The following is a 57,671-nucleotide window of genomic DNA, read 5'->3' on the forward strand; positions in this document are numbered from 1 at the left end:
CGCACGCTGCCGATGGTCTGGTACATCCCGCCGCTGTCCCCCATCGTTGACAAGGTGACCGCTACCGGCAACGACGGTGAGGACCACAAGATCCTTTTCTCGGCGCTATCGAATATGCGCATTCCGCTGGAATACTTGGCGGGCCTATTTACCGCCGGCGATACCGTCCCGGTGGAAAAGTCCCTGCGCAGGCTCGTCGCCATGCGCTCGTATATGCGCGATATCAACCTGGGCAATGAGCCGCAGGAGGAGATCGCGCAGGCAGTCGGCATGACGGGCAGGGACATGGAAGGCATGTACCGCCTGTTGTCCATCGCTAAATACGATGACCGCTACGTCATCCCCACCGCCTCGCCGGAATCCCCGCGCGGCATTACCGACTTGGACCCGTTTGGCGATGTGGACCCGGCCAAGGCCTCCGAGGACGTCTTCCACGACCTAGGCATGGGTGCGCCCGAGGCCTGTACCCACGGCGCGGAACCACAGGGCAAGGTCTCGCTGCTCTCCTGGAGCGGCGACCGGCCCGATGCCATGTTCCCGCCGCGGAAGTAGGTTAAGCCGTGAATATCTTCGATAAACTCCGCAAACGCCAGGAATCCCTGCAGCGGCAATCGGCCCAGCAGGGTGGCGATGCCCCCGTGGCAGGATTCGGAACACCCGCCGGCATCGGTTCCATGGGCGGTGCCAAGGACGTCGAAAAAACGCTGCGCACCCACACCGGTCAGGTCCCTAACGAATTCGTCACGCCGGTCGAGGTCACCGAAGACCAGCGGCGAATCGTCGCCATGGCCGTGTCCGTGCTGCTTAATTACCCCGGCGAAGACATCTTTGACCGCCTCTCAGTGGTCGAAGACCAGGTAGATGACCTGCCGCTGGCCATTGCCACCGACTTCATCAACTTCGCCGAATGGGCCCGCAGCATCGGCCCCCGCGGCTTGGAAGAGCACTACGTCGAGACCTTTGACCAGCGCCGCCGCTGCGCGCTGTACCTGTCCTACTTTGCTGTTGGCGATACCCGCCAGCGCGGGATGGCTATTTTGTCCTTCCGCCAGCAATTGGAGTCGCTCGGCTTCGAAATTTCGGATGAAGAACTACCGGATCACCTCTGCGTCGTCCTCGAAGCCCTCGCCATGAGCGAGGGGGACACGCACGAGCGTGCCGTTGAATTGGTGGCCAGCTACCGCGAAGGAATCGAGGTGCTGCGCGCTGCCCTCGCTCACGAGCGCTCGCCGTATGTCAGCTTGATCGTCGCGCTGTGCAAGGCCCTTCCAGAAGTCGATTCTGATACCGCGCAAAAGTACGTCGATCTCATCCGCACCGGCCCACCCGCCGAGATGGTCGGCATTGCAGACCTTCCCTTCCCCACTACCCAACCAGACCTCGTCTAGGAGCCACATCATGTTTGATAACTTCCTCTGGGGTGCCTTCCCGTGGTTAGCCATCGCGGCATTCTTCGTGGGCATCTTCTGGCGTTGGCGTTCCGACCAATTCGGCTGGACCACCCACTCCTCCCAAATCTATGAATCCAAGCTGCTGCGTTTATCCTCGCCGCTTTTCCACTGGGGCATGGTCTTCGTCGTCATCGGCCACCTGATGGGCTTGGCATTCCCCAAGTCTTGGACCCAGGCCGTTGGCATCAGCGACCACGCCTACCACCTCCTGGCCACCATCCCAGGATCCATTGCTGCGCTGGCGGTCCTGCTGGGCTTTGCCGGGTTGCTGTACCGCAGGCTAAAGAACCGCTCCGTATTCTTGTCCACGTCCACCTCGGATAAGGTCATGTACGCGCTGCTCGGTCTCGCGCTGGTATCGGGTTCCTTTGCCACCTTTACCCTGCAGCTTTTTGACCTCGCCGGCACCGGCGGATACGACTACCGCGAAACCATTTCCCCGTGGCTGCGCCAGCTGTTGATCTTCAACATCCAGCCCGATCTCATGGCCAGTGCCCCGTGGCAATTTAAGGTCCACGTCCTCTGTGGCTTCACCATCATCGCCGTGTGGCCCTTTACCCGCCTGGTCCATGCCTTCTCGGCGCCGGTCGGCTACGTTACCCGCCCGTACGTGGTCTACCGTTCCCGCGATGAGCGCACCACCCCGATGCGCTCCAATACCGCGTGGGAGCCTATCCGCTCCAACCGGAAGCAATTGGAAGGAGAAACCCCGGGCCACGGTGCCTAGGTAGTTTCCTCCCCCTCTTCACCGCCGCGCGCTGTCCAATATTTGGATGGCCCGCGGCGGTTTCCTTATGTCTACATCTACTCCGGCGCTCCCCATGCACCCACCACTCGCCCTTCACGCTCACCGGCACAGCGGTACGACCGCAATCACAGCCGCCCTGTGAGCGCCAAGGGAGGTGGGCAATAAAGAACCCCCGCCCTTCGCGCTCACGGTAAGAGGTGGAACTACCTCTCGGCAGTGCCCTGGTGAGCGCGAAGTGCGGGGCTAGGGGCGGGAAACTAAGGCCGCTTTATTCGGTGACGACGAACTTGCCGTGCTGTCCCTTCTCGGCGTTGGTCATGATGTGGTTGACAAAGGAATAGGTTCCGGGCTCGTTGAAGGTCATTTCCACAAACCCGCCTTGCGCGGGAAGCAGGTCGAAGGCCTGCGAGCCGGTCTTTTCCTCGTCCTTGATGAGATAGGCGCCTTCCTTGTAGGCGGTATCGAATTGCTCGCCCACCACGTGGAAGCTAAGCGGCTGATCGGGGCCCACGTTCAGGATCCACAGGCGCACGGTATCGCCCACCTTGGCCTTGATGGGGTCGACATCGTACTGGCTGGGGTAGTAATTAAAGGCCATGAGGTCGAACTCGCCATCGGCCACGCGCTGGGCGTCGGCGCCGGTCTTTTCCTCACCGAGGAAGACATCGTTGGCGATGAAGTTGTACTCGGCATCCACGTCCTTAAGATCTGGTGGATCGATAATGACGTTGCCGGCCATGCCGTTGGCGATGTGCAGGGACATCGGGGCAGTTGAGCAGTGGTACATCCAGATTCCGGCGCGATTTGCGGTGAACTCGTAGGTCAGTTCTTCCCCGGGCTGGATGGACTTCATGTTTTCATCGGGGCTGACCTCACCGGCGTGGAAGTCGATGGAATGGGCCATGCTGCCCTCGTTCTTGATGGTGATCTTGAACTTATCGCCCACCTTGCCGCGCAGCGTCGGCCCGGGCGCTTGGCCGTTAAAGAGCCATTGCATCTGCTTGACGCCGGGGGCTACCTCAACGATTTCCTCGGTCATAGACCAGGTTTCTTCATGCGTGGTGGTATTGGCCGCTGGCGCGAGGGAGGCGTCATGGGCTTTAAAACCTTCGCGGGAGGCACCGAGTTCGGCGGCGCTGGGAACATCAACGTGCGGGTTGGACGCCCCGGCCACGGCGTGATGGTGATGATCGTGCCCGCCGGTACTTGGCGTGGAATCGCCCACGTTGACGTCAAAGGTCATGCCCTGCAGGCGGTGGCCGGCGATGGTGCAGTAGCCTTCGATGCTCGAGTCGATGACGCCGGCATCGAGCTGCACGGTATCGCCGGGATCGACGCGGCCGGTTTCGGCATCGCCAATCTTTAGATCGTGGACTTGGTCGCCGGTATTGGTGAAGTTAACCACCAAGTGGGTGCCGGGATCCACGTCAACGTGGTTGGGGACGAAGGCCATGCCATCGACTTCCACGTCAATGGTGTGGGTTTCGCCTTCGGCCACAGAGCTCGACGGCTGGGAGTCCTTAGAGGTGGTATTGACGAGGGCCAGTGCGATAACCGCGGCCAGCGCGATACCGATGAGCAGCCACGAGGCCCACTGGGAGTTGCCGGACTCCGGCGGCTTATCCTGTGGCTGTGGGGAAGAAACACTAAGCATTTAATTCTCCAGATTCTGTTGTTGGTAAACGGCGCGGCCCACGGCAAGCACGTTTAATGCTAAGCCTATCCCCATGAGGATAAGCCCAGCAGCCAGGGCATTGACAAGGCTCAGCAAAGCGCCGAGGTTGATGAGGACGAGTCGGGCGAAGCCAGCGCGGTCCGCGGTAGCCCGGCCGTGGTGCACCTTGGCAGGACCGCCACCCACCAGCGTGGGCAAGAGATGGTGCAAGACGCCGGTGACCAGCTGCAAAATGCCGCCACCGATGAAGGCTGGGACCACAAACAGCGTGATGACGCGCGGGTAGGCACCGAGCGCTGCGGCCACGGCATCCCCGGCGCACAGGGCCAGCATCCATAGCAGCCCCGCGATGACGGAAACCGATGCAGTGGTCAGCCGGGGGTTGCGCCCCAGCACGGTGGCCAGGACGGGTTGGATGATCATGATGGCGGCGAGCACGACGAGCAGCTGGGCGATGCCCGCCGCGCGCGTCCACCCCACCGCACCGCAGACCATGGTCAGCGCTAGCCCGGCGCAGTGGACGATGAGCCCGCGCGTGCACCTGGTACGCGCGGTGGGCGAAATCGCGGTGCTGGACAAGGTGGGAAGCAGCGTCACGATGGTGCCCACGATGGTCAGCCATGCAAATCCCCACACCATGCCGCGCGAATGCGCTGCCACCAAGAAGGAATAGTTGCCCACGCCATTGCCGCTTAAAATCACGAGGATCACAGAAACGATCATGAAGATGGAGGCGGCCGCGTAAAACGGCACCGTGACCGCGAAGGACCCGGAAAGCGAGCCGCGCAAACGCGTGTAGGTGAATGCGAGCTGCCAGGCAAGGGCGGCGATGATGAGGAGGGAGGCGGCATCGGCAAGCAGGCCCCAGTCATAGCCCGCGCGATCGATCATGAGCAGAATGAGGCCCACCTGGATGAGTACCACGCGCGCGCCCACGCCCCGGTATCCGTTATTGGCGGTGCGGGTAAGCGCCTCGGTGAAGTGGGTGGAAAATACGACGATGGCGGTGGTCAGCGCGCCGATGGTCAGCGGGTGGATGAGATCCCACCACACCACGGGCGCGCCCAAGTGACCCGCCACGTTGATGCCGATGCCGATGAGCACCCACGCGCCGATGAGCGCAGCGGTCACGATGTGCCAGCGGCTGCGGGCGGCCAGAGAGATGTCATTAATGTGCACGGTGGGCCTCCTTCACCGACAAAGTAATGCCGCAGGCGAGGAAAACCAAGACGGCAGCGATGGTAGTCAGACCGCCCACTTGGTAGGCGACGGTGTGGCGGGCGACATCGGCAAGAATGCGCAGCGCCAGCCCGCCGTGCAGGACCGCTACGGGGAGGAAGAGCACCGGATGGTAGGGCAAGTGGCGGCGGATGACGGAGGTAATGATGATGGGGGCATGGGCAAAAATCATGGACATGACAAAGCCCAAGAAGATGGCGTGCACGGAGGCATCGTAGGCAAAGCCGGAGCTTTCCCCGTAGAGCAACCAGAAATATCCGCCGAGGGCCAGCCAGAAATACCCGGCGAGCATGCACGCGGCGGAATAGCGCGGCAGCCCGCGCGAGCGCACCAGGTTCTTCGCCACATCCACGCGCACGGTAGAAACCGCAACGCCGATAAGCGCCGCGCCCATGGCGCGATAGCCCACTGCCGGGGAGAGCATATAGACCACGCTGAGCGCCGCCAGCCCCAAAACCCACAGGGTAATGCGCTTTTCTGCCTGGGTGCCGGCCATGGTGATGCGGGCTAGCTCCATGCGCTCGCCGATGATCGTCGCTACCACGTAGAGCACGCACAGCGGCATCGCAGTAGAAAAGGCCGGCTCCATGGCCCACAGCAGGGCCGCCGCTACCCCGCCGATGACGCCGGTGGCCTGCACGATGATGGACAAGGCGGGCTGGCGCCGGTGGATGGTGGCATAGATAAACCCCAGCACTATGAAGCCTGCGGCAAAACACAAAGCCGGAACCTGCCGCGGCAGGCCCGCCACGATGCCCACGAAGCCGGCGACGTGGAAGATGGGGCCTATCCATGCCCACCGCGTGCGCACGGCGACGGCGCGCTCCAACCCGATGGCGCCGCCGACAAAGCCGAAGACCATCAAGGGGCCATGATCCGCAGCCAGAGAAGCTGCCGGTGAGAATCCCACGCCGAGCAGGGATGCCCCGGCGGCGAGCCCAACCAACAAGGACAGCCCGGCGCAAGCAAGGAAGAAGAAGCGGTGCGCGAGCCTATTATTTATCACGACTTTAATCGTACTAATATTGGTGGCAAGGTAAAACCCTCACCCCACCTCCGAAAGGATGACTCTCCCCCATGGAACTTCCCATCACCGATGCCTCTCAGCAACACTCCATTCCCACCCTCAACGCCACGGAAATCCCCCACGCCGTGCGCCACGGCGCCATCCACGGCGCTTTGGGCACGCTGAACGTGGGCCAAGCCATGATTCTCATTGCCCCGCACAACCCCCTCCCTCTGCTCAAGGAAGTAGAAGAGCGCGCGGAGGAATTTGAGCTGTCTTACCTCAAGGAAGAAGAAAACGACTATCACATCAAGTTCACGCGAATTTCGTAGTATATTTCCGTAACAATCGATAGGCTAAGTGGTGATAACTCTATCTCTCGTACATAGTTGTCTACATAACACGGAGCATTCACTATGAATAAGAAATTTGCCGCAGCCGCCGTGGCTGCGACCGGCCTGGCGCTCTCCGCCTGCTCTCCCGATACCTCCACCACCTCCGATGCAGAGCAGACCAGCTTGAACTTGCTGGCTGCATCGTCCACCCGCGTCATCAACGATGAGCTGGAAAAGCGCGCCTCCGAGCTCGACACCCCGGTTGACCTTGAGTTCCAGAATGGCGGTTCTTCCGACTTGGTCAATAAGCTGAGCGAGGGCGCTCCTGCAGACCTGCTGCTCACCGCGTCCAAGAAGACCATGGACAAGGCAATCAATGACGGAACCGTCAAGGACCCGAAGGTGCTTGCCACCAACGTCATGGTGATGGTTGTACCGAAGGGCAACCCGGGCAATATCCACTCCATCGAGGATCTGCAGAACGAAGACCGCTTCGTCATCTGTGACCCACAGGTTCCATGTGGCGATATCTCTTCCCAGATCATCGAAGAAAACAACCTGGACGTAAAGCCTGCCTCCCAGGAGCAGCAGGTCGCTGACGTTTTGGGCAAGGTTGTCTCCGGTGAGGCCAATGCCGGCTGGGTCTACTCCACCGACGCTGCAGCCGCTGGCGATGACGTAGAGGTCATCGAGATTCCGGATGCTGATAAGTTCGCCAACCAGATCCTGGGTGCCGTTTCCGCCGAGGCTGAGCACCCAGAAGAGGCGCAAAAAGTCCTCGACCTGTTGGCCGATGACTTTGATAAGACCTGGGAAGAGTACGGCTTTAACCCAGCAGATTAATAAATGACCCCTCCCCAGCCCATACGCCTTAAATCTCCCCTCGTTATCGGCCTTATCGGCCTCATCGCGGTCGTTGTCATCCTCGTTCCCATAGCCTCCCTGGGGCTGCGCGTACCGTGGAACCGCATCGGCGAATACCTCACCAAACCGGAGATTTGGGACATGCTCAAGCTGTCCCTTACCGCGGCATTCCAATCAATGCTGCTGGCGATGGTGCTGGGGACCGGTCTTGCCTTATGGGTCCAACAGCTCGGCCGAGGCAGCGGCGTTATCCGCCTGTTCATTTATTTGCCCCTGGCCATGCCGCCCGTGGTGGGCGGCCTCGCGCTTACCGCAGCCATTGGCCGCAGGGGCTACTTGGCCCCGTTTCTTGACGCCATAGACTTCCATTTTGCTTTTGCTTTTCCCGGCGTCATCGCCGCGCAGTGCTTCGTCGCCTTGCCCTTCGTCGTGGTGGCGGTCGATTCCGCCCTGCGCCAATTGGATCAAGAGATCTTGGCCTCTGCCGCCAGCGTGGGACTTTCCCGCTGGGAGGTACTGCGAAAAATCACCATCCCCTCCATCGCCCCCGCCCTGGCCACCGGCGCCGGCCTTGCGTTTGCGCGCTCCCTTGGCGAGTTCGGTACCACGCTGACCTTTGCGGGCTCCCAGCCGGGCGTGACCCGCACGATGCCGCTCGGCATTTACTTGGAGCGCGAGGTCGATACCGATGGTGCCTATGTGCTCTCCGCCATCCTCATTGCGATGGCTATCCTCTGCCTCGCCCTCGCCGGGCTTCCCTCTCTCCTCCAGCGTTCCTACCGAGCGCAGGCCCGCGAGCTACACAGCATGGACTATGAGAAGCTCAGCGCCCTGACGGCCCCAGAAAAGGCCCCCACCCTAAACGTCACGGCGGATGGGGAGACCACGGAATTTACCCCGCGCGCGATCACGGCCATCGTCGGTTCCAATGGCTCGGGCAAGACCACACTCATGGGGCGCATCGCCGGGCGGCTGACCGGCGCGGAGATTACCGCCGACCCAGATGAGATCGTCCTGCTTACCCAGCGCCCCGGCCTGCCGCCGCGGGCCACCGCCAACCAGGCCATTGCGATGGTCACCCGCGATAAGCAGCGCGCCACGGAGTTGCTGGAGGCGGCGGGCTTGTGTGAGCTTAACGATGTCCCCGTGCCCGCCCTTTCCGGCGGCCAGGCCGCCCAAGTGGCCCTCGTCCGCGCGCTCGCCGCGCGGCCCACCATCCTGATTTTGGATGAGCCCTTGGCGGCCATCGACGTGGAATCCGCCAGCAAGTGGCGCCGCTTCCTGCGCGCTACCCGCCATGACCGCACCACCTTGCTGGTGACCCATAATGCGTTGGATATTGCCGGGCTTGCCGATGACATGGTGGTCATGAATTCCGGCCGCGTCACCGCCCACGGACCTGCCGCAGACCTCCTCGATGTCCCACCCACCGGCTTTGTGGCTAATATTGCAGGGCTCAACCGCGTGGAAGGCACCGTTTCAGAGGCCACCGCTGCCGAAACCGTCGTTACCTGTGGAAACACTACCGTCACCGGCGGGCCCGCCGAACTCCGCGCCGGCGATAAGGCAGCGGTCACGTTTAAGCCAAGCGACGTGCACCTGACGTCCGACGAGGCTACCGGGGTTAATCACTGGTCCACCAAGGTCATCGCGGTGGAAGCAGCCAGCATGGCGGATGCCCGGTTGAGCCTGAATATGGACGGCCACACCATTACCGTGCCGGTAAGCAGGCAGGTGGCTTTAGGTATTGATACGGGCGATACCGTATCCTATAGCGTGGCTAAAGATAAGATTTCTGTTAATCAAGCCCCTCATCAGCACTCAGAGATACGAAGTTAATCGCATGCCCAATTCGCTCCCCCGCCCCAGCTCCGATCTTTTCCCGGAAGCGCTCAAGCTATCGCCTAAGCAACGCGAGGTACTCACGCAGCTGCAGCATTATCCACGGGGAGCGCGCGCTGCAGAGGTAGCAAAAGATTTAGGCATGCACGTCAATACCGCGCGCGGGCACATCGATGAGCTCATTCAGGTCGGCGCCATTACCGCCGTTCCAGAACACAGCTCTGGGCGCGGGCGCCCTTCCCTTGTGTACCAGGCCCGCGTGCCGGATAACCGTGCCATCGCAGAGGAATACGTCAGCCTCATTAGCGTGCTGACCTCCATGCTCGCGGGCAAGGAAGAGCTCGATGATTTCTCTTCCCCACAGGCACGGGAATTGGGGCGGCAGTGGGCGCGCGCCACGGGCGCGGATATCCAGAGCGGCGCGCTCGATACCCTTTTTGCCACCCTGCGCGATATGGGTTTTGATCCCTCGCAGGGCGCGGATCCTTCCGAAATCGAGTTGAATGCCTGCCCGTTCGTCTCCTCCGGAACCACCCCGAGCCCCTTTGTCTGTGCCATACACGCTGGCTTTTTGCAAGAAGCCAGCGGTACGGACACGGACATCGCCTTAACGCCGATGCAGCGCCCCGAAGTGTGCCAAATCGAGATTAAGCCTGTGTAACTTCCACGCGGACCGGGCCCGCGACCTTGAGATCGAAGACGCGCAGGCCCTGCTCGCGGGCATCATCAAGAATGCTCTCGTCGATGTCCTCCGTGTGCAGCACCATCACCGTCGGCCCCGCCCCGGAAAGATAGGCGGCGTACCCGCGGTTGCGCAGGCGGTTCACCCACTCCGCGGTCACGGGAAGCACGTCGGCGCGATACGGCTGGTGCAAGCGGTCGCGGGTGCCTTCCCACAAAAGCTCTGGGTAGTTCTGCAATGCGGCTACCTGGACTGCGGTGCGGGAGACGTTAAAGGCGGCATCGGAATGCGTCACGTGCGAGGGCAGGACGCGGCGCACCTCCTGGGTGGAGGCATGGGAATCCGGCACCAGCGCGGTGGCCCGGATATCGGGATGCACGTTGATGGTAGCGGCCTTGTATTCCGGCAAGGAGCGGCCATCGACGGGCACCGTCGTCCACGAGACCACGGCGCTGCCCAGTACCGAGGCCGCGGCATTATCCGGGTGGCCCTCAAACGCCGAGGACAATTGCACGAGCTGATCTTGGGTCAGCGGGCTGCCCGCCAAGGCATTGCCCGCGGCAACGCCGGCGACCGCTGTAGACGCCGAAGAACCCAGACCGCGCGATTGGGGAATCGTATTATGCGAGACCACGCGCAGCCCTGGCACCGTAGCTTCGGCAGCAGATAGTGCGGACCGGATGGCCTTGACCATCAGGTGCGATCCATCGCGCGGAAGGTCATCTGCCCCCTCGCCAAAAATCTCCACCTCGAGGCCGGAGGGAATGACCTCCACCTCGGCGGTGTCGTACATGCTCAGTGACATGCCCAGGGTGTCATATCCCGGCCCCAAATTCGCCGTGGAGGCGGGGACGGTGACTATCGCTTTGGTGCCGACTTCAACTTCGATGCTCATGGTGACTAATATATCGAACCGTTTTAGCTGCCCAGGCGGATGACCGAGTGAACGGTTTTGACCTCATCGAGCTCGCCCAAGGCGGAGACGATGTTTTCCAGAGTTGCTTCCTTGGCTGCGTGGGTAACCACGATAAGGCGCGCGGTGTCCTCGCCGTCTTCTTGGCGCACGGTGCGCAGGGATACCCCATGCTGTGCGAAAAGCGCGGAAATGGCTTCCAAAACGCCGGCGCGGTCTTGGACCTCCATATCAATGTGGAAGCGGGTATCGACCTCGCCGAAGTCCGCAATCGGCAGGTTGGCGTAGGTATTCTCGCCAGGCGCGCGGCCGCCGTGGACGATATTGCGGGCGGCACCGACGACATCGCCAAGCACGGCCGAAGCGGTAGGGTTGCCGCCGGCACCATTGCCGTAAAACATGAGCGAGCCGGCTGCCTCTGCCTCGACGAAAATGGCGTTATAGGACTCGCTGACGGTAGCCAGCGGGTGCTCCTTGGCCACCAAGGTCGGGTGCACACGCGCGTTGACCACTTCGGATCCGTCCTCGCGGCGCAGGCGCTCACAAATGGCCAGCAGCTTGATGGAATAGCCGGCATCGTTTGCCGCGGCGATATCGTCTGCGGTGATATCGGTAATGCCCTCGCAGTGCACGTCCTCGAACTTCACGCGGGTGTGGAAGCCGATGGAGGCCATGATGGCGGCCTTCGATGCGGCATCGTGGCCCTCTACGTCCGCGGTGGGATCCGCCTCGGCGTAGCCCAAGCGGGTGGCTTCCGCTAAGGCCTCATCATAGGAAGCACCGGTGGATTCCATGGCGTCCAGGATGTAGTTGGTCGTGCCATTGACGATGCCGGAGATGCGCTCGATCTGGTCGCCAGCCAAAGAGCGGCGCAGCATGCCCACAACCGGAATGGCGGCAGCCACGGCCGCTTCAAAGTAGAGGTCAACCCCGGAGCGTTCCGCAGCCTCGGCCAATTCATCAGCGTGCGCGGCAACGAGCGCCTTATTCGCCGTCACCACGGACTTGCCGGAATTAAGCGCGGTCAACACCAACTCGCGCGGGAAATCGATCCCGCCGATGACCTCCACCACCAAGTCAATATCATCGCGGGAGATCAGGGCCTTAGCATCATCGGTCAACAATTCGCTGGGCACGCCCGGGCGCAGCTTATTCTTATTCTGGATGGCGATGCCACGGATCTCTGCTGGCCCACCGATGCGATGAGCAAAGGCATCCGCATTTTCATCTAAGAGGCGGAAAACTTCCGCGCCCACGGTGCCGAATCCAAGCAGCGCAATGCCAACGGTTTCGCCTTCGCCCTTGCCGGTACGCGAATGTAGCTGTAGCTGACTGTTTGAAGCATCCATAGTCCGTCTCCATGTCGATTAAGTGGTGGAAAATGTCTCCCGCTGTATGCGGCTACAGGTCACTATACAGAACGAGCTGTCTATATTGCGACATGCGGGGGATAATATTCGTTCAGCTACAGAAAACCCCCGCCGCACGGGCCGAATGCGGTCCCTGCGTTACGGGGGTAGTACTGAGCTTAATCCACTTCCAAGGACAAGAGATCCTCGATGGTTTCGCGCCGCAACATGGGCTTGGTATTTCCCACGCGCGTGGCAACCACAGCCGGGCGCACCGCGCCGTTATACCGGGATGACATCATGTACTGATACCCACCGGTGGCCGCGAAGGCGAGCAAATCTCCCGGCTGGATATCATTGGGCAATTCGCCTTCCTTCGACAGAATATCGCCTGATTCGCAGTGGAAGCCCACGATGCGCGAGGGCACCATCTCGCCATCGCTAAAGCGGTTCACCAGTCGCACATCGTATTCGGAACCATAGAGCGCGGGACGAATATTATCGGACATTCCCCCATCAATGGAGATATACCGGCGCACCGGCAAATCGGCCTTGCCGGTTTCCACGTCCTTGACCGTGCCCACGCGGTAGACGGTCACGGCAGAACCCGCTACCAAGGAACGCCCCGGCTCCACGAGGAGGAACGGCGCCTTAATATCGAGATCTTCCGCGGTCTGGTCCACGGCGCGCAGCATGTCCTTTGCCACGCGGTCAATATCCAGCGCTTCCTCATAGGGCATATACGGAATACCAAAACCGCCGCCCAAGTCCAGCTCGGCTAGGTCAACGCCCAGCTCGGTGTGGATTTGGCGGTAGAGCTCCAGCACGCGCTCGGCGGCGAGTTTAAAACCCTCGGCATTGAAAACCTGAGAACCCACGTGGCAGTGCAAGCCACTCAAGTGGAGGTTTTCCACCTCAAGGCAGCGCTTCGCGGCGGCAAAAGCCGCACCGGTAGCCAAGGAAATACCGAATTTCTGGTCCTCGTGCGAGGTAGCAACGAACTCGTGCGTATGCGCATCCACACCCGGCTTAACGCGAATCATTACCGGCTGCACCACGCCAGCCTCGCCGGCGATGCGGTTGAGCTCTTCGAGCTCCTGCTCATTATCGATGACCACGTGGCCCACGCCCGCATCCACGCACAGGCGCAGGTATTCCTCGTCCTTATTATTGCCGTGGGCAGTAATGCGCGCGGCTGGGAACTCTGCGGCGAGGGCAATCTTTAGCTCATTGAGCGCGGCAGCATCGAGGCACAGGCCCTCTTCGTTGACCCACTGCACGACCTTTTTGGAAATAAACGCCTTGGAGGCATAGTGCACGTGATCCGGCCCGCCGAAGGCACGCGCCATATCTTGGCAGCGCGAGCGGAAGTCATCTTCATCGAAGACGTAGAGCGGGGTCTGGAATTCCTCTACCAAATCCGGCAAAGGCACCTCAGCCACGGTGACGACGCCGTCTTCCTGGCGGCTCGCATTCCGCGGCCACACGTGGGCGGGAAGCTCATTGAAATCAGTCATTTACATCTTCTCCGGTGAGCTCACGCCAACCATGGTCAATGCATTGGACAGGACGACGCGGGAGGCTTCCGCCAATGCGAGGCGTGCGCTGTGAATGGGCTGCTCTTCCTCCCCTGCCTTGGGCAGAACCTGGCAGGTGTCGTAGAAACGGTGGAATACGCCAGCCAACTCTTCGGCATAGCGCGCCACTCGGTGCGGCTCGCGCAGTTCCGCGGCATCTGCCACTACGGCAGGGAACTCACCCAGGGTGCGGATGAGGTCGCCTTCGCGCTCATGCTCCAGCAGGGAGAGGTCCGCACCCTCGGAGCTCACTCCTAGCTCGGCGGCCTTGCGCCCGATCGAGCACAGCCGCGCATGGCCGTATTGCACGTAGTAGACCGGATTATCCGAGGACTGCGACTCCCACAGGCCCAAGTCGATATCGATGGACTGATCCACGGACGAGCGCACCAGCGAATACCGCGATGCATCGACACCGATGGCGGCGACCAAATCCTCAATGGTGATCACGGTGCCCGCACGCTTGGACATGCGCACCGGCTTGCCATCGCGCAGCAGGTTGACCATCTGGCCAATGAGCACCTCGACGCCATCGGCGTCATAGCCCAGGGCGGCTGCTGCCGCCTTCAAGCGCGGTACATAACCGTGGTGGTCAGCGCCCAACATGTAGATATTGAGATCGTGACCGCGGTCGAATTTATCGGCCACATAGGCTATATCGCCGGCGATATAGGCCGCATTGCCGTCTGATTTCACCACGACGCGATCCTTAGAATCGCCATAATCGGTGGACTTTAGCCACCACGCGTTGTCCGCCTCATAAAGGTGGCCTTCAGACTTCAGGGTCTCAAGCGCCTTATCTACTGCGCCAGATTCAAAGAGCGAGTTTTCGTGGAAGTAGACATCAAAGTCCACTCCAAATTCGTGCAGGGATTGCTTAATCTGCGCAAACATCATCTCCACGCCATCGGCGCGGAAGGCTTCTTGCACCTGCGCGGCATCGCCCTCGAGCGCGCTTGGATTCTTTTCCACCACCGCGCTTGCGATGTCGTGGATATAATCTCCGCCGTAGCCGTCCTCCGGCGTGGGCTCGCCTTTAGCTGCGGCAACCAGGGAGCGCGAGAAGCGGTCGATCTGGCCGCCGTGATCGTTGAAGTAGTACTCGCGGGTGACCTCTGCGCCGGAAGCAGTGAGCACCCTGCCCAGCGAATCGCCGACGGCGGCCCACCGCGTACCACCCAGGTGAATCGGGCCGGTGGGGTTGGCGGATACGAATTCCAGGTTAATTTTCTTGCCCGCAAAGGAATCATTGGAACCGTAGTCCGCGCCGGCCTGCAGAATCTGAGCGACGATCTCGCCCTGGGCAGCGGCGGCCAGTCGGATATTAATAAAGCCAGGGCCGGCAATATCGGCCTCTGCAATCGCATCGTGCTCGGCCAATTTTTCCGCTAGCCAGCCGCCAAATTCGCGCGGGTTAGCGCCGGCTTTCTTGGCCACCTGCAAAGCAAGGTTGGTGGCATAGTCACCGTGTTCTGGGTTGCGGGGGCGCTCAACCGTCGCAGTGTCCGGCAATACGGACGCGTCTAGGTCATGTTCTGCCATGACCTCGGTGGCGGATTCTTTAACTAAGGTGGCCAAATCAGCTGGAGTCATGTGGCAAGAGTCTAGTTCACTGCCCCGACACGTGCGAAAAGAAGCACTGGCTAACTTTTCCGAGGGCAGAATTTACTCATTTTCTAGACCTCTTAGGCAAACCTATATTGCGATATATATTACAAAATATATGCTGATAACAAGGTGATACACCCTACGATTCACCTGGTGAATGTGTAGGGTTAATTACACCTCCATGACTTAAAAAACTAATAAGGAGCACCGTATGCGCATTGCGCTTTTTTCTACTTGCATTGGTGACACCCTGTTCCCGGACGTCCAAAAGGCGACGGCATTGGTCCTTTCCCGGTTAGGTCACGAAGTGGTCCTTCCGGAAGAGCAAACCTGCTGCGGCCAGATGCACATCAACACCGGCTACCAGAAGGAAACTCTGGGGATGATCCGCTCTTATGCGGATGCCTTCGCGGATCCTTCCATTGACTACGTCGTGGCCGCCTCCGGTTCCTGCGTGGCAGCAGTTCGCGACCGCCACGAGAGCATCGCCGACCGCTACGGTACTTCGGCCGATGTGGATGGCGCGCAGAAGACCGCGGGAAAGACCTACGACCTCACGGAATTTTTGGTCGATATTGAGGGCGTGACCAACGTCGGCGCTTTCTTCCCGCACCGCGTGACCTACCACTCCGCTTGCCACGGCCTGCGCTTCCTTAAGCTAGAAGACCGCCCCTACAAGCTTTTGCAAGAAGTCGAGGGCATCGACTTGGCACCGCTGGCCAATAGCGAGGAATGCTGCGGCTTCGGCGGCACCTTCGCACTGAAGAATCCGGAGGTCTCCCAGGCCATGGTCTCCGATAAGACTCGCCACATTAAAGACACCAAGGCCGAGTACGTGACCGCCGGTGACTCCTCCTGCCTGATGAATATCGGCGGCGCCCTGCACCGCCAGCGCTCCGGCATTCGCGCCCTGCACATGGCAGAGATTTTGGCCTCCACGAAGGAACACCCGTGGCAGCCTGACTCCGCCGCTTACTCCAAGGAGACGATGCTCTAATGACCTCTTTCCTCGATACCACCCCACCACGCGCCCCTGAAGGCTACGGCAACCTGCGCGGTAGCAAGGCCTTCGTCCCGCTCGCGCACGTGGGGCTGAATAATGCTACCCAGCGCCACAACCTGCAGCACGCGACCACCACCATCCGCCAAAAGCGCGCCAACACCGTGCAGGAAGTAGATGACTGGCAGCAGCTCCGCAACGCCGGTTCTGCCCTCAAAGAGGACGTCGCTGCCCGCATGCCGGAACTGCTCGAGCAGTTTGAAAAGGCCGTGTCTGACCGCGGCGGCATCGTCCACTGGGCACGCGACGCCAAGGAAGCCAACAAGATCATTGAAGGGCTCATCCGTGAAACGGGCGAGACCGATGTGGTCAAGGTGAAATCCATGGCTACCCAGGAAATCGGCTTAAACGAGCACCTCGATGAAGCCGGAATTCACGCCCAGGAAACCGACTTGGCAGAGCTCATCGTCCAGCTTGGTGACGATAAACCATCGCACATTTTGGTGCCCGCAATCCACCGCAACCGCGCGGAGATACGCGATATCTTTGTCAATAAGATGCCCAATACGGATGACTCGCTAAAGGCTGAGCCCGCCGAATTGGCCGAGGCATCCCGTAAGTTCCTGCGCCAGCAGTTCATGAAGGCCAAGGTCGCCATTTCCGGCGCCAACTTCGGCGTGGCCGAGACCGGTACCGTAAACGTCGTGGAATCTGAGGGCAATGGCCGCATGTGCCTGACGCTGCCGGAAACGCTGATTACCGTCATGGGCATCGAAAAGCTCGTGCCTACCTTCCAGGACCTGGAAGTCTTCCTGCAGCTGCTTCCCCGTTCCTCCACCGCGGAGCGCATGAACCCCTATACCTCCATGTGGTCCGGTGTGACGGAGGGCGATGGCCCGCAGAACTTCCACATCGTTCTGCTGGATAATGGACGCACCGCTGCGCTGTCCTCGCCTATTGGCCACCAGGCGCTGAAGTGCATCCGTTGCTCGGCCTGCCTGAACGTCTGCCCCGTGTACGAGCGCGCCGGCGGACACGCCTACGGCTCCGTGTACCCGGGCCCCATCGGTATCTCGCTGACGCCGCAGCTTACCGGCATGAAAGACCACAACGATCCATCGGCAAGCCTGCCGTATGCCTGCTCGCTGTGCGGGCGCTGCGATGACGTGTGCCCGGTGAAGATTCCGCTTTCTGATGTCATCGTGGAAAACCGCCATCAAAAGGTCACCCACGCTGCCTCTCCGATCGAGCCGAAGCTCTTCAAGACGGTGCAGCTGCTCTGGGATAACCCCAAAATGTGGGATAAGGTCACCCACCTCGTCGCACTTGGCCGCGTGATGGGTGGATTCAACGGCACCATCGAATCGCTGCCGCTGTTTATGTCCGGTTGGTCCGATGGCCGCGATACCGCGATTCCACCGAAGAAATCCTTCCGCCAATGGTTCGACTCCGAAGAAGGCAAAGAGCTGCTGGCTAATGCCCGTAAGGAGGCCACCAAGTGAGCGCAAAGCAAGACATCCTAAACCGCATTCGCTCGGCACAGAAGCAGGCTGGGCTTGCAGATCACGTCGATGTGCCGCGCGAATATCAGCGCAAAGGCACGCTAAACGATGACGAGCTGCGCGAGATGCTGGTCGATCGCCTTGAGGATTACAAGGCGGAAGTACACGTCACGGAGGAAAGCGATCTTAAAAAGACGCTGGATACCATCGTCGCCGACCGCAAATGCACCGACATCCGCTACGCCCCAGGTATGAATGCCGATCTTTTTGACGGCCTTCAGGCGCGTCCGGACGACGAGGACGCGGACCCGCGCGAGCTTGACGATGCCGACGCCGTCGTCACCGAGTCCCTCGTGTCTTCCGCACAGACCGGCACCATCGTATTGCAGTCCGATTCCCGCTGCGGCCGCCGCGCACTGACGCTAGTACCGGACCGCCACATCTGCATCGTCCGCCGCGACGAAATCGTCTACGGCATCCCCGAGGTCATCTCCCGGATGGACCCCGACAAGCCCGCAACGTGGATTTCTGGTCCTTCCGCGACCTCCGATATCGAGCTTTCGCGCGTCGAGGGCGTGCACGGCCCGCGCGATCTCATTGTGATTATTGTGAAGTAGCGTGGTTAGGGTGCCGAGTTAGGGCACCCGCCGCGTGGAAATCACTGCCACGAACCTGAAAAAAGCATAAGCTGACTCTGACGAACGCTATAGAAGTCGGAGCTTTAGCTTATGCTTTCTTTTTCTAGAAAAATTTCAACCGTAGTGTGCGCCAGCGCCCTCGCACTGGGCGTGGCAGCCCCCACCGCCGCGGCGGCGGAGCCGGACATCACTTGGGAGGATTGCCCCGAACAGGTCAACCTCAATGGCGCCGAGTGCGGCCGGATAGAGGTGCCTACCTACTACGATAATCCCACGGCCGGCACCATTAGCGTCGGTTTCGTTCGCGTGCCCGCGGCACAACCAGATGCGCGGCGCGGCGCGCTGTTTACCAACCCAGGCGGCCCAGGCGGTGACGCTTATTCTTGGGCTGGAAACGATGCCGTCGAATGGCCCGAGGAAATTCGCAACGAGTGGGATCTGATCGGCGTCCAGCCGCGCGGCCTGCCTGGTTCCACCCCGGTGGACTGCGCTACCACCCCGAACTTCAATCCCATCGAGGCCACTACGCAGATCGGCAAGGCCACCCGCGATGCCTGCGAGCAGAATACCCCTGGCTATACCAACTCTTTGACCACCGCCAATACCGCCCAAGACTGGGAAATGGTGCGCCAAGCGCTGGGTGAGGACGTCATTGACATCGCCGGCGTTTCCTACGGCACTTACCTTGGCTCGGCTTATGCCACCAAGTATCCGCAGCACACCGGCAAGGTGCTGCTTGATTCCGGCATGAGCCCGCAGCTGGCATGGAACGGCATCTTCGCCTCACAGCAACAGGGATATGAGAATGCGCTGCACGATCTGTTCCAGTTCATCGCGGATAATGACGCCACCTATCATTTGGGCACTACCCCACTCCAGGTCTATGAAAAGTGGTCGCAGAAAGTCGCCATGGAAGCCGGTGCCCGCCCCACCGTATTGCCACCGGATGCGAAAATCGGTGACCTTCCCCCAGGGCTCGAGTTCGCCGGCCAACCGGGCGCGGACATCATGACCGCCACGGGTGAGCTGCGCGTACAGGCGGAATTCCTCGCCAACAAGGCTCTTAACCCACAAGCAGATCAGAGGGCCTCAATCACCTTAGGCAAGACCCGCGAGGTAGTTCCCATGCCCGCGCACTGGGATGAGTTTGCCAAGTACTTAAACGGCAGCAAGCCCCTCGAAGTCGTCGATGATCCGGAGCTTGCCCGCGCGGTGCAACAGCAAACAATCCAGATGATGAATATGCAAAACCTCATCGTCTGCAACGAGAACACCGTCGCCGGTAACCCGTGGCTCTTCCCCACCTACCTGTGGTCCAACTTCGTCACCGGCGATATTTTCTCCTTGGTTAATTCCATGTATGGATCTGGCGCCGGGTGTGGCGGCCGCGGACCCGTTACCGGCGGGGCACCACTCGATGGCTCGCACCTTGCCACCAAGCCCCTGCAAATCCAAGGCACGGGCGATCCGCAGACCCCGTACCAGTACCATGAGGCCCTCTCCCAGCCCATGCAATCGCGGGTCGTCACCGTCCACGGTCCCGGCCACGGACACTTTGCGCTGGGTAATAAGGCCGTCGATGAGATTGGCGTGCACTATCTACGCACCGGTGAGGTAACCACCGCTGACGCACCGGGCCTGATTTAGTTCCGCGGCGGCCGATGCGCTAGAATCACATCGTTGGGAATTTTCCCAGCGATGTCTCCGTAGCTCAGCGGATTAGAGCATCGGTTTCCGGTACCGAAGGTCGCAGGTTCGATCCCTGTCGGGGACACAAATGTCATGAGTCGCGACATGCTTGACAGGTGAGTCGCGACATCGTTGACAAACCGGCATCTCAGTTTCTTTTTGTTCTGGGATGCCGGTTTCTTCTTATTCTGGGCCTAGGGGTGGGTCTCCTTGTTTCCAGTAGGGCTTTTGGTAGTTGCGGCTGGTGTCGATGTAGTGCTCGGTGATGACTTCTCCGGTTTCGGCTAGTGATGTGATGACGTGGTTGTCGGCGATGACCATGAGGATTTTCTGTCTTTTCCATTTGCGGCCTATGCCTAGGTGGAAGATTTTGCCGGCGTAGCGCACGGTGGTTTTGCCGTTGTCCCAGACGACGTCGTTTCTTGTGCGCCATTCTTGTGTCGGGTTGTGGGCTGGGTTGGCTTTGGTGCCGGTGGTGTAGGCCTGGTGTGGGGTGCGTCGGCCTAGTGCTTTGTGGGGGCGTGTGGTGTTGTAGTAGTCGCGGAATTCATTGAGGAGTGTCTGCAGGTCAGCTACGGTTTTAGCGGGTGGTCGGGCGTTGATCCATTTTTTGAGGGTTTGGTGGAATCGCTCGATTTTTCCTTGGGTTTGGGGATGGCCTGGTCGGCCGTTTTTCTGTTGGATTTTGTTGGCGTTGAGGACTTTTTCAAAGGCGTTTCGTCCGCCTTTGCGTCCTGCTAGGCGGGCGGTGAAGACGAGGCCGTTGTCGGTGAGTGTGGATGCTGGTGGTCCGTATTCTGCTATCAGGCGTGATAGTTCCTCGGCGACTTGTGTGCCGCTAAAGGCTGCGGCTGCGGTGATTGATAGCAGGTAGCGGGAGTGATCGTCGAGGAAGTCAAGGACTTCGATGCGGGTGGTGTCCGCTAGGTACAGGTGGGTGATGTCAGCCTGCCAGCATTCGTTGGGCATGGCTGCTTCGAAGCGGATGAAGGAGCTTTTGGGCTTCTTTTTTGGTGCTGGGGTGATGAGTCCTTCTTTTCTTAGGATGCGGCGGATTGTCGAGGTTGAAGGGACGCGTTTGCCGTCTTGTTGTAGGTGGTAGGCAATGGTTTCTGGACCTGCGTCGAGTCCGTGACGGGTGAGCTGTTTACGGATTGTGATGATGTCTTTGCACACGGTGTCTGGCACGGCTTGGGGGTGAGTGCGTGGGGCGCGGGATTTCGGCGCGATGGCGTCTGTGCCACCGGCATCGAAGGCATGAAGGATTTGGTAAACGCGTTGGCGAGAGATACCGAATTGCTTGGCTACTTGTGATGGGCTGCGCTTTTGCCCGCGGACTGCTTTGACGATGGCGAGGTTACGGTTGGGACTGTTCATAGTGTCAAACATGTCCCGACTCACCTGTAAAACATCACCTGACACGGTAAGGGTGGGCTAAGTGTCAAGTTTGTCCCGACTCACCTGTCAAGCATCAGGACTGCCTTCGCAGGAACAGGGTGTCAAATATGTCGTGAACTCAGACACTGTCGGGGACACAAAATTTTTAGCCCTCTCGCTTTTTCCAGCGAGAGGGTTTCAATATACGCCCCGTTTGCGGATTAAGTAGCCACCGGAGGTTCAGGAAGCCCTTACCATCCTGAACCTCCGGGCTACCCCTCCAATTCTAAACGGAAGGATAAACCCATGACCACACGAACTCTCTACTTCATCGCCCTGGCCCTACTAGCCATATCTTTGATCATCAACGTCATCAACGGGTTCACTACCTCCAGCACCATTCTCACCGGTATGGCGGTGGTTGTACTTGGCTGTGCCACCTACAAGAAAGTATGGAAAAAATAAGCCTGCGAATCACGGACACAAACGCCGAGCGAAAATTGTGAGACGGGGCTAGGGCCAGCGCGTGGCAGGTGTCGCGGGCCCCGCTTTAATGTGAGTAAAGATCCCCATACTTAGTCTCTATCCATAGAACGTAGAAAATTCCACCGTCTTTCCAGCCAACGAATGGAAGGTTCTCTTGGTGCCGGAACATGCGGAATTTGGTTAGCTCTTGGAACTGCCTAGGGATTTGAGCTTTGATTTCGTTTTTTGGGATAAATTCCGAGCCGAGCCCGTGCCTGTGGTGATTAACGAGATCTCTCCAAGAAATTAGTGAGCATTTGTGCCATTTGTCGAGGAACTCGCGGCGCATCCTATCGGTCATTTGCCCGAATCCCCATCCGCTCTGCAGAAACCTAGTGGACAGGAGCGGGTATTCGTTCGATGCCGCTCGTATGGCGCTCAAGACGCCTGTATCTGCACCACTGTGATTCTTCGAAACCGGGCGCGTGCCACGTCTCTTACTCTTCTTTGCCATACCTAGTTGAAGTATTCTTTGAGGTCGGCATCAGAAATCTCAAGCCCCCGTTTTTCTTCAACGAAGTTTTTCTTCCAAGGTGACTCCGTGTGGGTTTTATTACGTAAAGCCCACGCCGAATAGGGGCCATACTTATTCCATACGTCAATCAGGGTATCTTCTACAGGCCGATAATCATCCCAATTGAAGTCATCAGAAATAAAAGTATCGGGGTCGATCGGGCTCTTACCGTACTTTTTAAGTTCGCGGTAGATGTCTACAACGACAGGTCCGTGGGCCCATGCTTCCATCCGTTCATTGAAGAGCGGCACCCCTCCGGAGGCTCGCATGTAAAGGCCCTTTGCGTAGTAAAGAAGCTTTTGAATTTTCAGCGGTGTGAGCTCGGCTTCTTCGGTTTCTTCAGCCCAAGCTACGAGCCATTCTGCGATTTGATGAGCAGTGTATTGCTTCATTGTGCACCTCCTTCCTGCTTGTTTTAAACGCTACAGCACGTGGAGAGCACTTTCTATTCCTACCTACTCGGTGGGGGCTTGACCCATGCAACCTGGCTTTCAATGGATTCCATAGCCAAACTGTTAGGTTTATGAAATACTAAGGTATCTAGAACCACGAAAGTTATGCAGTATAGGCGCGCCATGGAGGATACCCCTTGCCCACCTTAGAAATCGACCATCTCAATAAATCTTTCGGCAGCGTCCGCGCGCTGCGGGATATGACCTTTAGCGTGCAGGAGGGCGAAATCTTCGGCTTCGTCGGTTCCAATGGGGCGGGCAAGTCCACCACCATGCGCATCGCACTGGGCGTGCTCGCGAAAGACTCCGGCGAAGTTTATTTCGATGGCTCCCCCATTAATGACGATAACCGCCGCCGCATTGGCTATATGCCAGAAGAGCGCGGGCTCTACGGCAAGGAACCGCTGCTTAGCCAGCTGACGTTCCTGGGCACCCTGCACGGCATGAACAAGCAGGCCGCCCAGAAATCCGGCTCGGAGCTGCTGGAACAGCTAGGGCTGGGAGAGCGCCAGGACGACAAGCTCGATGACTTGTCCTTGGGCAACCAGCAGCGAGTGCAGCTAGCCGCCTCCCTCATCCATGACCCCGATATGTTGATTCTGGATGAGCCCTTTTCCGGCTTGGACCCCGTTGCGGTCAATGTCATGTCTGACATGCTGCGCGAGCGCGCCGCCCGCGGGGTGCCGGTCATCTTTTCTTCCCACCAACTGGACTTGGTGCAGCGCTTGTGCGACCACGTGGGCATCGTCACGCAAGGCCGCATGGTAGCAGAGGGCACGGTAGATGAGCTGCGTACCCAGGGAGCTTCGCGCTATGCGGTGGAAACCCCTGCACGCGGGTGGTACCCGGAGGGCACTCACTTGGTTGAGGCAACTGACCAGGGCGTGGTGCTCGAGGCCGATGATGGCACCGATGACCAAGCCATCTTGCGCGCTGCCATGGCCGCTGGCCCCGTCCACTCCTTCGGCCTCAAGGTCCCTGACCTTACCGAGCTTTTCCAAGACGTCGTCACCAGCACCACCACCGAGGAGGCCTAGCCCATGCAGTATTCGGCAATGAAGACCATAGGGACCGTCGCCAAGCGCGAAATGGCGGTTGCCCTTAAGACCAAATCCGTTGTCATCATGATGCTGCTGCTTATCATTGGTGCCATCGCCACCCCCATTATCATTGACTTGCTGTCCGGTGGTGACGATGAACCAGATTCCGTCGCCGTGGTGGGCATGGAGGCAGACGCATTCGCTGATTCCGGACTGGAGACGCAGGCCGCAGATGACCGGGATAGCGCGGTGCAGCTTATCGATGCCGGCGACGTCGACGCCGCGCTCGTGCCCGCCAACGACGAGGGGTGGGAGCTTTTGGCCAACGGCACTGCCTCCGCCACGATCTCCTCTACGGTCAATCAAGTGGTTGCGGCGCAGGCACAGGCAGAAGCCTTGAATACGCTGAATATTGATCCCCAAGAGCTTGCCGCCGCCACCCCATCAGCCGAAGTGACCGCGGTAGATCTGGAAACAGATGAGGCCTCCGAAGAACAGATGGGCAATGTTGCCATCGTCCTTATCGCCGCCATCGTGGTGGTCTTTTCCATCATGACCTTCGCAGGGCTCATCGGTGGCCGCGTTACAGAAGAGAAGTCTTCGCGCGTGGTCGAAATCATCCTTTCCACGGTGCGCCCGGTGGATTTCTTGGCAGGCAAGGTCATTGGCAATACCATTATCGGGCTGCTCGGCACCTTCCTCATCTTGGCCGGCGGCGTGGCTTCCCTGGCATTTACTGGCGCAGCAAGCGAAATCCAGCTCGACTATGGTCTAATCGCTGCCCTGCTCGTCGGGGAAATCCTCGGTCTCTTATTCTTCGGCAGCCTCTATGCCGCAGCCGGCTCCATGGTGCAGCGCACCGAGGATCTGCAATCGACGCAGATGCCCATCCTGCTCATCGTCTTTGCCACCATGTATGTCCCCATGTTTGGCTGGACCAACTTGGATGCCACCTGGATGCAGGTCATGGGCTGGGTGCCGCCGGTCTCCATGTTGGTCGCTCCCCTCCAAGTTGCTGGCGGCAATATGAACTGGCTGGGCTTGGCGGGAAGCTATGCGGTCCTCGCTGTAGTTACCGCGCTCATTCTCATCGTTGTCGCGCGCATCTACCGCCGCGCCATCTTGAATAACGGCAAGAAGATGACTTGGCGCCAGGTGCTCAAGAAATAAAAATAAATCCGGCCTCCCACTTTCCAAGGGAGGCCGGATTTTTCTATTGCGCAGAATTACTCAACGATGAATTCGTTGGTGATCGGCTGGGTGATATCCAAGGTGCCGTGCTCGATGTAGTACATGCCAAAGAACATGGCGCCGAGCAGCACTACGGACAGCAGCATGCAGGGAATCCACTGGACAAAAACGGAAACCCAGCCCTCGGATTGCTGGCGGGCCGCCGCCTCGCGTTGTTCTTGAGCCTCACGCTCGTTCATAATGATAAAACCTCTCGCTTCACCGAAGATTAACTAAAAGTATCTTAACAGTTTATGGTCTCCACGGTGGCATTAGATCCCCGGATCTTCATCATTTAATAAAGCCTCGAGGAATGCCTCGCGGTCTGTGAACATTTTCTCGATGTCCTCTTCCGCGCCCACGATCCAGGCATCGGCATCCTCATCAAAGGTCAACGCGGAATCGGGGTATGCTTCCAGGGCTTCTTCCATCGCGGCAACCTGATCGGCATCGGCGCGCTCCTCGGCGAAGGCCTCTGGATCACCAATGCGCTGGCCCAGCTCGTCCAAAGCCGTTAAGCCATACGTTTTATGCTGCTTTTTCGGGTGCTCGAAAAGTTCTTGGCCCATCATGGCGGTGTTATTTTCCTCCATTCAATAAAGAATCCGGGACGAATCCCGAATAGCCGGGGATATTATTGACCTGCAATACCCCATGGAAAAAGCGCTTGAGCGCGGGAACGTCCTCCTCGTGGAGGTGGTCGAAGACCAAGCGGCGGACGGATTCCACGTGCTCGGGGGCCGCGCGCTCGAGGTGGTGGAGCCCGGCCTCCGTAATGTGCACGTTGACCCCGCGGCCATCATCGGTGGTCTTTTCTTTAACCAAGAGCCCACGCTTTTCCATGCGAGTGACCTGGTGGGAGGCGCGCGAGCGATCCCAGGCGAGCTCCGTGCACAGATCGCGCAGGCGCAGGTGCTGATCTGGGGCTTCCGAGAGGGATACCAGGACCGCGAATTCGGAGACGGAGATTTCCCCGCCAGCCTTGAGCGTCTCGTCCATGCCCCTATCTATCTTGCGGGTCGCGGCCAATAATAGGCGCCATAGCTCCTGTTCATCATCGTTTAACCAGCGGGTTTGTTCAGACATAAGGACTAGATTACCTCCTTCAGCGTGGCGATGTCGCGCTCGCTGCGCCCAGGCACCCGGGAATAGCGCTGCGGCATGCAGGTAAAGACCAAAACCTGGTTCTCGCGGCCCACCTGTGAGAACAAAGTGGACATCAGTTGCAGGCGGTGGTCGTCGGTGGAGCCCAGCGCGTCATCGACGATGACCGGCACGGTTTCCTCCCCCGCCACCAAGCGCGCGATAGCAAAGCGGGTAAGGATGGCCAGCTGCTCGCGCGCGCCGCCAGACAGGCTGGTCATGGCCACCGTTTCATTATCGCGGGTGCGCGCGGTAACAGAGAGATCGTCTGCCAATTCAAAGCTGATATCCCCGCCATAAATGGTGCGGGCCAGTTGGGCGAGCGCCGCCACGAAGGGCTCGGCATAGCGCTGGCGCGCGGCATCGCGGTGCTTGAACAGCAGCTCGCGCAGGTAGCGTGCCGCAAGCGCGCGCTTTTCCACGCTTTCTAGCACCGCTTGGGCCATCTCTGCTTCGGCTTGCGCCTGCTGCTCGCGCTCTGCCGCGCCGGAGTGATAATTAATCTCGCTAGACAACTTGCCGAGCTCCACCTTCGCATCTTGCACCTGATTCTGCAGGTAGTCCAGGTGCGATTGCGCGCCCTCCACCAGGCTCTGGGCGGTGGCCAGGTCCACGGCCTCCATCTCAGAAAGCTGCTCCTGCAGCTTGCCTACCAAAGCACCCAACCGCTCTGTCTCTTCTTCCAAGCCGGCATCGGAGGTTTTCTCCCGCGCTTCAGCCAACTCGCGCTCGGCACGTTCGGCCTTCTCGGTAGCGGCAGCGAGCTCGGCCTCCAAGCGCACCACGTCGTGGGCGATGCGGCTATCGCGGAAGGGAATAAGCTCGCGGTCGAGGGCATCGACAAGCTCGCGCGCCTCTTCCTCAGCTTCTTCTGCAGCGGATAGGTCCATGGCCGGGGCTTCATCGAGCTCGGCGACCTTCTCCTTCAGCGCCGCGTGCTGGGCGCGCAGTTCGCCCAAATCATCCGGCCCCAGCTCGCCCTCGAGCTTGCGCGTAGCGGCATCCAATCCAGCATTCTGCTCGGAGTGCGTCTTAAGCAGGGCCTCGGCGGCGGCGATGGACTCGACGCCGGTGGCATCGAAAAGCTCCTGCAGGCGCGCCTCGGCCTGATCTACCTCGCGTTGGGTTTTATCGGAAGAGTACGCACCGGCCACAAAGCGGGCGGTGATATCGCCGATGGTGATCTCGCGGCCATCGACAAGCTCAATTGCGGGCTGCTTGCCGATGTCCACCAGCTTCCCATCCACCCCAATCTCCGCGCCCTCGGGCCCGGAAAACTCCACCTTGGCGGCGGTGGCATCGTGCAGGCGCTTAGCCAGTGACAGATCGGCATCCGCCTTGCGGAGTTCCTCGACATCCGCGGCGGTCATCTCGCGCCCGCGCTGGGCGATCTCCGCCTGGGCCTTCTCCACGCCACGTGCCAAGACCTCCACCTTGAGCAGGCGCTTATCCAAGCGCTGAAAGGTCTCCTTGTCCTGATGCAGCCGCGCCTGCTTGAGCGTTGCGCGCGCGGTGGCGTAGTCCTCTTTGGCGGTAGCCAGCTTCTTTTCCACCGCCTCTTTATTCTCGTTTTCCTCCGCGGCCTTCTCGCGGGCGGTCGCAAGTTTATCCGCGGCGCTCGACTTTGCGGTGCCAGCGGCATCGAGCGCCTCGACCATCTCCTGGCGCTTAGACTGCGCATCCTTCGAGCGTTGGAAATCCTCCTTGGCGCGGGTGAGCTCGGCCTTATGCGCATCCACTTGGTGCTGGGCCTTCACGGCCTCGTCCGCGGCGGCCTGCTTCTCGGCGAGGTCCTTGCGCGCCGCGGGAAGCTGCGCCTCGGCCTCTTCTTGCTGGCGTTCCAGATGCTCGTAGCGCTCCACCACGGAATCGAGCCCGCGCACCGCAGCGGAAGCTTTCTCCAATTCCTGCTCGGCACGCTCCCGAGTCTCCTGGGCCTTTTTGTATTCGCCAGCCGCCTTGCCCGTCTTTTCGGTGTAGTAGCGCTTATACTCCTTATCCACCTTGCCCAAAAGCTGAGAATCATCGCCGGATACCTCGTCCTCCGCCAGGCCGGACTCCTGCTCGAGGGCCTGCGTCAGCGACGGAATGCCCACCGCGGAGATGGCGTCATTGGAGTCATCCTGGCGCATAAAGAGGACATCGAGAAGCTGGCGATCCATGTTCTCGCTTAAAATCTGTTCCAGCTCGTCATCGGCCTGGCGGCCTGTATATTGTGCGTGGCGCGGGGACGAGATGGCCAGCTCACAGTACTTCTTCTGCAGCCAGCGCTTGGCAATGCGAAAGCGGTACTCCCCCACGGAAATATCCGCAATGACCTCCGGAGATACATCCTTGCCCACCGGCTGCAGATCCCGGATACCGCTGGGGCGCGCCGTGTGCTTTTCCGTTAACACCACATCGAGGGCCTCCACGATGGTGGATTTACCGGCCTCGTTCTCGCCGTGAATGACCACCACCCCGGTTTCTGGAAGGTCATCCAATACCAAGTGCTCGATGCCGCGGACATTTTTAATCTCTAAGCTGTGGATGCGCATGTGGTTTATCCCTCCAGGCGAAATAGCAGGTTGGCGGCGTCGCGGGCCACCGGATCCTCGCGGTTATCCAGCAGCTCCTGCAGGGCGTCGGCAGCATAGCCGGAAATATCCAGGTTGGCTAGTTCATCTTCGCTAGGCTCCAGGAACAGGTCCATGGTCCGCTCGCGCGGGCGCAGCGAGGCAAAGACCGCCTCCAACTCATCCAGCCCACGCTGGAGCCGGGCGTGCGCCGCAATGCCGAGGGTCCCCTGCAGGCTGTATTTAACCGCCGTGCGCACCTTATCCGGGTACTCCTCCAGACTGCGCAGGAAGCGCTCGACGTCCTCGGTGGAATTGACGGAGGCATCGAGGGCTTCAAACGTCCAGCGCCCGATGCTGCGCTTATCGATGTCTATATCCTCCCCCTCAATCCTTACCACCAGCGCATTCCCGGAATCAGCCTCGCCACCACCGGTGGAGCACTCCTTAAAGTCCGTGGTCTCCGGGCTGCCGGAGAACCAGACGCGCCCGGTTGTGCCCAGGCTGGCCGTCGAGTGGGTATCGCCCAGCGCCAAGTAATCAATCACCCCGCGCTCCAAGCACTGTTCGACGAATTCCAAGTCGATGGTATCGGCATCTCCCCCGCTAGTACGCGAATCCACCTGGCCATGGCCCACGGCAATCCGAATTCCTTCCGTGGAATCGAGCGGTTCTAAGGCCTGGCGCACCAAATCGTGGTTGGCGCGCTTGGACAGGTATGGCGCCCCGACCACTTCCACGCCCTTGCCCACCTCGATGGGCTCAGAATCCGCGATGACGTGCACGTTGTCGGCGCTGGTGCGATAAAATACCGAGTCCGCGACCAACGGATCGTGGTTTCCGGGCAGCACATACACCGGTACCGGCAGGCGCTTAAACATCTCGGTGGCGCGGGCCAAGATCTCCCGGGAGAGCGCATTGTGCTCAAATACATCGCCGGCGACGACGATGAACTCCGCGCCAACCTCCTCCGCGAGCTGGCCTAGGTGCATGATGGCGGACTCGCGGTCATCGTTGAAACGACCTTGCGCCTCCCCCTTCAAGAACCAGCGGGTCATTCCCAGCTGGAAGTCGGACGTGTGGATAAAGGTCGTTGCAGTCATAATCAGTGCGTTAAGTGGTAGTAGAGGTCTTCAATATCGGACACGGCGCGCAAGAGCTCAATATTCGTATGAGATACGGCCCGCAGGGCCTTGCGCAGGAGGTCTGGATCGGAATCTTCCAGCGCCGGGGCAACCTTGGGGTGCGGCAGCTTGGGCATCTCGCGGCCGTTCCAGAACACATCGTTCTTTTCTTCCGCAGATAGATCGCTGGCCCCAAAGCTTTCGCGAGAGACCTGCTGCGATTGCTCCATGACGGCCTTTTCCAAGCGCGCAAAGTCCAGCCCGCGCATATTGAAAATCACGGCGGGATCCGCATCCGCGCGGGTGGCGAGCCTATCTCCCACCGCCACGATGTGCTTGCAGGCATAGGCGGAATCCGGGCAGGTGCAGGATAGTCGTAGATCTTCGGCGTCGCTGGCGAACAAGGTATCCAGCGCTTCCTCAGATAGCAGGCCCTTGCGCGCATTCGCTACGGAATTAGGCGTGCGCGCGAATTGGCTGGCGAGTGCCGCGATATCGTCATTATCGCGGTACGGCAGCTGAATGAGCACGGAAAAAGGCTCGTTCTGGGAACCGGCCACGCGTCCGTGGATGGCACCGTTACGGATCTCCAATCCCACGACGTGCCCGCCCTCGGCGTACTGGCGCCCGCGGGTAATCCGCCCCCGGTCCGCATCATGGCTGGTAAAAGAAGAAATCCGGGCGGCGGTCTTGGACAGCAGCCGCCCGCTGCGGTCAACATGGTTGACCTCATCCGGGGTGCTCACGCGCTTGCGGGTACCAAAGTTTGCGTAGATGACATTGTCATCGCCCTTAACGGCCATCCGCTTACTCCTTTCCCCGGTAACTCATGAGCTCCGCCAGCTGGTCCGGCTCCAGTTCCGTAAGCCAGCCTTCGCCTTCACCGACGACGGCCCCAGCCAGCTGCGTCTTTCCATCCAAAATGTCTTGAATGGATTCTTCCAACGTGCCAGCGGTAATCATCTTATACACCTGCACGTTGCGGCGCTGACCGATGCGGAAGGCACGGTCCGTGGCTTGGTTTTCCACCGCGGGGTTCCACCAACGGTCCATGTGCACCACGATCGATGCCGCGGTGAGGTTGAGGCCCGTGCCGCCCGCCTTGAGCGAAAGGATCATCGCCTGTGGGCCATCCTCGGATTGGAAGTCCTCCACCATTTGGTCGCGCTTATTCTTCGTCACCCCGCCGTGCAGGAAGGGAATCTCATGGCCCAGCTGCCCGCTCAGGTAGGGCTGCAGGATAGCCCCGAAGGCCTTGTACTGCGTAAAGATCAGCAGGCGCTCACCGGATTCGGTGGCGGCATCGACAATCCGCATCAGCTCCTTCACCTTGCCCGAGCGGTGCTTGCCCTTGATAACCACCGGTGAATCATCCCCCAGGTAATGCGCCGGGTGATTGCAGATCTGCTTAATGCGGGTCAGGGAGGCCAAGACGATGCCGCGCTTGCTGATGCCCGTAGCATCCTCCAAGCTCTTCTTCACCTCATTGACCAGCGCTTTGTACAGCGCGGCCTGTTCGGTGGTCATGGATACGGTAAGAATCTGCTCGGACTTTTCCGGCAGGTCATCGATGATATTGGGATCGGTCTTGACGCGGCGCAGGATGAGAGGTGCGGTCAGCGCGCGCAGGCGCTCGGACATCTCCTCATCATTATTGCGCTCGATGGCCTTGGCAAAGTGATTGCGGAAGAAGGACGCCGTACCCAAAATTCCTGGGTTGCAAAAGTCCAAGATGGAGCGCATCTCTGACAGCCGGTTTTCCACCGGAGTACCGGTTAGCGCCACGCGGTGTTCAGACGGCAGCGATCGCACCGCCTTGGAGGAACGCGTGGCCGAGTTCTTAATGGCCTGCGCCTCATCGAGGACCACGCGCTGCCAGGACACCTCACCCAAGAGGTTGAAATCCCGGCTGACGGTGCCGTACGTCGTAATGACCAGATCGGCTTTCGCGGCGGCCTCGAGGAACCTCTCCCCGCCCGGACGCCCCGCGCCGTGTTGCACCATGACCTTAAAATCCGGCACGAAGCGGCGGGCCTCGCGAGCCCAGTTGCCCACCACGGAGGTGGGTGCAACGACCAAGGTGGGCCCGGTCTGTTCACCGCGCTCTTTCTCCACTGCCAAAAGGGACAGTAGTTGGAGTGTTTTGCCGAGCCCCATGTCATCGGCAAGCACGGCGCCAATATTATTGCGCGACATCCAATACAGCCAGTCCACGCCCGTGCGCTGATACTCGCGCAGCTCCGCGTGGACGGTCTCCGGGATGTCCACGCGCTTAGGTGCGACCGTATCCATGCCGCCGAGCAACGCGGTATGCCACGTGCTGCCGGTAAATTCGATGGGCTCCTGAGCCATCGACTCGAGCGCCAGCTCCCGCAGCTCCGCCACCGTGACCTGGTGCTCGCTCTTCTCGTTGAACTCCGCTCGGCGACGCTCAACCTCCGCCATGAGCTGCTGCCAGCCCGGCTCACCTAGCTTCTTGGCCATCTCCGCCGAGGCCGCCAGCTGCTCGAGCTCCTTCTTGGCGCGTTCGCGGGACTTATCCGCCAGCTCCTCCATATAAGAGGAAACCTTGGATACGACCTGGGTATCGGCCATCACCCACTTGCCGCGCAGCTGGATGAGCCCGGACTTGGAATTGACCAACTCGTCCATCTCGGACTCGGTAAGCTCCACATCGCCCACGGACATGCGCCAGTTATAGTCCACGAGCTGATTCATGCCGATGTGCTTCTTCGTGGCGGCTTCCGCCGGATCCCGCGCCTCGCGAGTTTCCAGCTTGGCCTTCGTATCCACCTGCGCCCACGATTTGGGCAGCATGACGGTAATGCCCCGCTTCTTCAGCTCGGGTACCTCGTGCGCAATAAACTGCGTGAGCTGCTCCGTATCCAGATAAACATCCCAATCGCCGTCGCCAGGCTGGGGCATTTGCGTACTCTGGCCTAGGCTCGGCGCCGCGTGCACGGCCTTGCGGTGGTTTTCGCGCAGCTTCTCGATGCTCGCCCTATCCAACTCATCCGCCAACACCGGCCGCGGCGAATCCGTTCCAGAGCGCACCCGCACCCGAATCGGCCACGCTGCGTCTTCTGGATCCTGTTCTTCCGGCTCCTCCACGATGTAGACGAGCTGGAGTTCCACCTGGTAAATGGAATTCTTCCATTCATTAAGCCCGCGCAGTAGTTGCGCGCGGCCGCGGCGAATGGGAGACGTCGTCAAAAGTGCACGGGCGAAGTCGTGCCACGGCATGGGCCGGGGTTCATTGAGCAGCGGCTGCAATTCCCGGTTGGCAATCCAATGCGTTAGTTCATCCGCTAGGTCATCTGAAAGGGCCCTATTATTTATATGGAGAATCCCGGGTGCCGCGGCCATCATTTCTGCGAGCCAACCGCGCTCGCCCAAGCCTGAGGCCAACTGCCACATGGGGAACCACTCGTTAGCCTGGTACGCCAGCCGGAACGTCACCCTGCCCGCGCGGACAAACTTGCTCAGGCCGCTATATGCGTGAATGAGCCAGTGCAGATCCGGTGCAATCGATTCCGGTGGATGGTGATCCAGGTATTCCAGCTGGGCTAGGGCTTCTACCGCTTCTTCCGGGGCAAACATGGCCATGGGCACCATGAGCGAGACGTCCTTACCCTTTGGGGTCCGCAGTGATACTCGCGCCCGGTTCCGGAAGGATTTCTTAGCCAAGATAGCATCGACTGCCTGCGGAAACGTCCCCTCCGGCACGGCCGAAGGCATAACAATCTTGTGTCCTTCTACCTGCTCAATCCATAGACCAAGCCCCGAGACTGGCAGCCAAAGGCCATGCACAAGGTAAGAAGCCATAACGGCCAGCATAGCAGCCCCGTATAGTTTTGTTACAAGCTCGTTATATTCACGTCTTTACGCAGTTAAACGATGAAAAACATCACCAGAGATCTATGCCACAGCTGAATTTTAGCTTGGGTGAACCTGAAGTCACCGTTAACGTAAGAATGTCCGACAAATCACTACAAGGAGTGAAACGTGCAAGAATCAACTTGGTACGTCATTGCGATGATTGTGTACTTCCTCGTAATGGCAGCCATTGGCTACTGGAGCTACAAACAAACCGACGAATATGACGATTATGTTTTGGGCGGCCGTGGCCTGCACCCATTCGTAGCTGCTCTCTCCGCCGGCGCATCCGATATGTCCGGCTGGCTGCTTATGGGTCTGCCTGGCGCGCTCTTCCTTTCCGGTTTTTCCGAGCTGTGGATGCCTATCGGCCTCCTTATCGGTGCATGGGCTAACTGGAAGTGGATTGCGCCGCGTCTGCGCGCTTACTCGGAGGTTGCGGGCGATTCCATTACGGTCCCCTCCTTCTTCGAGAACCGTCTGCGCGATAAGTCGCGCATGCTGCGTATTATCTCCGCAGTTATCATTATCTTCTTCTTTACCTTCTACGTCTCTTCCGGCATGGTCTCCGGTGGTCGTTACTTCGAGTCCACCTTCGGTGGCGACTACATCACCGGTATGTTGGTCATCGCCGCAGTGACCATTTTCTACACCTTCATCGGTGGCTTCCTGGCAGTGTCCTACACCGACGCTATGCAGGGCATGCTGATGTTCGTCGCCCTGCTGATCGTGCCAATCATGGCGCTTTTCGCTCTTGACGATGCCGGCGCGATCTTCTCCTTCGCTACCGAAAACAGCTACGCTACCGACGGGGCTCTCGAGCCAAACGATAACTACTTCTCTCTCTTCGCCGGTGTTTCCGCTGGTGTTATCGTTGGTAACGCCGCTTGGGGCCTTGGCTACTTTGGTCAGCCGCACATTATCGTGCGCTTCATGGCGCTGCGTAAGCCTTCCGACGCCAAGCAGGGCCGTTTCTACGGCATCACCTGGATGGGTCTTTCCGTCATCGGCGCTATCTTCGTTGCGCTTACCGGTACCGTGTACTTCACCCAGTTCGGTGAAACCATCACTGACCAAGAAAACTTCGAGACCATCTTCTTGGATATGGCTCAGGCCATGATGCACCCATTGCCTGCAGGTTTCGTCTTGACCGCAGTTCTGGCAGCGATCATGTCCACCATGTCTTCCCAGATGCTCGTGGTGTCCTCTTCCCTGATTGAGGACCTCTACCTCATCATCGCAAAGCGCAAGCCTTCCGAGGGCGTTCTGATTAACCTGTCCCGTACCGCCGTTGTGGCCATCGCGGTTATCGCCGCACTCCTGGCTATCAACCCGTCCGACTCCATTCTTGGCCTGGTCGGCTTCGCATGGGCTGGTTTCGGTTCCGCATTCGGTCCGCTGGTCATCCTGGCTCTGTACTGGAAGCGCCTCAACGCAACCGGTGCAATCGCCGGTATGGTTACCGGTGCAGTCGTCGCCATCGGTTGGGGCATGTCCCCGCTCGGCGATTCCCTCTACGAGATGGTTCCGGGCTTCTTCTCCGCACTCATCGTCACCGTTCTGGTCACCTTGGCTACCAAGCAGCCAGACCAGGAGGTCTTGGACGAGTTCGAGGAAGCCGAGAAGCTTGCCAAGCTCGTTGAGAAGGACGACTCCCTGGACTTCGAGGAAGCAGCAGAAAAGGTTTCCGATAACAAGTAGGAACCTTCCCGCACCTCGCGGAGTCCAATAGGACATGAAGTCCTATTACCTGGCCGCGCTATCATGCATAACCGCTCTCGTTATCGCATGGTATGCGTGGCCTTTTCCGCGTTTTGATGTCTCCACCGTTCCATCCCGCGCGGAATTGCAGGGCTACGACCGCGACGAGTTCGGCGGTTGGCAGCCCAACGGTGCATGCACCACGCGTGAGGCCATCATGGAGAACCAAGCCAGCGAGGCGTTCGCAGACTGCCGGCCGCAATCCGGCACGCTCTATGACCCCTACGCGGGCGAGATGATTTCAGCCACCTCCTCTATTGAGGTCGACCACATCTTCCCACTTTCTGCCGCCTTTGACATGGGTGCCGCACAGTGGGACCAAGACACCAAGATCCGCTTTGCCAACGATCCCCTCAACTTGGTGGCGACCAGCCGGAAGCTCAATCAGGAAAAGTCTGATTCCCTCCCCTCTGAGTGGTTACCGCCCGCTAACCGCTGCGATTACTCGCGGCGCCTCGCAAAAATCGCGCGCAAGTACGAGTTACCGTTGCCCCGCGCGGATGTCCGTGCAATGAGAAGGCAATGTCGGTTCGATTTCTAGCAGTTAAATTGATTAGGGTGAACAAGGCAACTTTTCTTAACTGAAGGGCATCCTCCATGACTACTTTGTTCATCTTCCTGCACGTGGCAGCGGCCATCGTTTTGCTCGGCCCCGTGTGCATTTCCACCTCCATCTACCAGACCCAGCTGCAGGGCGCAGCGCAGGGCGATAAGACTGCCCTCGGCGCCGCCCGCAACCTGCACAACATCACCAACACTTACGGCTACATTTCCGCCCTCGTGCCGGTCCTTGGCCTTGCAGTGTTCCTGTCTGATATTGAAACCTTCAAGAGCCAGGTCAACTTCCACATCGCCATCCTCGTGGCCATCATCGCGTGGTGCCTGCTCTTCTTCCTCATCCTCCCTAAGCAGCGCACGGCGCAGGCAGCCCTAGAATCCGGCGATACCGCCAACCTGGGCTCCATCAAGAAGTCCCTGTCCGCTTTCGGCGGCGTCTTCAACCTCCTGTGGATCATCTGCCTTATCCTGATGTACATCTAGGAAGCCATTTACTCTCCGGGGACAGTGTCATCGCTGTCCCCTTTTTCATGCGTGGACTCCTCTCTGAGCTCTTCTTTTAGTTGCTGCGCATCTGCGTGCGCATTCTCCCGCCGCTTCTGCGTGGCCTGCGCTACCGTCTGCGCCCACCTGCGGTTCTTCGGCGCCAGCGGTCCGCTCGCGGAGTCGTAGACCCACGTAGAGTCATCGAAAAGCCAGACGATGTCCCCACTTATCGGGTCCTTGATATAAAACGCCCTCCCATCGGTCTTTATATTGTGATGGTGCTGGCACAGGCAAGTGAGGTTTGCCGCCGAGGTCGGCCCACCATCTGCAAAGTCGTGCCGATGGTCCATCTGGGACGCCACCGCCGGCCGCGTACAGCCTGGCCACCGGCACGTGCCATCCAAGCCCTCTACAAACGCCCGGATATCTGGCGGAGTCACATAATTCGGGCTCTCCGCCTGACCGGCCTTCTCCATATCCCTTGTCGTTGTCGCGCGAGCCTGTAGGTCATCCGCGGTCTCCGGCGATACCCAGCCTAAGTTCTGTACAAACGCGGGCGCATCCGGCAGGTCGCAGCGATACATATTCAACACGACCTTGGCCTTCGCCTGCGCCTTTCCAGTCAGCAGCTCCACTGCGGCCTCAGCCATCGTGAGGTCCTTGTCCGTAGCGATATCCCGAATATTGTGGTCGATTATCTCCGCGGTTTCCAACCCGACGTCCAGGCAAACCGCGGCCCACTCCCCGCCTGTAGGTTCAACGCTATATGCTTGCTTGCGGCGCGGATCCCGCGCGGCAATGGAGGGATCGAGGCGCACGATGAGCTCGCGCAGCTTGCGGCGGAGATTGCGGTGCGAGGGCAGCTTTTGATTGGGACGGGTTGGGGTCAAGTAGTTGGTCAGGGCGTCATCGATAGTGAATTTCTTCTCCGCATCAATGGCGCCGAGTTTGGCTAGGGTTTGGTCAATCGTAGTGAGTCGGTCTAAATCTAAATGGAAATGCTGTTCTTGCCGAGCGCGCAGCCGCGGCAGCTCTTTTAATCGCTCGAAGGCGAAAATAATATTTCTAATGCGGGACTGACGCGCCCCGGTTAAATCAGACAGGGATTGGCTAATAATTTCGATATCGTCATCTGAGCCAGGATGAAGCTTCTCCCAGAACTGGTACTCCGCTTTCCTAATTTCCGTAGCTGCACGGGAGGTAGAATTTTCTGGATTGGTATTGGCATAATATGGCGCATTCATGGACTTTCTTTCGAGAGATTTACTAGAACATGCTTTCGCCATACACCATACAAAACCGCCCCGACACGCTACCCCCGTTTATAGTAAAAGCGCAGGTCACAGGGCATGAAAAAAGGGCCTCTAAAAAGAGGCCCTTTGGAGGTTTAATTAGTCGCGGAAGCGACCACCGTGCTTGCGGCCACCGCCGCCGCCATCACGGCGAGGCGGGCGACCGGTATCCTTCTGAATCTTGATGAGCTGGCCAGAAATCCGGGTATCCTTCAGGCGGTCCAGCACAGCCGGGTCCATGTTCTTCGGCAGGTCCACGAGCGTGTGCCCCACCGCAATGGTGATGCGCCCGAAGTCCTTGGCAGACAGGCCACCTTCGTTGGCGATTGCACCGACGATGGCACCCGGGCGGACATTCTGGCGCTTGCCGACGTCCAACCGGTACGTCTCAAAGTCACCATCCGGCCGCTTGGAGCCGCCGCGGTTCTTGCCGCCACCCTTGAAGTCACGGTCGCGCTTGCGGTCATCGCGATCGCGGCGGTCCTTCTTTGGCTTGGGCAAAGGCTTGTCTTCCAATAGGAAGTTCTTGCCACCCTGGTGCATGACGGCCAAGGCCGCGGCGATGTCATCCATCGCGACGTCATTGTCTTCCGAGTACTTGCGCACCAAGTTGCGGAAGAAATCGGCCTGCTTGTTGTCCATGGACTGGGTAATGGCCTGCGCAAACTTTTCCTTGCGCTTCTCATTGACCTCATCGACGGACGGCAGATCCATCTCTTCGAGGCGGGCGTTGGTCACGCGCTCGATGGAGCGCAGCATGCGGCGCTCGCGCGGGGTGACGAACAGGATTGCCTCACCGGAGCGACCGGCACGGCCGGTGCGGCCGATGCGGTGCACGTAGGACTCGGTATCGTTCGGGATGTCGAAGTTCACCACGTGGGTGATGCGCTCCACGTCGAGGCCACGCGCGGCGACATCGGTAGCGACGAGGATGTCTAGGCGGCCATCCTTGAGCTGGTCGACGGTGCGTTCGCGCTGCGCCTGGGCGATGTCGCCGTTAATGGCAGCGGCGCTGTAGCCGCGATCGCGCAGGGCCTCGGCCACCTCCTCGGTCTCGTGCTTGGTGCGGCAGAAGACGATGATGGCGTCATAGGTAATGACCTCGAGGATGCGGGTGAAGGCATCCATCTTTGCGCGGTGCGGAATCAGCAAGAAGCGCTGCTTGATGTTGTCGTTGGTGCGACGCTCGGACTTAACGGTTACTTCCGCCGGGTTGTGCAGGTACTGCTTGGACAGACGGCGGATGGCGTTAGGCATGGTGGCGGAGAAAAGCGCCACCTGCTTGCGGTCCGGGGTGCTTTCCAGGATGCGCTCGACGTCTTCCTGGAAGCCCATGTTCAGCATCTCATCGGCCTCATCGAGGACGAGGAACTGCAGCTGGGACAGGTCAAGCGAACCCTTTTCCAGGTGGTCGATGACGCGACCCGGGGTACCCACGATGACCTGGGCGCCGCGGCGCAGACCAGACAACTGGATGCCGTAGGCCTGACCACCGTAGATGGGAAGAACCTCGATGCCTTTGAGGGTTTCCGCGAAGGATTGGAAGGCGTCTGCAACCTGCAGGGCCAGCTCGCGGGTAGGCGCGAGGACGAGCGCCTGCGGGTGGCGCGCCTGCGGGTCAAGCTGGGACAAGACCGGCAGCGCGAAGGCTGCGGTTTTGCCGGTACCGGTCTGTGCAAGGCCCACGACGTCGCGGCCTTCCATCAGGATCGGGATAGTTTCTGCTTGGATGGGGGACGGCGTGGTGAAGCCTACTTTCGCAACGGCTTGCAGAATTTTATCTGGCAGGCCGAGGTGCTCGAACCCCTGGGAGTTGTCGTTGGCCGAGTCCTTGGACTCAGCGCCGGTGCCCTCAGAAGTATTCGCAGCCCTGGTGTCCTGGTTGACACCTTGCGAGTTGTCCTGAGATTCCGACTTATTAAAATCTTCCGGCTCGTTTACGCCGCCGGTGGCGTTATCGGTAATGCTCATTGCTCGTCCAACCCTACGCGATACCGGCGGCAAACTCCATTCCTCGCTATACCCCCGCCACGAACGTGCGGTAGCTCAGCGGCATGCCCGGCCGGTAGGCCAAGTGCACCGCGCTGGGAGCATCGAGCACGTGCAGGTCAGCGGCAGCTCCTTCCACCAGGGTGCCCTTCGCGGGGCGGCCCTGCGGGTCGAGTCCGTTGCCCACATTATGGCGGCGCAGCGCCGTGGCACCGCCGGTGGTGGCGGCGTGGATGGCCTCATCGACGGATAGATGCTGCTGCAGGACAGCCGTGGTCACGCAGTAATTCATCGACGAGGTATAGGAGGTACCTGGGTTGAGGTTGGAGGCGATGGCGAGGGTGGCGCCGGCATCGAGAAGCGCACGGCCAGGCGCTAAGGGCTCGCGCGTGGAGAGATCGCAGGCTGGGAGCATGGTGGCCACGGTCTCGGATGCGGCGAGCTTTTCGATGTCACTATCGCTCAGGTAGTTCACGTGGTCCACCGAGGCGGCGCCGAGATCGACCGCGAGGCTAACACCCGGGCCCTCGCCAAGCTGGTTGCCGTGCACGCGCAGGCCAAGGCCCAACTTTTTACCGGCTTCGAGAACGCGGCGCGACTGCTCTTCATTGAACGCGCCGCGCTCGCAGAAGACGTCGATCCACTGGACGTATTCTGCAACGCCGTCCAGCATCGGACCGACGACCTCATCGAGGTAGTCTTCCGCATCCGCTCCCGGCGGCACGAGGTGGGCGCCGAGGAAGGTCACGTCGTCGACGTGCTGGGATGCCACGCGCGCGGCTTCCACTTCAGATTCCGTGTTGAGGCCATAGCCGGTCTTGGTCTCGAAGGTGGTGGTGCCACCGCGGCGGCCGGCGGCCACGCGCTCGGCGACGAGCTTATCCAAGCGGTCTGCCCCCGCCTCCCGGGTGGCGTCCATGGTCACCGCGATGCCGCCGGCCTCGTAGGAGCCGCCGGACATGCGGGCCTCGAACTCGGCGGAGCGGTCGCCGTCGAAGACCATGTGGGTGTGCGAATCCACCCAACCGGGCAGGACGGCGCGCCCGCCCAAGTCCACCTGGTCATCGGCGGCGGGCGCCTGGGAAGCGGGGCCAATCCAGGCGATGGTGCCGTGGTCGGCGATAAGGGCGGCATCGTTAAGCGTGCCGTGCTCGCTGACCGTGCGGAGTTCAGAAATTCCGGTAAAAAGTGTGCTCATTTAATCCCTTGCCTTAAATTCCATGGGAACGCGAACGCCGCGCTCCTTGGCTACTTCCTCTGCGCGAGAGTACCCGGCATCGACGTGGCGGATAACGCCCATGCCTGGGTCATTGGTCAGCACGGCGCGCAGCTTGGCGGCGGCGAGAGCGGTGCCATCGGCAACCGTGACCTGGCCGGCGTGGATGGAGCGGCCCATGCCCACTCCGCCGCCGTGGTGGAGGGAGACCCAAGTCGCGCCGGAGGATACGGCGGTCATGGCGTTAAGCAGCGGCCAGTCAGCGACGGCGTCGGTGCCATCGAGCATGGCTTCGGTCTCGCGGTACGGGGATGCAACCGAGCCGGAGTCGAGATGGTCGCGGCCGATGACGATGGGGGCCTTGATCTTGCCCTCGCGCACGAGGTCATTGAAGAGCAGGCCGGCCTTGTGGCGCTCGTTGTAGCCGAGCCAGCAGATGCGGGCGGGCAGGCCTTCGAACTCGACGTATTCCTCGGCGGCGTCCAGCCAGTTGTGCAGGTGCTCGTTCTCCGGGAACAGCTCCTTCAGGGCTTGGTCGGTGACCTTAATGTCTTCTGGATCGCCGGACAGCGCTGCCCAGCGGAACGGGCCCATTCCCTCGCAGAACAGCGGGCGGATATAGGCGGGAACGAAGCCTGGGAACTCGAATGCGCGCTGGTAGCCGGCATGGCGGGCCTCATCGCGGATGGAGTTGCCGTAGTCAAAGACCTCGGCGCCCTCGTCCTGGAATTCCACCATCGCCTGGACCTGTGCGGCCATGGATTCGCGGGCCTTTTTGGTAAAGGTCGTGGGATCGGCCTTGGCCTCGGACTGCCAGTCATCCACGGTAATTTCGGTGGGCAGGTAGGACAGTGGGTCGTGCGCGGAGGTCTGGTCGGTGACGATGTCTACCTTGAACTCCCCGGCGCGCTGGCGGCGCAGCACCTCGGGGAAGACCTCGGCGGCATTGCCCACCAGGCCCACGGAGAGGGCCTTTTTGTTTTCCTTGGCATCGAGGACCAACCGCAGGGCCTCATCCAGGTCGGTGACCACTTCGTCGAGGTAGCGCTTGTGCTGGCGGCGGCGCAGGCGGTGCTCATCCACGTCCACGATGAGCACTGCTCCCCCGTTAAGCGTCACGGCGAGCGGTTGGGCACCTCCCATGCCGCCGCACCCACCGGTCAGGGTCAGGGTGCCGGCCAGGCTGCCCTCGAAGCGCTTCTTGGCCACGGCTGCGAAGGTCTCGTAGGTGCCCTGCAGGATGCCCTGGGTGGCGATGTAGATCCAGGAGCCGGCCGTCATCTGGCCGTACATCATCAGGCCCTCGTCCTCGAGCTTGCGGAAGTGCTCCCAGTTAGCCCAGTCGCCCACCAGGTTGGAATTGGCAATGAGCACGCGCGGTGCCCATTCATTGGTCTTCCAGATGCCCACCGGCTTGCCGGATTGGACGAGGAGGGTTTCATCGCTTTCTAAGTCCTTCAGCGATTCCACGATGGCATCGAAGGCCTCCCAACTACGTGCTGCGCGGCCAGTGCCGCCGTAGACCACGAGGTCCTCGGGGCGTTCTGCCACCTCTGGGTCGAGGTTATTCATCAGCATGCGCAGTGGCGCTTCGGTTTGCCAGGATTTTGCGTTGAGTTCGGTGCCGCGGGGTGCGCGGACTTCGCGTGGTTCAGACATGGCTTCCTTTCGCTCGTGCTTATCGACGCCGTGCCCTACCCCAAGGCCGGTTTCCCGGGGCTGTCTCCCGGGGGCTTGGCGAGCGTCACAGATATCAATTTAGTGTGATGCACAACGTATTTAGAGCTTGCACAGTCACCAACTGTCTGGCATTTCAGACTCTGCGGCTACGATGGCATCCATGCGCCACATATTGCCCGCCCTCGCCGCCGCCTGCCTGCTGGCAGGATGCTCCAACCAGCCAGAGGAAGCTCCAGAAGAACCAGAAAACTATGTGGCCCTCGGGGATTCCTACGCGGCGATGGGCTCGACGACGCTCCCTCTCGATCCGCCCGATTCCTGCGCACGCGCGCAAGATTCCTATCCGGAGCTCGCCGCGCAGGACATCGCCACGAGCTCTTTCCGCAATGTCGCCTGCCAGGGCGCGAGCACGCTCGATGTTTTATCCTCCGCGGGCGAACACCCCGCCCAGGTGGACGCGCTGGCCGCGGATACGTCCCTTATCTCCTTGAGCATCGGCGGCAACGACGTAAGCTTTGTGCGCCTGACCCAATGCGCCACGGACGATATGTGCCAGGATGAGTCCGGCCCTCAGGTGGAACTGGAACTACACGATCTGCCCCAACGCCTGGACAAGGTCTACGGGGAAATCGCCCACCGCTCACCTGAGGCAAAGGTCATTGCCACCGGCTATATCCCCCTCATCAACCCGGGCGAGACCTGCCCTTTCATAGAAAAAATCCCGGCCACAGACCGGGAGTGGCTGGCAGATACCATCCAGCGCATCAATCAAACAGTGCGCGAGGCCGCCGAGCGCAACGACGCCACCTACGTGCTGCCTGATAATGCCTCGCAGCACTCCGCCTGCTCTGCCGAACCGTGGGTGGACTTTACGGGGCAGGATACCGATTCCTTCCCCATGCACCCCACCCATGCGGGCCAGGTGGCGATGGCGCAGGCGGTTAGCGCAGCTCGCTCGTAGCGGCCTCGACGGCATCGATCAGCGCGCCAGACTTGACCAGGCGCACGGTCTCCTCGATTTCCGGCGATAGGTAGCGGTCGGTGCCGGGACCAGGAACGGTCTCGCGCAAGGCGGCAATGACCGCGCCGGTGCCGCCAGCGGGCGTTCCCTCGCGCATGTCGATGGCGCGCGCCGCGGTGAGGATCTCCACGGCGAGCACGCGCTGCAGGCCATCGACTGCCTTGCGCAGCTTGCGGGCGGCGGACCAGCCCATGGACACGTGGTCTTCCTGCATGGCAGAAGAAGGAATGGAATCGGCCGAGGCCGGGGTAGCCAGGCGCTTTAATTCGCTGACGATGCCAGCCTGGGCGTATTGGGCGATCATGTGGCCGGAGTCGACACCGGGGTCATCGGCAAGAAAGGCGTTCAAACCGCGGTTGCGGGCCGGATCCAGGAAGCGGTCGGTGCGGCGTTCAGAAATGGACGCCAGGTCCGCGGTGACGATGGAAAGGAAATCGAGCGCATAGGCCACCGGCGCGCCGTGGAAGTTGCCGTTGGAGACCACGCGGCCGTCCTTGGCCACCACCGGGTTATCCACGGCGGCGGCGAGCTCGCGCTCTGCTACCTGCGCGGTGTGCGCCAAGGTATCGCGGAAACCGCCGGCCACCTGCGGCGCGCAACGCACCGAGTAGGCGTCCTGGACCTGGTTCTTCTTGAACTCCTCCAGAGCTGCGGCGAGGATTTCGGAGCCGTCTGCCACCTGGCGGATATTGGCGGCAGAATCGGCCTGGCCTGGGTGCGGGCGCAGCTGCTGCAGGTCATCGGCAAAGACCACGAGGGTGCCAAGCAAGCCTTCTACCGTCATGGCGGTGGCGATATCTGCGGTCTTGGCGGCCGCGCGCAAGTCAGTAATGGCCAGGCAAAGCTGACCCAGCATGCCGTCGGTGCCGTTAATCAGGGCAAGGCCTTCCTTCTCGCGCAGCTCCAGCGGCTCGATGTCGGCGGCGGCAAGGGCCTCACCGGCGTCCTTCAGCTCGCCGTTCACACGCACCTCGCCCTCGCCCAGCAGCGCTAGGGCGCAGTGGGCCAGCGGAGCCAAGTCGCCGGAACAGCCCAGTGAACCGTATTCGCGCACCACCGGCACGATGCCGGCGTTGAGCGCCTTGGCGTAGGTCTCTACCACTACTGGGCGCACGCCGGTACGGCCGGTGCACAGGGTAGAAAGGCGCAGCAGCATGAGCGCGCGAATGACTTCTTCTTCCACCTCCGGACCGGTGCCGGCCGCGTGGGAGCGCACCAAGGATAGCTGCAGCTGGGCGCGCATCTCTTCTGGGATGTGGCGGCGGGCTAGCGCGCCGAAACCGGTGGAGATTCCGTAGACCGGCGTGGGATCCTGCGCCAGTTCTTCGACCCGGTCGCGCGTGGAGGCGACCTCGTCCAGGGCCTCGGCGGAGATTTCTACCGTGGCGCCGTAACGGGCAACGGCCACGACTTCCTCAATGGTCAGCGCTCCGACGCCGACGGTAACGGTGGATGGGTATGCATTAGGCATGATGACTCCTAGTGTCTTTAGGGCAGCAAAATATAGCTCACGTCACAGCCTAACGCGCTAGCCCGCATGGTACCTCACTTTTCGCGCTGGCGATACATTTTCCCCGCAACTTTCTCCGCGGCCTGGCCCAGCGCCGCGATGAGCGCCTCCACCCTATCGCCCGGCGTGGACACGGGATAGGTCACCGCAATGGCCGCCGCGGGCCGCTCCAGGTGGTCCAGGATGGGCACCGCCACCGAGGCCTGTCCCCGCGAGATTTCTTCCACCTCTTGGTCCCATCCGCGCGCAAGGGCCCGGTCCAACTGCTTTTTCAGGAGACCAAAATTTTCCCCGCCTGCGGTATCGAATGCGGCCTTGACCTCCCATTCCGGCAGGTGTGCCAGCATCACCCTGCCCGAGGCAGTCTTATGCGCCTGCAAGCGCACCCCCACCTCCGTAACCAACGAGGTCGCACCCGGCGCGCGGACTTCCTGCAGGTATAAAATCTCCGAGCCCGCCATGCGCGAAAGATGCCCGGATCCACCAACGAGCCGTGCGCATTCCTCCAGGTCGCGCGTGGCCATACGTACCAGCGGTTGCTGGGTTACATACGCAGAGGCCATCGAGTACGCGGCCAGCCCCAGGCCGTAGGTCTTGTGCTCCGGCAGGTGGGCAACGAACCCGGCATCGACCATTTCCGCGAGCAGGTGGTACGTGGTCGAGCGCGGCAGGCCGAGCTCGCCTTGGATGCGGGCGGCGGAAATCGGGACATCGATAGTAGATAGCAGCTTGAGGATGTCTAGGGCATGGCGCGCGGCGGGGACTCGGTTAGCACTCACAACGTCCAATTATATTCCGCCATTGACAGACAAATTCACCGCACGCTTCTAGTATCGGCACTATGAATACCGAATCAGCCCCACTTTTTACTCCCGCCCCCGAGTGGTCCGGCCGCTCCGATGGCCCCGGCGCCGAGCACGCGCGCTGGCATAGCGTCATCAACCAGGCCGAATCCGCGCCCGTGACCCTGCTGAGCTTTGCCTCTGATGAGGGCGTGCTGCGCAATGGCGGCCGCCAGGGTGCCGCCGCCGGCCCCGCCGCCCTGCGCACAGCCCTTGGCTCCCTAGCGGTCCACCACGGCCACGCGCTTGCCGATGCCGGAACCATCACCACCCAAGGCGATGATCTCGACGGCGCACACGAGGCCCTATCTGACAAGGTCGAAGAACTCGTCCGCAGCGCTACCCTGCCGATTATCTTGGGCGGCGGGCACGAAACCGCCTTCGGCTCCCACCGTGGCCTGTTCCGCGCGCGCGGTGCCACCCCGATCATCAACTTGGACGCCCACTTCGATCTCCGCCACGCGGACCACGCCACCTCCGGCACGCCCTTTACCCAGATTTCCCAGCTCACCGATGACTTTGACTACACCGTCTTCGGTATTTCCCGCCCCAATAACACCGCGGTGCTCTTCAACGATGCCGATAAGCTCGGCGTCAACTACACCCTGGATGAGGAGCTAGTGAACCTCACCCCGGCCGATTGCGGCACGCTCGCCACCCAGGCCACCGCCACCGCGGACAAGGTCCACCTCTCCATCGACCTGGATGTCCTTCCCGCCTCCACCGCGCCGGGCGTATCCGCCCCGGCTAGCCTCGGCGTTGCCTACGAGCGCATCCGCGCCCTGGCGGTCGCCATCGCCGCGACGGGCAAGCTCGCGCTTGTCGATGTCGTCGAGCTCAACCCCACCTTCGACATAGACAACCGCACCGCCAAGGCGGCGGCGCGGCTTATCGATGACATCGTTAATGCTCACCTCACTGCGGTAAGCGGGCAGTAAGACTCAGAACAAGAGGTGCGCAATCGGGGTCGCAATCACGATGGTGAGGGCGACGCGCTCAAACCAGATGATGACCAGGTGGGATAGCTTCACCGGAATCTTGGTGGCCAAAATGCACGGCACCAAGGCGGAGAAGAAGATAATGGCAGAGACCGCCACGACCCCGATGACGAATTTCAGCACCATGGAGTCACTGCCTGCCACCGCGGTAGCCGGCAGGAACATCTCCGCAATGCCCATCGCCGCGGCCTTGCCGCCGAGTTCCGGCTCCGGCAGCTGCACAATCCAAGCAAAGGGGTAAAACAGGTACCCAATCCATTCAAAGATCGGGGTAAACCGCGCAAGCAGCAAGCCAATAAGGCCCACCGACATAATGGACGGGACGATGGCCGCGGCCATGCGCACGCCGTCGCGCAGGTTATCCCAAATGGCCTGTGGCAGCGACGGCGCGCGCTGCAAAGCCAGCATCGCCTCGCGCCACGCATTCTTAAACCGCGATCCTTCTACCGGCTTTTCCGGGTCTGGCTCTACACCCGCGCAATATTCATCCGGGATCGTCCGCAGCGGCGGGATGCGCACGGTAATGGCCGTAACCACGAACGTCACCAGCAGCGTGACGGCAAAGTAGGTGCCCCAGATATTCATCAAATCCAGCTGCTTGGCCACGATGACCATAAACGCCGCCGATACCGTGGAAAACCCCGTGGCAATAACGGCAGCTTCCCTGCCGGTATAACCGCCCTTTTGATAGACGCGGTCCGTGACCAAAATGCCCAGCGAATACGAACCTACGAAGGATGCCACCGCATCGATGGCGGATCGACCCGGCGTCTTCCACAGCGGGCGCATGATGGGCTGCATCAGCACCCCAACAAATTCCAGGAGCCCAAATCCAATAAGAAATGCCAGGAAGGTACCGCCGATGGGCACGATAAGCCCCACCGGCGTGGCAATGGAGTTCCACAAGAAGGGAACCAAATCTTCATCACCTAATACCCACGGCAGCGCGTCAATAACCATGAGGAAGGAAATGATGGCACCGGCGATATTGAGGACCGCAAAGACCGCCTGCAGCGCGCTTTCCTTAAACGCCCCCGTACTAAAGCAACGCACCGTTCCATACACGGCGAGCGCAAAAATAAGCCACGGCACCACCGCCGGAATGCTATCGCGCACGATGGTGACCATGTGGTCCAAAGGAATGGAGTTCTTTTCCTTATATGTCACAGGAAAGAAGAACACGAACGCGCCAATGGCGCTATAAACAAAGAGTTTCCACCGTCCCTCAGGCCGCGGGACTTCCCCGTCATGGCTCTGGATGGAGGAATTAACTGAATTAGTAGATGTCACGATAGACCGCCCCTCAAGCTTGCATGATGATCAAGCCCGCGCGACAGCCTGACGCGAACATTGGGAATATGTTAGCTAAATTACATCTTGTTGTCTAGCGTTTCCTGGCTCAAGGCACAATGGAACTATGTCTAACCCCATCCGCGTCGTCGGTGCCGTCTTTCACGATGGCAACCGATTCCTCGCCTGCCGCAAGAAGCCCGGAAAACCCCTAGAAGGACATTGGGAATTTCCAGGCGGAAAAATCGAACCGGGAGAATCACCCGAACAGGCTTTAGCCCGCGAAATTCGCGAGGAACTCAACCTTACTGCCCGCGTAGGTAGCAAGCTCGCGACGACCACCTACGAATACGACTTCGCCACCATCGAACTAACCACCTTTTATTGCACGCTCATCAGCGGCGAGCTTCGCCTGAGCGATCACGACGCAACCAAATGGGTTACCCCCGCAGAAGCTATGGAGCTGACCTGGGCGCCAGCGGATATTCCAGCCGTGGAAAAGCTTTGCCCTTAGAATCTTGTAGCTATGAGTCATTCCTTGGATTCCTCGCTCCCCTTCGGCGTTTATGAAACCCCGGTGACCTCGCGCATTCGTGAGCGAATGGAGGAAACGCAAAGTCGACACCCATCGGCGGGATTCGGGGTAGGAAACGGCACAGATGATAGCGCTCGCGGGCGCTATACCTCGGCCATGTCTCAACACATCGGCGATTTACTAGAGCAACGCCTCATGGGGCTTAAATCTTCAGCAGACCGAGTAGCCCTTATCAATACAATCGCTGGGTTACTTGGCGAGGACGAAGATATTGATACCGAGCAACTCCTCTACGCCGTCTACAACACTTCTTTAGCCGAACCTCCGCTGCTTCCGGATGTATCGCTGACTAAGAGCGCGCTTTTTACTAATGCCCAGGGCGAGGCCAGCCTAACCAGCGAGGTTGAGCGGGAGATAAAGACAGCCGATTCCGTCGATTTGTTGTGCGCCTTTATCAAGAGCTCCGGAATCAGTGTCCTTGACCAGCAATTGCAGTTCCTGCGCGACAACCAGATTCCATTCCGCCTATTGACCTCTACTTACTGTGGGGCTTCCGATGCGGCGGCCCTTAAACGCCTGGTAGAAAAATATCGCGCCGATGTGAAGATTTGCTATGAGCATAAATCCACACGCCTGCATGCCAAAGCATGGCTATTCCGACGGAATTCTGGCTTCGACACCGCTTTTATTGGAAGCTCGAACCTTTCGAGGTCTGCTCTTATCGATGGCTGGGAATGGAACGTGCGCGGCTCTGCTACGGCGACGCCTGAGGTCATCGAAAAATTCATAAAGACCTTTGACAGCTACTGGCACGATAGCCACTTCAAGACTTTTGACCCCGCCAGGGATATGGATCGCCTGCAGGAATCCCTGCGCATTGCAAAAGGCACGGAGTCCCCACAAGCATTGCGCCAATTAGAACTTTCTGGCCTGGAAGTTACTCCCTATCCTTATCAAGAAGAGATGCTCGAGGCGCTGCGGTCCGAACGTGAGGTAAAGGATCGCCACAAAAACCTACTCGTTGCGGCGACAGGCACCGGCAAGACCGTCGTAGCTGCCCTGGATTACCTCAATCTTTGCCGGCAGTGGAAGCGTCGCCCACGCTTACTCTTCGTGGCACACCGCAAGGAAATTCTTCACCAAGCGCGGCGTACGTACCGCGAGGTGCTTAAGGATGCCGACTTTGGCGAGCTGCTTGTCGATGGCACCGAGCCCCGGCGCTGGGACTTTGTATTTGCGAGCGTTCAGTCGCTCAATTCCACTCGCTTAGAAAAGCTCGCGCCAGATCAATTCGATGTCGTGGTCATCGACGAATTCCACCATGCAGAAGCTCCAACGTATAACGCGCTTCTTAGTCATTTTGAACCAGACGAATTACTTGGGCTGACCGCAACGCCTGAGCGCGGCGATGGCAAAAATGTGCAGCAGTATTTCGACTACCGCATTGCCCATGAGCTACGCCTCTGGGATGCCTTGCGCCTGCAGCTGTTGGTCCCCATGCACTATTACGGAATCGCAGACGGCACGGATCTTTCCTCACTCACGTGGAATAGAGGAAAGAAAGATTACAACACCACCGAGCTATCAGAGTTCTATATCAAGTCTGGTGAAAAGCGGACGCGATTCATTCTGAATGAACTGGATAAACGGATTTTCGATCTTTCTGAGATGAAGGCGATCGGCTTTTGTGTTTCCATCGCCCACGCAGAGCACATGGCGCAGCAATTTCAGCACTTTGGAATTCCCGCCCAGGCCGTGACGAGCAAATTAACTTCTTCTGAACGCGCAGAAGCCATTCAACAACTCGAAAGCGGCGCCATCAAGGCCCTCTTTTCCGTTGATATTTTCAATGAGGGCGTCGACATCCCAGCGGTCAATACACTGCTCTTGCTCCGGCCAACCCAAAGCCCGGTTATCTTCCTACAGCAACTTGGCCGCGGTCTTCGCCTTGCTCCCGGAAAGGATTCTTGTACCGTATTCGATTTCATTGGCCAACAGCATGTTGAATACGATTTTGAGCGCAAATTCAATGCGTTAACGAGAAAACGCGGAAAACGCCTGCTTACCGAGATAGAGCAGGGCTTTCCCACCACGCCGCCGGGAACGCATATCCAATTCGATGAGTCGACGACGGAACAGGTCCTCAACAACGTAAAGAAGACGGCACGGAGCAATTTGCGGAAAGTGCGTGCGCTGGTAGCGGAATTGCGAACTACCGATCTCAAAGATTTCCTCGAGGAGGCAAACCTCGAGTTGGAGGATATTTACCGCCCCAACAAATACTCCTGGACCCGCCTACTGCGCGAGGACGGCCTCCTCGAGCCACGTGACGATGAGATGGAAAGCTTCTTACTCAACCGGATTAAAGTTTTCCTCCACGTCAATGATGCGACACGCATTGAGGCTTATCTTCGAATCCTAAAATCCGCCACTTCGCAATTCGGCGATATGACGCCCACTGATCAAGCCTTCGCACGAATGCTGGTCTTGGGCTTTTGGGCTAATTCCAATGCACCCAGCCCGTCTTCTTTTGACCAAGCGCTGGGGATATTGCGAGAGCACCCGCGAGTTATTTGGGAGCTCGAACAGGTCATGCGTCTACAAAACGATGCTTCGCGCATTATCCCGCAGCCAAGCGAGGACACCGTTTTGGAAACCCACGCCGATTACTCCCTGGCAGAGTTAGTCGGTGCTTTGCAAACAGGCGAACTAGAAAAGCTGGTCAGCCTTCCGCGCGAGGGAGTGAAATATTTCCCCGATATGAACATGGACTTGTTCTTGGTGACCTTCCAAAAAGACGATCAAGTGAGCGCCACCACCAATTACCGTGATTACCCGATTTCACCAGAACTTCTCCGCTGGGAATCGCAATCTACTACAACCTTAAAATCGAAGGCCGCACGCCGATATATTCAGCATGATGAGCTCGGCGGGAAGATCCTTATCGCCTCTCGCTTTACTAAGAAGAACTCCGTGGGCACCGCGAGCGCCTATACATTTTTGGGTGCTGTGGATTATGTTTCCCACCACGGTGAAAAGCCCATTCAATTCCAATGGAAGCTGCAAAGAACCATGCCAAAGGCGCTGTACGCTGCTGGTCGGACCGTCGCTTAGCACGCGTGGTTGAATAATTGGGCTGCACTTTACCCGTCAAGAGTGATACATTTCTCTTAAGTGATTCGCACCACAGCCACTTAAGGAAGTGTCATGAGCCAATCAGAAAATTACACCGGCGCAACATCCGCCGAAGGCCAACAGACACAGAACTTTGAGCCACAAGCAAAGGTGAAATGGACCCTCGTAGGTCCGGGTTTGGTCGCCGCAGCCACCGGCGTCGGTGCCGCTGACCTAGTGGCAACCATGATTGCCGGCCAGCGCTACGGTTACGCACTGTTGTGGGCCGTCATCGTCGGTACGATTATGAAAATCGTGCTGGTGGAAGGCGTCGGCCGCTATAGCTTGGCCACTGGAAACACCATGTTCCACGGCTGGCGGGAGCTAGGACGCTGGACCTCGTGGTACTTCGCGCCCTACATCGTCATCTGGGGATTGGTATATGGCGCAGCCGCCATGTCCGGCACCGGCTTGGCATTGAGTGCGCTCTTTCCCGGTACTAGCTTGACCATGTGGGCCATCCTGACCGGCGTATTGTGCTTTGCGCTTACGTGGTTGGGTCAATACCAGCTCTTTGAAAAGCTTGCCGCCGTATTAGTTGGCATCATGTTCGTCACCGTGGTGGGCATCGCCGCAATTACCGCGCCTAATTTGCCAGAGATTCTGCGCGGACTCGTCCCCACCATCCCGGATGGGTCTTTCGTTTACGTGCTCTCCATCGCCGGCGGTGTCGGTGGCACCATTACCCTTGCTGCCTACGGTTACTGGCTGCGTGAGAAGAAATGGTTCACGCCCAAGTGGATGAAGGTCATGCGCATGGATAACTCGGTGGCTTATGCCGTCACCGGTATCTTCGTCCTGGCTACGCTGGTCCTTGGTGCCGAGCTTTTGTATAGCGCAAATGTCGCTGTCTCCGATAACGACCAGGGTTTGGTAGACATGGCGGACGTGCTGGAGGCCCGCTACGGAACCTTTATTTCTAAGTGGTTCATCGTGGGATTCTTCTCAGCCGCATTCTCTTCCTGCTTGGGCGTGTGGAACGGTGTGTCCCTCATGTTTGCGGACTACGTTGGTCACCTGAAGAACCTCCCACAAGGCCACCCCAGCACCAGCACGGGCGGTAAGTACTACCGCGCTTACCTCATCTGGTTGACCTTCCCACCGATGCTTCTCCTGCTGCTGGGCAAGCCCACCGGATTGATCATTGGCTACGGTGTCTTGGGGGCATTCTTCATGCCTTTCCTTGGACTTACGCTCTTGGTACTGCTTAATACCAAGCACACCCCGAAGGAATGGCGCAACGGTTGGTTCATTAATACTCTGATGGGCATCATTTCCGTGGCCTTTGTCTACCTGTGCATTTCTCAGGTCGTGGGACTCTTCTAGCCCTGCTGCTCGTAGTCTTCAAGGTACGCGCCGATTACCCGTACGCTTTCCACCGTGTGGGGCGGGATGCGCAGGCGCGTACCATCCTCGAGCCGGCGAAGCACCCAGCTATCTTCTTCTCTCCACCAGGCACGGCCCACAACCGTGTCCGCATCATGAAGACGTACCCAAATAATCAGAGCGTTATTGACCGCATCAAGAAAGCGCGCGTTTAGATCATCCACACGCGCATAACTTAGCCGGCACAGGGCGGTTTCCGTCAACTATTTTTTCGGCATGCGTTCTACTTCCACCTTGGACTCTTCGCGCGGCTCACGGCCGAAGAGCCAGGCGATGATGCCGAAAAAGGCAATGGCACCGCAAACGGTGAAGGCTGTGGGGAAGCCGTAGACATCGGCAAGCAGCCCGATGAGCATGGGGCCCACGATCTGGCCGAAGTCTCCTGCCATCTGGAAGGCGGACAATACCTTGCCGCCGGAGCGCTCGTTGCCCACGATGTCTGCCACCGCGGCGGTCTGGGAAGGATTGATTAGGCCCGATGCTGCACCCGCAAGGGCGGATACGAGCAATAGGAACCACACACTGGTGGCCAGTCCCATGAGCACCATGAAGATGGCGGAGCCGACCAAGCCAATCAAGATAAGCGGCTTGCGGCCATGGAGATCGGACCACCGGCCGGAGAACTGGAGAATAATCGCATTGCCTGCGGCGAAGGCCGCGAGAGCCAAGCCCGAGGCTGCGGCGCCATTATGGAAAATCGCGGCGGCGAAAAGCGGCAGGACGGACACGCGCACGCCCATATTGATCCACCCGTGGGCGAAGTTGGAGGTCAGCACCGCGCGGAAGGCAGTATCGCTCCAAGCTTCCTGCAGGCGCATGGGCGGCAGTTCCGAGGTGGTGGTTTGGGAGTGGTTGACCCGCGGCATCTGCCACCAGACAACGAAAGCAGCGAGCATCACGCCGATGCCGTAGATGAAAAATGGCCAGCGGAAGCCCAGGAAGGACAGGCTGGCGCCGAGGACAGGGCCGGCGACATTGCCCAGTAGGAATGCCGTGGCGTAGGTGGCAGAGCACTTACCGCGAATCGACGGTGGAGACAGGCGCACGATAAGGCCCATCGCGGAGACAGTAAACATGGTCGAGCCCAGCCCCGCCAATGCGCGCAACACCACAATGTGCCAATACTCTTGGGCAATGGCAACCAAACCCGTGGTCACGGCCACGGTCATCAGGCCCACCAGGTAGACGCGGCGCGAGCCGACGCGGTCCACCAACGAACCAGACACGGGCGCGAAGATCAGCCGGGAGGCGGCGAAGATGGATACCACGAGACCTGCGGCGGCCATCGATACATCGAAGCTGACCACGAACTGCGGCAAAAGCGGGGCGATAAGGCCATAACCTAAGGCGATAATGAACGCCGCCGTTACCATCACCCAGATTTCCCGCGGCACCTTGGGCTTTTCGTAGGGCGCCGGTTCGGCATTAGCACTCTTCATAGCACGTGCAACCTTATGCCTTTGAAGGTCTGAAAGCTATTTAAGCTACTTTTTCGAACATGTGTTTGTATTGTTCGAACTCGTGTCGGCCATGCGGTTTAGAGTGAGTGCCATGCACAACGTAGATAAGAACTTTTCGCACACAGTACCCAGCCAACCCAGCGCCACGGCGACGGAAATCGCCGCCGACTTGGCCTATCACCACTATGAGACCGTCAGCTCAATTTCCGCCATCATGCACCACCCGCGGTCCTTGGCTCGTCCCACCCCGACGTGGCGCCCGCCCATAAACCAGCTGCCACCCACGCCAGGTGGCGCGGACTACAGCATGAGCATTACCCGCCACCGCGTGGGAGCACGAGTGAAGGCGAGGATCCGCGGGTTCGGTGAAAGCCGCATCCCCGCCTACCTCATTACTATTCGGATCACCGATAACTTTGGGCAGGTAGTCGATCCCGCCACGGCGGAAGGGTGGATACGCACGCTTGTCCCTGCTGAGTTAGCTGGCGCCGTCCACGAGATCTCTCGCGGGCCGAATGCCACCTACGTGTGGCTGGTGGATAGCGCCTTTAAGCCCGTACGCTCGCCGGAATCCCTTTTCGCGGGATTCCAGCAAGCGGCTTAGGGGCTTAGTTGTTGTCGCCCTCGTCGTCAGCGTCAGCGTCGTCGTCTTCGGTGAAGGTGTCGAAGAACTCAAGGTCCTCGTCATCGTCATCATCGGCGTCTTCGCAGAAGATGTCGTAGACGTCTGGTTCCTCGAAGTCATCCTCATCAAAGTTGACGAGCTGGGCCTCCCAGTCCAGAGCCTGTTCCGAGACCAATCCGAGCACGTCAAAGAGGCGGTCGAAATCGGTGTAGGTGCCTAGTTCCAGGGCCTCAGCGGGGACTTCCACGATGGGGATGTCATCAGAATCGGTGTTGTCAAAGAGGGCAAGGCGCTCGTTTTCATCGAGGTCTTCGCCTTCCTCGTCCATCTGCCACATCTCCGTGACGGCCTCATCCTCGAGCTCTTCCATGTCTTCTTCATCGAAGTCGAAGGCCAAGAAGCGCACGATGGCAGAGGGCACACCGTCGATGGTTTCTACCAATACGCGCAGCTCTGAATCGTTGCCTACTTCCGCGACCACCAGGTGCGGGTTGAGTTCATCCTGGTCAAACTCCAATTCCGCGATGCGCTCATCGGTGCCTTCCAAGAGGTCCCGCAAAACGGTGACAACCTGGTCGGTGGCGATGTGGCGGGAGACGGCTTCTACGGCGTCTTCGACGGAAAAGGCAACGGAGACCAAGACGGCCTCGAATTCTTCATCGTCTTCATCCACATCCGCCGCAGCGATGTACACGTTGGCGGCAGGCAAGAGAGGATCGATTTCAACAAACTGGATTTCCAAATCAGAGGTGATTGGAACGAACATGACGTCTTCGTTGACGCGGGACTCAATGCCCTCGGCGTCCAATGCGGAAGCGATATCTTCGAAAAAGCTCATGGTGGTGAAAAATCCATCCTTCGGAAGCAGAGGTCCCCGCGGTGGGCAAGACGCCGCCCGCGGTCACTCTGGATTCTACCGCTAATCCCGCCGGTGTGGTTGGAAACCAAGAGAGCGCACTAGCTCTGGGCGCCCACTTCCCCACTCCACCATGTGGTAATCCTCCCACGCCTTGCGGCGCCCATCGTTGGGGGCGTGCACGATATAGGCCTGTTCATCAAAGATCATGGTCGCGCGCTCACCGCTCTCATAGCGCGGCCACTGCGCCTTCGGGCTGCCGCCATGGATGAACGCGGCCCAGTGATCCTGCATGGTGGAAGTCAATTCCTCCATCTCAGCGCGCGAGCCCCAGCCGGTTAACAGGGAGGCGCGCGAGGATTGGGGATCGCCAAAGACATTGCCCAACTCCATCGAGTGCATGGCACCTAAACCCAGCCACTTCAAGACGGCAGAGGCAAAGTCGAAGCGGTACATCCAGGTATCGGCCACTTCAGAGTGGGCGCTGGCGATGCGGGTGGAGGGTGCCCAGAAGAGGGCATCGGCAAGCAAGTGCGCAAAATCTTCCCGGCGGACCGCACCGCGATAGGCGGCGACGACCTCAGGGGCGTGGTGGGGATCGTAGGATGCCAAGAGCCGCAGGGCGGCGCGCTCTCGGGCGCTTTGGCGCTGAAAGAGGAATTTGCCAAAGCTGGCTTCGTCCGAATTCGTGCCTATCAGCAGCGGGATTTTGTGCTGGTGGCCCTGCTCAAAGGCGGTGATGGGGTGCTCGGGCAGAAGCTCGCCGTCCACCGTGGGCGCGTAGCAGGAGTTTAAGTGCAGTAGCTCGCCGGCGCGCCACATCATGGATTGGCCGGAGCGCACCACATCCGCGCAGTCCTCCTGGCGCAGGTCATCCACGCTCACCCGGCGCGGCAGGCCCACTCGGCGTGCAAGTTCGCGGGCCCACAAGGTGGATTGGGCACGGGAGTGCACCAACGCAATCGGTGGGGATTGGGCAATGGCGCGGTGGAAGAGCCCCTCGGCCGTCGGGCTGGTCATGAGCGCCAGCACCGCGGC

The 57,671-nt window shown here is 59.8% G+C and carries 50 protein-coding genes and 1 tRNA gene (2 of these 51 cut by a window edge); 24 read left to right on the forward strand and 27 right to left on the reverse strand.

Translation table 11 applies throughout. The annotated features are described in order from the left end of the window. The 3 genes in view from narH to narI are tightly spaced (at most 10 nt apart) and all read left to right on the forward strand, a layout consistent with a single transcriptional unit that may run on beyond the window. On the forward strand, positions 1-552 hold the end of the coding sequence (narH, locus tag ACP8KU_RS06715) for a nitrate reductase subunit beta (protein ID WP_126318814.1). It extends 1,041 nt beyond the left edge of the window; 552 of the gene's 1,593 nt are visible here — the last part of the coding sequence; its start codon lies off the left edge, out of view; the stop codon is at positions 550-552. Positions 553-560: 8 nt separating this feature from the next. Continuing rightward, positions 561-1,388 (forward strand): nitrate reductase molybdenum cofactor assembly chaperone, encoded by an 828-nt coding sequence (gene narJ, locus ACP8KU_RS06720; protein ID WP_005282382.1) that lies wholly within the window; start codon positions 561-563, stop codon positions 1,386-1,388. A gap of 10 nt (positions 1,389-1,398) precedes the next feature. Then, a complete protein-coding gene (gene narI / locus ACP8KU_RS06725) occupies positions 1,399-2,178 on the forward strand; it encodes a respiratory nitrate reductase subunit gamma (RefSeq protein ID WP_005280178.1) in 780 nt (259 codons plus the stop codon). A gap of 289 nt (positions 2,179-2,467) precedes the next feature. On the opposite strand, the gene ACP8KU_RS06730 is transcribed toward narI, so the two are convergent. Genes ACP8KU_RS06730 through ACP8KU_RS06740 form a run of 3 tightly spaced genes read right to left on the reverse strand, consistent with a single transcriptional unit; the run spans position 2,468 to position 6,119 of the window. Continuing rightward, positions 2,468-3,853, reverse strand: a complete 1,386-nt coding sequence (locus tag ACP8KU_RS06730) for a multicopper oxidase domain-containing protein (protein WP_023031034.1) — start codon at positions 3,851-3,853, stop codon at positions 2,468-2,470. Next, positions 3,854-5,053: a beta-carotene 15,15'-monooxygenase gene (locus ACP8KU_RS06735; protein WP_484483488.1), complete on the reverse strand. Its 1,200-nt coding sequence runs from the start codon at positions 5,051-5,053 to the stop codon at positions 3,854-3,856. Then, positions 5,043-6,119, reverse strand: a complete 1,077-nt coding sequence (locus ACP8KU_RS06740; RefSeq protein ID WP_484483489.1) for a hypothetical protein — start codon at positions 6,117-6,119, stop codon at positions 5,043-5,045. The genes ACP8KU_RS06735 and ACP8KU_RS06740 overlap by 11 nt, the downstream gene beginning before the upstream one ends. Positions 6,120-6,190: 71 nt before the next feature. On the opposite strand from ACP8KU_RS06740, the gene ACP8KU_RS06745 reads away from it, so the two are divergent. The 4 genes from ACP8KU_RS06745 (at position 6,191) to ACP8KU_RS06760 (ending at position 9,821) form a co-directional block, all read left to right on the forward strand. Then, positions 6,191-6,451, forward strand: a complete 261-nt coding sequence (locus ACP8KU_RS06745; RefSeq protein WP_484483490.1) for a DUF2249 domain-containing protein — start codon at positions 6,191-6,193, stop codon at positions 6,449-6,451. 84 nt (positions 6,452-6,535) lie between these two features. Next, a complete protein-coding gene (gene modA / locus ACP8KU_RS06750; RefSeq protein WP_237791975.1) occupies positions 6,536-7,297 on the forward strand; it encodes a molybdate ABC transporter substrate-binding protein in 762 nt (253 codons plus the stop codon). A gap of 3 nt (positions 7,298-7,300) precedes the next feature. Continuing rightward, the gene (locus ACP8KU_RS06755) at positions 7,301-9,157 is read left to right on the forward strand and encodes an ATP-binding cassette domain-containing protein (RefSeq protein ID WP_484483491.1); all 1,857 of its coding nucleotides are present in this window, start codon (positions 7,301-7,303) and stop codon (positions 9,155-9,157) included. A 4-nt stretch (positions 9,158-9,161) separates the two neighbouring features. Continuing rightward, the gene (locus ACP8KU_RS06760) at positions 9,162-9,821 is read left to right on the forward strand and encodes a helix-turn-helix transcriptional regulator (protein ID WP_005280171.1); all 660 of its coding nucleotides are present in this window, start codon (positions 9,162-9,164) and stop codon (positions 9,819-9,821) included. On the opposite strand, the gene thrB is transcribed toward ACP8KU_RS06760, so the two are convergent. From thrB to argS, 4 genes are all read right to left on the reverse strand, one after another. After that, complete coding sequence (gene thrB / locus ACP8KU_RS06765; protein ID WP_484483492.1) at positions 9,808-10,737, reverse strand: homoserine kinase; 930 nt, start codon at positions 10,735-10,737, stop codon at positions 9,808-9,810. The two genes, ACP8KU_RS06760 and thrB, sit on opposite strands and share 14 nt — an antisense overlap. Positions 10,738-10,760: 23 nt before the next feature. Then, the gene (locus ACP8KU_RS06770) at positions 10,761-12,104 is read right to left on the reverse strand and encodes a homoserine dehydrogenase (protein ID WP_023017771.1); all 1,344 of its coding nucleotides are present in this window, start codon (positions 12,102-12,104) and stop codon (positions 10,761-10,763) included. 179 nt (positions 12,105-12,283) lie between these two features. Beyond that, the gene (gene lysA, locus ACP8KU_RS06775; protein WP_484483493.1) at positions 12,284-13,621 is read right to left on the reverse strand and encodes a diaminopimelate decarboxylase; all 1,338 of its coding nucleotides are present in this window, start codon (positions 13,619-13,621) and stop codon (positions 12,284-12,286) included. Further along, on the reverse strand, positions 13,622-15,274 hold the full coding sequence (gene argS / locus ACP8KU_RS06780; protein ID WP_284896155.1) for an arginine--tRNA ligase: 1,653 nt from the start codon (positions 15,272-15,274) through the stop codon (positions 13,622-13,624). It lies immediately after the preceding gene. 226 nt (positions 15,275-15,500) lie between these two features. Between argS and ACP8KU_RS06785 the strand changes: the two genes are divergently transcribed. The 5 genes from ACP8KU_RS06785 (at position 15,501) to ACP8KU_RS06805 (ending at position 20,203) form a co-directional block, all read left to right on the forward strand. Further along, complete coding sequence (locus ACP8KU_RS06785; RefSeq protein WP_005280166.1) at positions 15,501-16,286, forward strand: (Fe-S)-binding protein; 786 nt, start codon at positions 15,501-15,503, stop codon at positions 16,284-16,286. Further along, positions 16,286-17,791 (forward strand): lactate utilization protein B, encoded by a 1,506-nt coding sequence (locus ACP8KU_RS06790; RefSeq protein WP_237801032.1) that lies wholly within the window; start codon positions 16,286-16,288, stop codon positions 17,789-17,791. Before ACP8KU_RS06785 ends, ACP8KU_RS06790 begins: the two co-directional genes overlap by 1 nt. After that, positions 17,788-18,408 carry a LutC/YkgG family protein gene (locus ACP8KU_RS06795; RefSeq protein WP_005282357.1) on the forward strand — a complete coding sequence of 207 codons (621 nt, stop codon included), beginning with the start codon at positions 17,788-17,790 and terminating at the stop codon, positions 18,406-18,408. Before ACP8KU_RS06790 ends, ACP8KU_RS06795 begins: the two co-directional genes overlap by 4 nt. 111 nt (positions 18,409-18,519) lie before the next feature. Further along, the gene (locus ACP8KU_RS06800; RefSeq protein WP_237801031.1) at positions 18,520-20,076 is read left to right on the forward strand and encodes an alpha/beta fold hydrolase; all 1,557 of its coding nucleotides are present in this window, start codon (positions 18,520-18,522) and stop codon (positions 20,074-20,076) included. A gap of 53 nt (positions 20,077-20,129) precedes the next feature. After that, positions 20,130-20,203, forward strand: a tRNA-Arg gene (locus tag ACP8KU_RS06805). Between the two features lie 98 nt (positions 20,204-20,301). On the opposite strand, the gene ACP8KU_RS06810 is transcribed toward ACP8KU_RS06805, so the two are convergent. After that, positions 20,302-21,495: an IS481 family transposase gene (locus ACP8KU_RS06810; protein WP_034653752.1), complete on the reverse strand. Its 1,194-nt coding sequence runs from the start codon at positions 21,493-21,495 to the stop codon at positions 20,302-20,304. Between the two features lie 306 nt (positions 21,496-21,801). Between ACP8KU_RS06810 and ACP8KU_RS06815 the strand changes: the two genes are divergently transcribed. Continuing rightward, positions 21,802-21,960 (forward strand): hypothetical protein, encoded by a 159-nt coding sequence (locus tag ACP8KU_RS06815; protein WP_023017767.1) that lies wholly within the window; start codon positions 21,802-21,804, stop codon positions 21,958-21,960. Positions 21,961-22,476: 516 nt separating this feature from the next. Here ACP8KU_RS06815 and ACP8KU_RS06820 read toward each other — a convergent pair. Beyond that, entirely contained in the window at positions 22,477-22,926 is a 450-nt protein-coding gene (locus ACP8KU_RS06820) for a Panacea domain-containing protein (protein WP_005282350.1), read from the reverse strand. Positions 22,927-23,123: 197 nt separating this feature from the next. Here ACP8KU_RS06820 and ACP8KU_RS06825 point away from each other — a divergent pair, with 197 nt between their 5' ends. Continuing rightward, positions 23,124-24,023 (forward strand): ABC transporter ATP-binding protein, encoded by a 900-nt coding sequence (locus ACP8KU_RS06825; protein WP_023017765.1) that lies wholly within the window; start codon positions 23,124-23,126, stop codon positions 24,021-24,023. Positions 24,024-24,026: 3 nt separating this feature from the next. Beyond that, entirely contained in the window at positions 24,027-25,196 is a 1,170-nt protein-coding gene (locus ACP8KU_RS06830; protein ID WP_284636074.1) for an ABC transporter permease, read from the forward strand. 56 nt (positions 25,197-25,252) lie between these two features. Here the strand turns inward: ACP8KU_RS06830 and ACP8KU_RS06835 are convergent, their stop codons facing one another. The 7 genes from ACP8KU_RS06835 to ACP8KU_RS06865 all read right to left on the reverse strand — a co-directional run bounded on the left by ACP8KU_RS06835 (position 25,253) and on the right by ACP8KU_RS06865 (position 33,915). After that, the gene (locus tag ACP8KU_RS06835) at positions 25,253-25,456 is read right to left on the reverse strand and encodes a hypothetical protein (RefSeq protein WP_023017763.1); all 204 of its coding nucleotides are present in this window, start codon (positions 25,454-25,456) and stop codon (positions 25,253-25,255) included. Positions 25,457-25,528: 72 nt separating this feature from the next. Beyond that, positions 25,529-25,849, reverse strand: a complete 321-nt coding sequence (locus ACP8KU_RS06840) for a molecular chaperone GrpE (protein WP_237800362.1) — start codon at positions 25,847-25,849, stop codon at positions 25,529-25,531. Then, positions 25,836-26,342 (reverse strand): MarR family winged helix-turn-helix transcriptional regulator, encoded by a 507-nt coding sequence (locus ACP8KU_RS06845; protein WP_005282341.1) that lies wholly within the window; start codon positions 26,340-26,342, stop codon positions 25,836-25,838. The genes ACP8KU_RS06840 and ACP8KU_RS06845 overlap by 14 nt, the downstream gene beginning before the upstream one ends. 5 nt (positions 26,343-26,347) lie before the next feature. Further along, complete coding sequence (locus ACP8KU_RS06850; protein ID WP_484483494.1) at positions 26,348-28,936, reverse strand: AAA family ATPase; 2,589 nt, start codon at positions 28,934-28,936, stop codon at positions 26,348-26,350. A gap of 5 nt (positions 28,937-28,941) precedes the next feature. After that, the gene (locus ACP8KU_RS06855; RefSeq protein ID WP_237800364.1) at positions 28,942-30,057 is read right to left on the reverse strand and encodes a metallophosphoesterase family protein; all 1,116 of its coding nucleotides are present in this window, start codon (positions 30,055-30,057) and stop codon (positions 28,942-28,944) included. A 2-nt stretch (positions 30,058-30,059) separates the two neighbouring features. After that, positions 30,060-30,881 carry an SWIM zinc finger family protein gene (locus ACP8KU_RS06860; RefSeq protein ID WP_237800365.1) on the reverse strand — a complete coding sequence of 274 codons (822 nt, stop codon included), beginning with the start codon at positions 30,879-30,881 and terminating at the stop codon, positions 30,060-30,062. A 4-nt stretch (positions 30,882-30,885) separates the two neighbouring features. Then, positions 30,886-33,915, reverse strand: a complete 3,030-nt coding sequence (locus ACP8KU_RS06865; protein ID WP_484483495.1) for an SNF2-related protein — start codon at positions 33,913-33,915, stop codon at positions 30,886-30,888. Positions 33,916-34,083: 168 nt separating this feature from the next. Between ACP8KU_RS06865 and putP the strand changes: the two genes are divergently transcribed. From putP to ACP8KU_RS06880, 3 genes are read left to right on the forward strand one after another with little or no spacing between them, the layout of a single operon-like run. After that, on the forward strand, positions 34,084-35,655 hold the full coding sequence (gene putP, locus ACP8KU_RS06870) for a sodium/proline symporter PutP (RefSeq protein ID WP_005282330.1): 1,572 nt from the start codon (positions 34,084-34,086) through the stop codon (positions 35,653-35,655). 34 nt (positions 35,656-35,689) lie between these two features. Continuing rightward, positions 35,690-36,256, forward strand: coding sequence for an HNH endonuclease family protein (locus ACP8KU_RS06875; RefSeq protein ID WP_023017757.1), 567 nt, complete (start codon positions 35,690-35,692; stop codon positions 36,254-36,256). A gap of 56 nt (positions 36,257-36,312) precedes the next feature. Then, a complete protein-coding gene (locus ACP8KU_RS06880; protein ID WP_005280147.1) occupies positions 36,313-36,756 on the forward strand; it encodes a hypothetical protein in 444 nt (147 codons plus the stop codon). A gap of 8 nt (positions 36,757-36,764) precedes the next feature. On the opposite strand, the gene ACP8KU_RS06885 is transcribed toward ACP8KU_RS06880, so the two are convergent. From ACP8KU_RS06885 to ACP8KU_RS06900, 4 genes are all read right to left on the reverse strand, one after another. After that, the gene (locus ACP8KU_RS06885; RefSeq protein WP_484483496.1) at positions 36,765-38,003 is read right to left on the reverse strand and encodes an HNH endonuclease signature motif containing protein; all 1,239 of its coding nucleotides are present in this window, start codon (positions 38,001-38,003) and stop codon (positions 36,765-36,767) included. 147 nt (positions 38,004-38,150) lie between these two features. Beyond that, positions 38,151-40,022 carry a DEAD/DEAH box helicase gene (locus tag ACP8KU_RS06890; protein WP_023017755.1) on the reverse strand — a complete coding sequence of 624 codons (1,872 nt, stop codon included), beginning with the start codon at positions 40,020-40,022 and terminating at the stop codon, positions 38,151-38,153. Between the two features lie 46 nt (positions 40,023-40,068). Continuing rightward, complete coding sequence (gene hutI, locus ACP8KU_RS06895; RefSeq protein ID WP_239267832.1) at positions 40,069-41,238, reverse strand: imidazolonepropionase; 1,170 nt, start codon at positions 41,236-41,238, stop codon at positions 40,069-40,071. Beyond that, positions 41,239-42,915, reverse strand: a complete 1,677-nt coding sequence (locus ACP8KU_RS06900; RefSeq protein WP_484483497.1) for a urocanate hydratase — start codon at positions 42,913-42,915, stop codon at positions 41,239-41,241. 181 nt (positions 42,916-43,096) lie between these two features. Between ACP8KU_RS06900 and ACP8KU_RS06905 the strand changes: the two genes are divergently transcribed. Beyond that, complete coding sequence (locus tag ACP8KU_RS06905; protein WP_288747995.1) at positions 43,097-43,897, forward strand: SGNH/GDSL hydrolase family protein; 801 nt, start codon at positions 43,097-43,099, stop codon at positions 43,895-43,897. On the opposite strand, the gene hutH is transcribed toward ACP8KU_RS06905, so the two are convergent. Next, positions 43,878-45,428, reverse strand: coding sequence for a histidine ammonia-lyase (hutH, locus tag ACP8KU_RS06910; RefSeq protein ID WP_484483498.1), 1,551 nt, complete (start codon positions 45,426-45,428; stop codon positions 43,878-43,880). The two genes, ACP8KU_RS06905 and hutH, sit on opposite strands and share 20 nt — an antisense overlap. 74 nt (positions 45,429-45,502) lie before the next feature. Further along, a complete protein-coding gene (locus tag ACP8KU_RS06915) occupies positions 45,503-46,246 on the reverse strand; it encodes an IclR family transcriptional regulator (RefSeq protein WP_035108613.1) in 744 nt (247 codons plus the stop codon). 62 nt (positions 46,247-46,308) lie between these two features. On the opposite strand from ACP8KU_RS06915, the gene hutG reads away from it, so the two are divergent. Then, entirely contained in the window at positions 46,309-47,247 is a 939-nt protein-coding gene (gene hutG, locus ACP8KU_RS06920; protein ID WP_484483499.1) for a formimidoylglutamase, read from the forward strand. 3 nt (positions 47,248-47,250) lie between these two features. Here hutG and ACP8KU_RS06925 read toward each other — a convergent pair whose 3' ends face one another. After that, positions 47,251-48,597: a YjiH family protein gene (locus tag ACP8KU_RS06925; protein WP_484483500.1), complete on the reverse strand. Its 1,347-nt coding sequence runs from the start codon at positions 48,595-48,597 to the stop codon at positions 47,251-47,253. Between the two features lie 127 nt (positions 48,598-48,724). Here ACP8KU_RS06925 and ACP8KU_RS06930 point away from each other — a divergent pair, with 127 nt between their 5' ends. From ACP8KU_RS06930 to ACP8KU_RS06940, 3 genes are all read left to right on the forward strand, one after another. Further along, the gene (locus tag ACP8KU_RS06930; RefSeq protein ID WP_237791955.1) at positions 48,725-49,111 is read left to right on the forward strand and encodes a (deoxy)nucleoside triphosphate pyrophosphohydrolase; all 387 of its coding nucleotides are present in this window, start codon (positions 48,725-48,727) and stop codon (positions 49,109-49,111) included. Positions 49,112-49,123: 12 nt separating this feature from the next. Continuing rightward, a complete protein-coding gene (locus ACP8KU_RS06935) occupies positions 49,124-52,246 on the forward strand; it encodes a DUF3427 domain-containing protein (protein WP_484483501.1) in 3,123 nt (1,040 codons plus the stop codon). A gap of 93 nt (positions 52,247-52,339) precedes the next feature. Continuing rightward, positions 52,340-53,632, forward strand: coding sequence for an Nramp family divalent metal transporter (locus tag ACP8KU_RS06940; RefSeq protein ID WP_484483502.1), 1,293 nt, complete (start codon positions 52,340-52,342; stop codon positions 53,630-53,632). On the opposite strand, the gene ACP8KU_RS06945 is transcribed toward ACP8KU_RS06940, so the two are convergent. Both ACP8KU_RS06945 and ACP8KU_RS06950 read right to left on the reverse strand, forming a co-directional pair. Continuing rightward, the gene (locus tag ACP8KU_RS06945; RefSeq protein ID WP_484483503.1) at positions 53,629-53,856 is read right to left on the reverse strand and encodes a hypothetical protein; all 228 of its coding nucleotides are present in this window, start codon (positions 53,854-53,856) and stop codon (positions 53,629-53,631) included. The genes ACP8KU_RS06940 and ACP8KU_RS06945 overlap by 4 nt on opposite strands. Before the next feature lie 39 nt (positions 53,857-53,895). Then, positions 53,896-55,131: an MFS transporter gene (locus ACP8KU_RS06950; protein ID WP_484483504.1), complete on the reverse strand. Its 1,236-nt coding sequence runs from the start codon at positions 55,129-55,131 to the stop codon at positions 53,896-53,898. Between the two features lie 112 nt (positions 55,132-55,243). Here ACP8KU_RS06950 and ACP8KU_RS06955 point away from each other — a divergent pair, with 112 nt between their 5' ends. Next, the gene (locus ACP8KU_RS06955; RefSeq protein ID WP_484483505.1) at positions 55,244-55,756 is read left to right on the forward strand and encodes a hypothetical protein; all 513 of its coding nucleotides are present in this window, start codon (positions 55,244-55,246) and stop codon (positions 55,754-55,756) included. A 4-nt stretch (positions 55,757-55,760) separates the two neighbouring features. On the opposite strand, the gene ACP8KU_RS06960 is transcribed toward ACP8KU_RS06955, so the two are convergent. Together ACP8KU_RS06960 and ACP8KU_RS06965 are read right to left on the reverse strand one after the other, a co-directional pair. Beyond that, positions 55,761-56,615 (reverse strand): DNA primase, encoded by an 855-nt coding sequence (locus ACP8KU_RS06960; RefSeq protein ID WP_484483506.1) that lies wholly within the window; start codon positions 56,613-56,615, stop codon positions 55,761-55,763. A gap of 81 nt (positions 56,616-56,696) precedes the next feature. Beyond that, a protein-coding gene (locus ACP8KU_RS06965; protein ID WP_484483507.1) for a carboxylesterase/lipase family protein crosses the window boundary here: on the reverse strand, positions 56,697-57,671 show its 3' portion. It continues 729 nt past the right edge of the window; 975 of the gene's 1,704 nt are visible here — the last part of the coding sequence; the start codon falls outside the window, past its right edge; it ends in the stop codon at positions 56,697-56,699.

This window comes from Corynebacterium sp. LaCa_282, from assembly GCF_057198125.1.

Bases quoted from the DNA above. Each gene is read 5' to 3' on its own strand.
- narI (WP_005280178.1), top strand. From the start codon at position 1,399: ATGTTTGATAACTTCCTCTGGGGTGCCTTCCCGTGGTTAGCCATCGCG.
- ACP8KU_RS06730 (WP_023031034.1), bottom strand. From the start codon at position 3,853: ATGCTTAGTGTTTCTTCCCCACAGCCACAGGATAAGCCGCCGGAGTCC.
- ACP8KU_RS06745 (WP_484483490.1), top strand. From the start codon at position 6,191: ATGGAACTTCCCATCACCGATGCCTCTCAGCAACACTCCATTCCCACC.
- modA (WP_237791975.1), top strand. From the start codon at position 6,536: ATGAATAAGAAATTTGCCGCAGCCGCCGTGGCTGCGACCGGCCTGGCG.
- ACP8KU_RS06755 (WP_484483491.1), top strand. From the start codon at position 7,301: ATGACCCCTCCCCAGCCCATACGCCTTAAATCTCCCCTCGTTATCGGC.
- ACP8KU_RS06760 (WP_005280171.1), top strand. From the start codon at position 9,162: ATGCCCAATTCGCTCCCCCGCCCCAGCTCCGATCTTTTCCCGGAAGCG.
- thrB (WP_484483492.1), bottom strand. From the start codon at position 10,737: ATGAGCATCGAAGTTGAAGTCGGCACCAAAGCGATAGTCACCGTCCCC.
- ACP8KU_RS06770 (WP_023017771.1), bottom strand. From the start codon at position 12,104: ATGGATGCTTCAAACAGTCAGCTACAGCTACATTCGCGTACCGGCAAG.
- lysA (WP_484483493.1), bottom strand. From the start codon at position 13,621: ATGACTGATTTCAATGAGCTTCCCGCCCACGTGTGGCCGCGGAATGCG.
- argS (WP_284896155.1), bottom strand. From the start codon at position 15,274: ATGACTCCAGCTGATTTGGCCACCTTAGTTAAAGAATCCGCCACCGAG.
- ACP8KU_RS06785 (WP_005280166.1), top strand. From the start codon at position 15,501: ATGCGCATTGCGCTTTTTTCTACTTGCATTGGTGACACCCTGTTCCCG.
- ACP8KU_RS06790 (WP_237801032.1), top strand. From the start codon at position 16,286: ATGACCTCTTTCCTCGATACCACCCCACCACGCGCCCCTGAAGGCTAC.
- ACP8KU_RS06800 (WP_237801031.1), top strand. From the start codon at position 18,520: ATGCTTTCTTTTTCTAGAAAAATTTCAACCGTAGTGTGCGCCAGCGCC.
- ACP8KU_RS06810 (WP_034653752.1), bottom strand. From the start codon at position 21,495: ATGAACAGTCCCAACCGTAACCTCGCCATCGTCAAAGCAGTCCGCGGG.
- ACP8KU_RS06815 (WP_023017767.1), top strand. From the start codon at position 21,802: ATGACCACACGAACTCTCTACTTCATCGCCCTGGCCCTACTAGCCATA.
- ACP8KU_RS06820 (WP_005282350.1), bottom strand. From the start codon at position 22,926: ATGAAGCAATACACTGCTCATCAAATCGCAGAATGGCTCGTAGCTTGG.
- ACP8KU_RS06830 (WP_284636074.1), top strand. From the start codon at position 24,027: ATGCAGTATTCGGCAATGAAGACCATAGGGACCGTCGCCAAGCGCGAA.
- ACP8KU_RS06835 (WP_023017763.1), bottom strand. From the start codon at position 25,456: ATGAACGAGCGTGAGGCTCAAGAACAACGCGAGGCGGCGGCCCGCCAG.
- ACP8KU_RS06840 (WP_237800362.1), bottom strand. From the start codon at position 25,849: ATGGAGGAAAATAACACCGCCATGATGGGCCAAGAACTTTTCGAGCAC.
- ACP8KU_RS06845 (WP_005282341.1), bottom strand. From the start codon at position 26,342: ATGTCTGAACAAACCCGCTGGTTAAACGATGATGAACAGGAGCTATGG.
- ACP8KU_RS06850 (WP_484483494.1), bottom strand. From the start codon at position 28,936: ATGCGCATCCACAGCTTAGAGATTAAAAATGTCCGCGGCATCGAGCAC.
- ACP8KU_RS06855 (WP_237800364.1), bottom strand. From the start codon at position 30,057: ATGACTGCAACGACCTTTATCCACACGTCCGACTTCCAGCTGGGAATG.
- ACP8KU_RS06860 (WP_237800365.1), bottom strand. From the start codon at position 30,881: ATGGCCGTTAAGGGCGATGACAATGTCATCTACGCAAACTTTGGTACC.
- ACP8KU_RS06865 (WP_484483495.1), bottom strand. From the start codon at position 33,915: ATGCTGGCCGTTATGGCTTCTTACCTTGTGCATGGCCTTTGGCTGCCA.
- ACP8KU_RS06875 (WP_023017757.1), top strand. From the start codon at position 35,690: ATGAAGTCCTATTACCTGGCCGCGCTATCATGCATAACCGCTCTCGTT.
- ACP8KU_RS06880 (WP_005280147.1), top strand. From the start codon at position 36,313: ATGACTACTTTGTTCATCTTCCTGCACGTGGCAGCGGCCATCGTTTTG.
- ACP8KU_RS06885 (WP_484483496.1), bottom strand. From the start codon at position 38,003: ATGAATGCGCCATATTATGCCAATACCAATCCAGAAAATTCTACCTCC.
- ACP8KU_RS06890 (WP_023017755.1), bottom strand. From the start codon at position 40,022: ATGAGCATTACCGATAACGCCACCGGCGGCGTAAACGAGCCGGAAGAT.
- hutI (WP_239267832.1), bottom strand. From the start codon at position 41,238: ATGAGCACACTTTTTACCGGAATTTCTGAACTCCGCACGGTCAGCGAG.
- ACP8KU_RS06900 (WP_484483497.1), bottom strand. From the start codon at position 42,915: ATGTCTGAACCACGCGAAGTCCGCGCACCCCGCGGCACCGAACTCAAC.
- ACP8KU_RS06905 (WP_288747995.1), top strand. From the start codon at position 43,097: ATGCGCCACATATTGCCCGCCCTCGCCGCCGCCTGCCTGCTGGCAGGA.
- hutH (WP_484483498.1), bottom strand. From the start codon at position 45,428: ATGCCTAATGCATACCCATCCACCGTTACCGTCGGCGTCGGAGCGCTG.
- hutG (WP_484483499.1), top strand. From the start codon at position 46,309: ATGAATACCGAATCAGCCCCACTTTTTACTCCCGCCCCCGAGTGGTCC.
- ACP8KU_RS06930 (WP_237791955.1), top strand. From the start codon at position 48,725: ATGTCTAACCCCATCCGCGTCGTCGGTGCCGTCTTTCACGATGGCAAC.
- ACP8KU_RS06935 (WP_484483501.1), top strand. From the start codon at position 49,124: ATGAGTCATTCCTTGGATTCCTCGCTCCCCTTCGGCGTTTATGAAACC.
- ACP8KU_RS06940 (WP_484483502.1), top strand. From the start codon at position 52,340: ATGAGCCAATCAGAAAATTACACCGGCGCAACATCCGCCGAAGGCCAA.
- ACP8KU_RS06950 (WP_484483504.1), bottom strand. From the start codon at position 55,131: ATGAAGAGTGCTAATGCCGAACCGGCGCCCTACGAAAAGCCCAAGGTG.
- ACP8KU_RS06955 (WP_484483505.1), top strand. From the start codon at position 55,244: ATGCACAACGTAGATAAGAACTTTTCGCACACAGTACCCAGCCAACCC.
- ACP8KU_RS06960 (WP_484483506.1), bottom strand. From the start codon at position 56,615: ATGAGCTTTTTCGAAGATATCGCTTCCGCATTGGACGCCGAGGGCATT.